This is a genomic window from Agromyces sp. NPDC055661 (genome assembly GCF_053618135.1).
This window is the reverse complement of sequence record NZ_JBSHHC010000001.1, coordinates 1,122,622-1,177,881: the sequence shown is the minus strand read 5'-3', so window position 1 is coordinate 1,177,881 and position 55,260 is coordinate 1,122,622. Positions and strand designations below refer to the sequence as shown.

Here is a 55,260-nt window from a genome sequence, read left to right as displayed (position 1 = left end):
GGCATCCCGCACCGACGGCCCGTACGGCGAGTACCCGGCGGAAGGTCCGCTCGCCGTCGAGAGCGTGACCGGCCTCCGCCTCGAGCTCGACGACGCGGAGCGCGCCGCGCTCGGCGAGCGCCTCTCAACGGCGCTCGAGCACGCCCACCTGCTCGTCTTCCGCCCGCGGGAGTCGTCGGCCGTCGCCCTCGCGACCCTCGCCGACGCCGGCTGGTCGACCGCCGGCATCGTCACCCTCTCCCAGCTCGTCTCGTTCCTCGCGTTCCAGCTGCGGGTCGCGGCCGGGCTCCGCCTGCTCACCACGAAGGACGCCGCATGACCGACACGAGCACGACCACGAACGACGCCGCCACGACCACGACGACGGATGCCGCGGGCGACGCGCCCGTGCGCATCCTCGAGCACCCCGGGGCATCCCTTCGACGAGCTCAGGACGGCGCCGTGCCCCTCGCCTTCACGCAGGACGACCTCGGCTGGCTGCCCTGGCTCGAGCCCGCCGACGAGGCGACGCTCACCGAGCGCCAGTACGCCGGACTCGTCGACCGCCCGCGCGCGAAGAGCGACTACTTCCGGCTGCTCGTACGCGACCCCGACATCCTGCGGGCGCGCACGCTCACCGACAAGGACATCTTCTACAACGCCGCCGACGGACTCGGGCGCGCTGAGCGCGAGCTCGCCGCCGCGGCGACGAGCCGCTTCAACGGCTGCATCTTCTGCGCCTCAGTGCACGCGCGGTTCGCGACGCACCACTCGAAGCGCCACGACGACGTGCAGCGGCTGCTCGACCTCGGGGTCGACGCCGAGCAGGACGCCGTCTGGCGCGCCGTCATCGACGCGGCGGTGGCGCTCGCGGCCACGCCCTCGCGGCTCGCGCCCGAGCACCTCGACGCGCTGCGGGCGGCCGGGCTCGACGAGCAGGCCGTGTCCGACGTGATCCACTCGGCGGCGTTCTTCAACTGGGCGAACCGGCTGATGCTGTCGCTCGGCGAGCCCGAGCAGCCGCGGGCCGACGAGGTCGGGGGCTGACGGGCGGCGGCTCCGTTACCGGATGTTGCGCGGCATGACACCGTGCGACGCCCACCGTTGCGGGCCGCCACCGCCGGCCGTACGTTCGACGCCAACCCACCCCGAGGAGTCCGCCGTGATCGCGACCGAAGTGCGCACGCCCGCGCACGCGGCTGCGTCCGCGGGGCCGGCGGATGCCGCGTCCCGCCCCGCGGTCGGCCCGCTCGCCGCGCTGGCCGACGCCGGCCTCGAGGTGCCCGTGCTCGGCGGACGCACGGTGCGCCACGTGAACCTCGACGTCGCGGCATCCGCGCCCGCATTCGACGCGGTCGCCGCGCACGTCGCGCGCGTCCTGCCGTACTACGCGAGCGTGCACCGCGGCAGCGGCTATCCGTCGCAGGCCACGACCGCCCTCGTCGAGGACGCCCGCGTCACGGTCGCGCGCCACGTCGGCGCCCGCGACGACGACCTCGTCGTGTTCACGCGCAACACGACCGACGCGCTCAACCTGCTCGCGGGCGCCGTGCCCGGCGAGACCGTGGTGCTCGACATCGAGCACCACGCCAACCTGCTGCCCTGGCGCGGGCGCCGGGTCGTGGTCGGCCGCGCGACGATCGCCGGGACGCTCGAGGCGCTCGACGCGGAGCTCGCGACCCGTCCGGCGGCGCTGGTCTCGGTCACCGGCGCCTCGAACGTGACGGGCGAGGTCCTGCCCGTCGAAGCGATCGCCGCCCTCGCGCACGCGCACGGCGCCCGGCTCGCGGTCGACGCCGCGCAGCTCCTGCCGCACCGCAGGGTCGACCTCGCGGCATCCGGAATCGACTACCTCGCCTTCTCGGGGCACAAGGCGTACGCGCCCTACGGCTCGGGCGCGCTCGTCGGACGCGCCGACTGGCTCGACGCGGCACCCGCCCACCTCGCGGGCGGCGGCGCGGTCGAGTCCGTGCGGCTCGACGCGACCGAGTGGAAGCGCGGGCCCGAGAGGCACGAGGCGGGCACGCCCAACGTGCTCGGCATCGCCGCGATCGCCCGCGCGCTCGACGAGCTCGACCGGCTCGGCGACGAGGCCCGGCGCGCCCACGAGGAGGCGCTCACGGCGCGCCTGCACGAGGGCCTCGACCGGCAGCGCGGCATCCGGGTCATCCGCGGCTTCGCCGACGCCGACGACCGCCTCGGCATCGCGACCATCGAGGTCGTGGACGGCTCGGTGGGGCTCGTCGCCGCAGCGCTCGCGGCGGAGCACGGGATCTCGGTGCGCGCGGGCCGCTTCTGCGCGCACCCGTTCTTCGACCGGGTCGCCCGTCGCTCCAACGGCCTGCGCGCCAGCCTCGGCGCAGGCTCCTCGGCCGACGACGTCGACCGGTTCCTCGACGCGCTCGCGCGCCTCGTCGCCGACGGCCCCGCGCACGCCTACGAGCGCACGCCCGCCGGATGGTGTCCGGCGGTCGACGACCGCCCGCGGCTCGCGTTCGACTGAGCGCTGCCCCCTGAACGGGCCCATTCCCTCGCGGGCCCGGCATGAGCGACACTGTCCGCATGGGATCAGCGTTGACCACCATCGGATTGCCCGTCGCCCTCGGCATCATCATGTTCGGCCTGGGCCTCGCCCTGACGCCGCGCGACTTCGCGCGCGTGGGCCGGCATCCGAAGGCGGTCATCGTCGCGCTGCTCTGCCAGCTGCTCGTGCTGCCCGCGCTCTGCTTCGGCCTCGTGCTGTGGTTCCAGCTGCCGCCCGTGCTCGCGGTCGGCATGCTGCTGCTCGCCGCATCGCCGGGCGGCACCACCGCCAACCTCTACAGCCACCTGTTCCGCGGCGACGTCGCGCTCAACATCTCGCTCACCGCGCTGAACTCGGTCATCGCCGTCGTCACGCTGCCGCTCATCACGAACCTCGCGATCGCCTACTTCCTGCCGGGCGACGAGGCGCTCGGGCTTCAGCCCGCGAAGGCGATCGAGGTCTTCGCGATCGTGCTCGGCCCGGTGGTGCTGGGCATGCTCGTCCGCTGGTGGAAGCCGACGTTCGCCGACCGCATGGACCGGCCCGTGCGCATCGCGTCGATCGTGATCCTCGTCGTCGTCATCGCCGGGGCGATCGTGTCGAACCTCGAGCTGCTCCTCGAGAACTTCGGCCGGCTCGCGGGCATCACGGTGCTGTTCTGCGTGCTGAGCCTCACAATCGGCTTCGTCGTGCCGCGGATGCTGCGGGTCGACCGCCCGCAGTCGATCGCGAGCTCGTTCGAGATCGGCATCCACAACGCCACGCTCGCGATCGTGATCGCGCAGACCGTGATCGGCAGCGTCGAGATGAGCCTGCCGGCCGCGGTCTACGGGGTGCTCATGTTCTTCGTGGCGCTCGGCTTCGGCTTCCTCATCCGCGGTCGCGACGGCGACGGCCGCGACGGCGAGGGGCGGTCGAGGCCGGTCGAGGTCGCCGCCGAGCCGGCGACGGATGCCGCGGGGGTGACGCCGCCCGAACGCTGACCTGCGGCGCACGGGCGCCGCCCCCGGCGGGGAGGCCGGGACACGACATGGGAATCGAGCACGAGGATCCGCTTGACCGCCGACGCGACGAGCTTCGGCGGATCGTGTACGGCACGCGCGACGGAGCCCAGAGCGACGCCGCGGTGGAGCTCGCCGAGATCGAGGCCGAGCTCGCCGCACGGGCGCGCGCCGCCGCGCCGCCGGAACCCGCGGCATCCGTTCCGACCCCGTCGCCCGCTGCGCAGCGTCGGCCTGACCCGACTCGAACGACCGGCGCCGCCGGTCGGGAAGCCGCCGATGCGTTCGCAGCGGATGCCGCGGACGAGGACGCATCGGAGTCCAGGGAGGTCCCCACCACGACGGCCACCGCGTCGCCCGTCGTCGAGGAGCCCCCGCCGCGCTGGCGGCCCACCCGCACCCAGGCCATCGTCGCGGCGATCGTGGCGGTCCTCGTCATCGCGACGGCCATCGCGCTCGTCGGCCCGGCGCGCGACGCGCTCTCGCCGCCGCGCGGGCTCGGCGTGTTCGAGCACGAGCTGCTGCCCGACGACCTCGACGTCGTCGACCAGGTCGCCACCGGGGCCCGGCTCCAACCCGACGAGGCGGCCACGCTGCGCTCGCTCGGGCGGGCGTTCGGCTACGAGTTCTGGGTGTTCCGCGAGGGCGACGGCGTGTGCATGCTGTCGCGGCGGCTGTACTTCTTCGACTGGGAGCGGTCGTGCGCGACGCTGGACGAGTTCCAGGCGAACGGGCTCATCCGCCGCATCGCTGCCGACGACATCCGCGACGGCGCGCGGCCGCGCCGGGTCGGCCCGGGCGACGAGGTCGTGGTGACCTGGGGCCCCGACTCCACCGACATCGAGTGGACGGTGGAGCCCTGACCACTGCGCGCGGGGTTCGTACACTGGGAGGGGCGCACGGGAGGGGATGCATGCAGCCGCTGATCGAGAACGAGATCCGTGAGACGTTCGGCAACGCCAGCGACACGGAACTCGCGCAGCTGTCCCTGCCGCACGACTTCCCCCTCACCGAATGGGCGCACCTCGACGCGTTCGCGTGGCGCGATCCGCGGATCACCGGCCGCGGCTACCTCGTCACCGAGCTCGACGGCGAGCCGGTCGGCGTCGTGCTGCGTGCGGCCGGCGCGAACGGCTCGCGCCACCGCGCCGCGATCTGCAACCTCTGCCACACGGCGCAGCCCGGCGACCAGGTGGAGCTGTTCTCGGCGCGCAAGGCCGGGGCCGCGGGGGAGCGGGGCGACACGATCGGCACCTACATGTGCAGCGACCTGGCCTGCCAGGAGACCGTACGGCTCGGCCGTCCGCCGGCGCCGTCCGAGGTGATGCCGAGCGTGCGCGAGATCGAGCGCATCGACGGCCTCGCCCGCCGCACGCGCGCGTTCGTCGCCGACGTGCTCGGCGCCGCCTGAGCGAGCGGATGCCGCGGGCGCTCGTCGTTCGAGTGCGTGTCAGCGCACGTCAGTGCGCGGCATCCGGCGCCAAGGGCGCGAGCGTGGGCCGCTTCGCCGTGCGCCCGTCGCCCGACGACCGCCCCGTGAGGCGACGCCCGATCCACGGGAGGACGAACTCGCGATAGTACGCCGCCGTGTTGCGGCTGCGCGGGCCGGCCGGCGCGGCGGCGACCTCGGCGACGCCCCACTCCTCGGGCGTCGCGACGCCGATGGCCGTGAGTACATTGCTCGCGACGCGGGCGTGCCCGAGCGAGTTGAGGTGCAGCTTGTCGGGCGACCAGTAGCGGATGTCGCGGAGCCCGCGGTCGTTGAAGTTGTCGACGAACGTCACGCCGTCGAGCTCGGCCAGGTCGCCGAGCGCCGCCGTGAGCCGCACGCCGCGGGAATCGAACACACGGCCCATCGGGAGGTGGTCGGTGGGATTCGCGCCGCTCAGCATGAGCACGTGGATACCCTCCTCGCGGATCCGGTGCACCGCCTGGCGGAAGCGGTCGGCGACGCGCTCCTCGGGCATGCGCGGTCGCAGCATGTCGTTGCCGCCGCCGTTGAAGCTGATGACCTCGGGGTGCAGCGCGATGGCCGCCTCGAGCTGCTCGTCGACGATCGGGCCGAGCTTGCGGCCGCGGATCGCCAGGTTGGCGTAGCCGATCGGCTCGCGCGCGGCGATCGCGAGCCCCATGGCGACGAAGTCGGCCCATCCGCGCACGCTGCCGTCGGGCAGCTCGTCGCCGACCCCCTCGGTGAAGCTGTCGCCGATCGCGGCGTAGGAGTGGAACATGGGCTCAACGCTAATCGACGGATGCCGCGGCATCCGCTCGTGGCCGACGACCTCGCGTCGCGCGCCCGTCAGCCGTGCGCCTGGTGCTCGTGCTCGAGCTCGCAGTCCGCGCCGGGGTAGAGCAGCGTCTCGTGCCCGTCGTCGAAGCGGACCATGTAGGGCGGACCGCCGTCCGCGCCGCGGACCTCCAGGATCTCGCCGTGGCGATCGGACTGGCCGACCTGCTTGCCGTGGATGACGAGGCGTTCGCCGACCGCTGCGTGCATCGTTGCTCCCTCCGGTCGTTCCAGCGTACGCCGGGGTCCGTCGGCGCGGAAGAACGGAATCCCCCTCCCGCGCAGCGCACCGGGCGGCTAGGGTGGGCGAAGTGGGACGATCGTCCCACTTTCACGGTTCCACGACGGCGAGGTTCCCATGGTCGACGCGCGCACGCTCTCGTTCCCCGACGGCTTCCGATGGGGCGCGGCCACCGCGGCGTTCCAGGTCGAGGGCTCGACGCGGGCCGACGGGCGCGGGGATTCCATCTGGGACGTGTTCGCGCGTACGCCGGGGCGCATCCTCGACGGCTCGAACGCCGACGTCGCCGCCGACAGCTACCGACGCTGGCGCGACGACATCGCCCTGCTCGCGGAGCTCGGCGTCGACGACTACCGCTTCTCGATCGCGTGGCCGCGCGTGCAGCCCGACGGCTCGGGCGGGCCGAACCCGGTCGGGCTCGACCACTACGCCCGCATCGTCGACGGACTGCTCGAGGCCGGCATCCGCCCGCTGCCGACGCTCTACCACTGGGACCTTCCGCAGCCCCTCGAGGACGCCGGCGGCTGGCTCGCCCGCGACACCGCCGCCCGCTTCGCCGACTACGTCGGGCTCGTGCTCGCGGGCCTCGGCGACCGCGTCGACCGTTGGATCACCCTCAACGAGCCCGCCATGACGACGCTGCAGGGCTATGCGCTCGGCACGCTCGCGCCGGGCCACGTGCTCATGGCGGACGCGCTGTCGACCGCGCACCACCAGCTGCTCGCGCACGGGCTCGCCGTGCGGGCGATCCGTGCGGCGGGCGACGCCGAGGTCGGCATCGTGAACAACCACACGCTCGTCGTCCCGGCGAGCGAGGACCCCGTCGACGGGTTCGCCGCCGCCGCGTTCGACGCGGTCTACAACCGCATCTTCGTCGACCCGGTGCTCGCGGGGCGCTACCCCGACCTCTCGGCGCTCGGCCTCGAGCGGATGCCGGGACTCGAGGACGGCGACCTCGACGTGATCGCGCAGCCGCTCGACTTCTACGGCGTGAACTTCTACAACCCGACGCGGGTCGCCGGGGCATCCGCCGACTCGGACTTCGCCGCCGCCGGGCTGCCGTTCGAGCCCGTGGAGTTCGAGGGCGTGCCCGTGACCGGCTTCGGCTGGCCGGTCGTGCCCGAGGCGCTCACCGAGCTGCTCGTGTCGCTGCGCACCGACCACGGCGACGCCCTGCCGCCCGTCGTGATCACCGAGAACGGCGCGTCGTATCCCGACGAGGTCGTCGACGGGCGGGTGCACGACGACGAGCGGATCGCCTACCTCGACGGGCACATCCGGGCTGTGCACGCGGCGATCGGGCGCGGCGTCGACGTGCGCGGCTATCTCGTGTGGTCGCTCATCGACAACTTCGAGTGGGCCGACGGGTACACGCAGCGCTTCGGGCTCGTGCACCTCGACCTCGAGACCGGCGACCGCACCCGCAAGGACTCGTTCGGCTGGTACCGGGAGCTGCTGGCGGCGCAGCGCCGCTGACGCGGGCGCCCCGCCCTTCCCTCGCTCGCGCCGGATTCAGGCAATGACCCGCCCGTCAGGACGTTCTCGCCGATTCCGGCCTGACCAGCTCGCGATCGCCTGAATTCCGAGCGAGGGGTGACGGATGCCGCGAGTACCGGATGCCGCGGGCACCGGATGTCGCGGGTGCCGGATGCCGCGGGCGACCCGCATGCCGCGGGCGACGGATGTCGCGGGCACCTGATGCCGCGGTCGACGCGTGCCCGCGGCATCCGCTCAGTCGACGGCGAGGAGCGCCGCCCAGAGGTCGGCGCGCGCGTGGAACCCCGAGAGGTCGCGGCCGAGCAGCTTCTCGGCGAGCGCGACCCGGCTGCGCACGGTGTGGCGGTGGACGCCGAGCGCCTGCGCGGTGGCGTCGAACTGTCCGCCGTGCTCGAGCCAGGAGCGCGTCGTCTCGAGGAGCGACGTGCCGTGCGCCTCGTCGTACTCGGTGAGCGGGGCGAGCGTCGCGAGGGCGACGGCCCGGGCGTCGGTGCGGGCGAGGAACGCGAGCACCCCTTGACGGCTGATCTCGTCGAAGGCGACGACGCCGGCCTTCGTCTCTCGGGCGCGCTCGAGCGCGCGCAGCGCCTGCTCGTGGGCGAGCGCCACGGCGTCGGCGGCGACCGCGTCCGAGAGGCCGACGGGCACCTCGAACTCGGCCGCGACCTCCTCGGCGAGGGCGGCGTCGGCGTCCTCGAGCAGGATCACGACGGTGTCCTCGTCGCGTCCGAAGAAGAGGCGTCCGCCGCGCTCCTCGACGCGCAGCTCGAGCAGCTCGATCAGTCGGTCGACGTGCTGGGCGGGGGCATCCGCGATCGCGACCCGGAACGGGGCGGCGGGCAGCGGGCCCCACATCTCGCTCGCCACGCGCTCGGCGAGGTCGGTGTCGCCCGCGAGGATGCCGCGGAGGAGGCCCGTGCGGAGGTGCCCCCTGGCCCGGTCGAGGTCGCGGTTCTGCTCGAGCGCGAGGCCGGCGAGCGCGATCACCGACGTGACGACCTCTCGTCCGGCCTGGTCGAGCTCGGCCGAGTCGCCGATGGCGAGCACGCCGCGCAGCGCCCCTCCGCCGCCCAGCGTCTGGAGCGTGATGCGCTGCGGAGCGTCGACGGACTCGCCGGCCACGAGCGTGCGGCTCGCCCGCTGTCCGCGGCGCAGCATGGAGCGCGCCTCGCCTACGACCTCGCCGAGCGCGGGCTGCGCGAGCCCGCCGTCGGGCGCCTCGCGGTCGAGCGTGCCGGCGGCGTCGATGAGGCCGACCCAGGCGTCGAGGCGGTGCGAGAGCTCGCCGAGGGTGGCCGAGAGGCCGTCGGGCCTGAGCGCCGCGAGCGAGATCGCCCGTTGCGCGGCGAGCGCCCACGCCTGTCGGGCGTAGGCGTCCTCGGCGAGGAGGTCGGCGACGAGCCGCGCGATGGCGATGAACGGCGTGCGATACGGGACCTCGAAGAGCGGGAGCCCCTGCACGGCGCAGGCGTCGACGAGCGCGTCGGGCGTGCCGGCGCGGATGACCTCGGTGCCGAATCCGAGCGCGGCGATGCCGGTCTCGAGGAGGCGTCGCACGTAGGCGTCGGCGAAGTCGGGCTCGTCGGCCTCGGCGCGCTCGAACTGCGTGCCGGTGGTGAGCAGCACGTGGCCCGCGTCGAGGAACGGCGCCGGGTCGACGAGGTCGGACGAGTGCGCCCACGCGATGGTCGCGTCGAGCGCCTCGGGCGGCAGCGCGTCGGGCGGGGTGAGCAGCTTCAGCCCGAGCTCGGGCCGGTCGAGCAGGGTGCGCACGGTCGGCTGCATCCGGGGCTCCTCCTCTCGGTGGTCGAGCGCTACTCGATCACCGGGCACTGTACGTCGTGTCGAACAACGTGCACCTGAGTGTACACGCGGGCGCTGAGGCATCCGTCGCCGCCGACCTAGCATGGGCCGCATCGCCACAGTCGTCACCTTGCATCGGAGCAGACCATGACCCTCGTCGACACCCCGGCCACCACCGTCGCCGGAGGACCGGCCCTCGCGCAGGAGCGCCGCCTCGTCACCGCCATCCCCGGCCCCCGCTCGCAGGAGCTCATGGCCCGCAAGGCGGAGGCCGTCGCCAAGGGCGTCGGCACCACCATCCCCGTCTCGGTCGTCGCCGCGGGCGGCGGGGTCGTCGTCGACGCCGACGGCAACTCGCTCATCGACCTCGGCTCGGGCATCGCCGTCACCGGCGTCGGCAACTCGAACCCGCGCGTGGTCGAGGCCGTCACCGCGCAGCTCGAGGCCTTCACGCACACCTGCTTCACCGTCGCGCCCTACGAGGGCTACGTCGCCGTCGCCGAGAAGCTCAACGAGCTCACCCCGGGCGACTTCGTCAAGCGCTCCGCCCTGTTCAACTCGGGCGCCGAGGCCGTCGAGAACGCCGTGAAGATCGCGCGCCACCACACGAAGCGCCAGGCCGTCGTCGCCTTCGACCACGCCTACCACGGCCGCACCAACCTCACGATGGGCCTCACCGCGAAGAACATCCCGTACAAGAGCGGCTTCGGGCCGTTCGCGTCGGAGGTCTACCGCGCCCCCCTCTCGTACCCGTTCCGCGACGGCGGCCTCTCGGGCGCGGAGGCTGCGGCCCGCGCCATCACGCAGATCGAGAAGCAGGTCGGCGTCGAGAACCTCGCGGCGATCATCATCGAGCCCATCCAGGGCGAGGGCGGCTTCATCGTGCCGGCCCAGGGCTTCCTGCCCGCGCTCGTGAAGTGGGCGAACGAGAACGACGTCGTGTTCATCGCCGACGAGGTGCAGACCGGTTTCGGCCGCACGGGCGCCTGGTTCGCGAGCGACCACGAGGGCATCGTCCCCGACCTCGTCGTCACGGCGAAGGGCATCGCGGGCGGCCTGCCGCTCTCGGCGGTCACGGGCCGCGCCGAGATCATGGACTCCGCGATGGCCGGCGGCCTCGGCGGCACCTACGGCGGCAACCCGCTCGCCTGCGCCGCGGCGCTCGCCACGATCGAATCGTACGAGGAGGACGGGCTCATCGAGCGCGCTCGCGAGATCGGCGCCGTGCTCCTCGGCCGCCTCAACGCGCTGCGCACGGCCGACCCGCGCATCGGGGACGTCCGCGGCCGCGGTGCCATGGTCGCCATCGAGCTCGTCGACCCCGCCACGGGCGAGCCCGACGCGGCGCTGACCTCGAAGGTCGCCGCGTACGCCCACGCCCACGGCGTCATCGTCCTGACCTGCGGCACCCACGGCAACGTGATCCGCTTCCTGCCCCCGCTCACCATCTCCGACGAACTGCTCATCGACGGCCTCTCGGTCGTCGCGGAAGGACTGAAGAACGCATGACCTCCCTGGTCGACAACGGCGTCGCCCCCGTCACCCGATTCGGTGTCTCCGGAGACACGCCGGGGCATCCGGACGCGACACGCGGCGCGGCAGCCGGAACACCGAATCCGGTGACAGCACTCGTCGAGGCGACGCCCCTCGCCGACGCGCGCTCGCAGCTCGCCGAGGCCATCTCGCTGCTCGGCTACGCCGACGGCCTGCACCAGATGCTCGCAACCCCCCGCCGCGAGCTCACGGTCGCCGTGCCGCTGCGGCTCGACTCGGGCGAGAGCCGGCTCTACGTCGGGCACCGCGTGCAGCACAACTTCTCCCGCGGACCGGCCAAGGGCGGCCTGCGCTACGCACCCAACGTGAACCTCGACGAGGTGCGGGCGCTCGCGATGTGGATGACCTGGAAGTGCGCCCTGCTCGACGTGCCGTACGGCGGCGCGAAGGGCGGCCTCGCGATCGACCCCCGCGAGCACTCCATGGCCGAGCTCGAGCGCGTGACCCGCCGCTACACGAGCGAGATCCTCCCGATCATCGGCCCGGAGCGCGACATCCCCGCGCCCGACATCGGCACCGACGAGCAGACCATGGCCTGGATCATGGACACCTACTCCGTCAACAGCGGCTACACCGTGCCCGGCATCGTGACCGGCAAGCCCATCTCGCTCGGCGGCTCGCAGGGCCGCGCGAGCGCGACGAGCCGCGGCGTGACGCACATCGCGCTCGCCGCGCTGCGCCACGTGGGCCTCGATCCGGCGCGGTCGACCGCCGCCGTGCAGGGCTTCGGCAAGGTCGGCGCGGATGCCGCGCGGTTCCTGTCCGAGGCCGGCGTCCGCGTCACCGCGGTCAGCGACCAGTACGGCGCGGTGGTGAACGCCGGCGGCCTCGACATCGAGGCGCTGTCGGACCACGTGCGCGCGACGGGCTCGGTCATCGGGTTCGCGGGCGGCGAGCCGCTCGAGGGCGCCGACCTGCTCACCCAGGACGTGGACCTGCTCGTCCCGGCCGCGGTCGAGGGCGTGCTGCACGACGGCAACGCCGGCGACGTGCTGGCGAAGGTCATCGTCGAGGGCGCGAACGGCCCGACCACCCCGGCGGCCGACCGCGTCCTCCGCGAGCGCGGCGTGCTCGTCGTGCCCGACATCCTCGCCAACGCGGGCGGCGTCATCGTCTCGTACTTCGAGTGGGTGCAGGCCAACCAGGCCTACTGGTGGCGCGCGGACGAGGTCGAGTCCAGACTGGAGGAGCGGATGCTCAGCGCCTGGCAGCACGTGCTCGGCTACGCCCGGGCCCGCGACCTCTCGCTCCGCACCGCGGCCACCGCGCTCGCCGTCGAGCGCGTCGCCGAGGCCCACCGCCTCCGCGGCCTCTACCCCTGATCGGGCACGACGCCGAAACCGCCATCACGACTCACCCTCCCGGCCGACACGAAACGGAACCAGAATGACCGACACCATGCTTGAGACGACGATCCTCGACCGGGTCGCCGACCGCCTCTTCATCGGCGGCGAGTGGGTCGAGGCGGAGGGCGGGCGCACGCTCGCCGTCACCGACCCGTCGACCGGCGACACGATCAGGGAGATCGCCGACGCCTCGCCGGCCGACGGCATCCGTGCGCTCGACGCCGCCGTGGCCGCGCAGGACGCGTGGGCCGCGACCGCGCCGCGCGAGCGCGGCGAGCTGCTGCGCCGCGCCTTCGACACGCTCATGGCGCGCAAGGAGGACTTCGCCCTCCTCATGACGCTCGAGATGGGCAAGCCGCTCGCCGAGGCGCGCGGCGAGGTCGCCTACGGCGGCGAGTTCCTCCGCTGGTTCAGCGAGGAGGCCGTGCGCATCTCGGGTCGCTACGGACTCAACCCCGAGGGCACCGGCCGCATGATCGTGTCGCAGCGCCCGGTCGGCCCGTCGTTCTTCATCACGCCGTGGAACTTCCCGCTCGCGATGGCCACCCGCAAGATCGCGCCGGCACTCGCCGCGGGCTGCACGGTCGTCATCAAGCCGCCGGCCCTCACGCCGCTCACGACCATCGCGTTCGTGCAGCTGCTCGAGGAGGTCGGACTGCCCAAGGGCGTCGTCAACGTCGTCACGACCTCCAAGTCGTCGGCGCTGTCGGCCCCGATCATCGCCGACCCGCGCCTGCGCAAGCTGTCGTTCACGGGCTCGACCGAGGTCGGTCGCAAGCTCCTCGAGCAGTCGGCCCTCGGCATCCTGCGCACCTCGATGGAGCTCGGCGGCAACGCGCCGTTCGTGATCTTCGAGGACGCCGACCTCGACAAGGCGGTCGACGGCGCGATGATCGCGAAGTTCCGCAACATCGGCCAGGCCTGCACCGCCGCGAACCGCTTCCTCGTGCACGAGTCGGTCGCCGACGAGTTCGCGAAGCGCGTCGCCGACCGCGTTCGTGCCATGAAGGTCGGCCGCGGCACCGAGGACGGCGTGAACATCGGCCCGCTCATCGACCAGGACGCGGTCGACTCGACCGACGCGCTCGTGCAGGACGCGGTCGGGCGCGGCGCGACCGTGCTCACGGGCGGCACCCGGATCGACGGCGACGGCACGTTCTATGCGCCGACCGTGCTCGCGGGCGTCGCGGCGGGCAGCCGCCTCCTCAAGGAGGAGATCTTCGGGCCGGTGCTCGGCATCACCACGTTCGCCGACGAGGATGAGGCCGTGCGCCTCGCGAACGGCACCGAGTACGGCCTCGTGTCGTACGTGTTCACGCAGGACCTCGCGCGCGGCCACCGCCTGATCGACCGCCTCGCCACGGGCATGATGGGCCTCAACACGGGCCTCGTCTCGAACGCGGCCGCGCCGTTCGGCGGCGTGAAGCAGTCGGGCATCGGTCGCGAGGGCGGCCTCGAGGGCATCCACGAGTACCTCGACACCAAGTACACGCTCATCCCGGTGAGCTGAGGCCGAGCGGATGCCGCAGCCGCGCGCCGCGGCATCCGTTCACCCCGCCCCACCCCACTTTTTTCAGGAGTCGGCCCCCGATTCATCCGCTTCTCAGGACGACACGCCGTGCCAGGTTGTGATGCCGCCCGGAATCTCCTGAGAAACGTCGGCTCACCTCCACCAGAAAGCACAGGAATTATGGAACGCATCGACTGCGACGTCGTCGTCGTGGGCGCCGGGGCATCCGGGCTCACCGCGGCAAACCGCCTGAAGGACGCCGGCCGCCGGGTCGTCGTGCTGGAGGCCCGCGACCGCGCCGGAGGCCGCCTCTGGACCGACGAAGTCGACGGGGCCATGCTCGAGATCGGCGGGCAGTGGGTCTCGCCCGACCAGGACGCGCTCATCGAGACGCTCGACGAGCTCGGGCTCGAGACGTACCCCCGCTACCGCGAGGGCGTGAACGTCTACATCGGCCCCCAGGGCGAGCTGCGCAAGTTCGAGGGCGAGATCTTCCCGGTCCCGCCGGCGACGGAGCAGGAGATCGTCTCGCTCATCGACGAGCTCGACGCGCTCGTCGCGCAGATCGACCCCGAGCGCCCGTGGGACCACCCGCAGGCGAAGGACCTCGACGAGATCTCATTCTCGCGCTGGCTCGAGACGCAGACCGACGACGAGGAGGCGCGCGAGAACATCGGCATGTTCATCGCCGGTGCGATGCTCACCAAGCCCGCGCACGCGTTCTCGGCGCTGCAGGCGCTGCTCATGGCCGCCTCGGCGGGCTCGTTCTCGAACCTGGTCGACGCCGACTTCATCCTCGACCGCCGCGTCGTGGGCGGCCTGCAGCAGGTCCCGCTCCTGCTCGCCGAGCGGCTCGGCGGCGCGGTGCGCCTCGGCCAAGCGGTGCGCACGCTCCGCTGGCACCCGGATGCCCCGGAGCGCGGCGTCGTCGCCGTCACCGACCAGCTCGAGGTGCACGCCGCGCACGTCATCCTCGCGATCCCGCCGATCCTCATCTCGCGCATCTCGTACGAGCCGCCCCTGCCGCGCCGGCAGCAGCAGCTGCACCAGCACCTCTCGATGGGCTTCGTCATCAAGGTGCACGCCGTCTACGAGACGCCGTTCTGGCGCGCCGACGGCCTGAGCGGCACCGCGTTCAGCCCGTACGAGCTCGTGCACGAGGCGTACGACAACACGAACCACGAGGACCCCCGCGGCACGCTCGTCGGCTTCGTGGCCGACGAGGAGGCCGACGGCGTCTTCTCGCTGAGCGCCGAGGAGCGCAAGGCCCGGATCCTCGAGTCGCTGTCGCACTACTACGGCGAGCAGGCGAAGCATCCGGTCGTCTACTACGAGAGCGACTGGGGCTCGGAGGAGTGGACGCGCGGCGCCTACGCCGCCAGCTTCGACATGGGCGGCCTCGCGCGCTACGGCGCCGACCTGCGTACGCCCGTCGGGCCCATCCACTTCTCGTGCAGCGACATGGCGGGCAAGGGGTACCAGCACGTCGACGGTGCGATCCGGGTCGGCCGCGAGGTCGCCGACGAGATCCTCGCAGCCGACGAGTTGCGCGCGGTCTCGTGAACGGACGGATCGTCGTCGGCTACACCGCTGACGACTCCGGCGCCGACGCGCTCGCGCTCGGCACCCGGATCGCGCGGGCGAGCGAGGCGATCCTCGACGTCGTGATGGTGCTGCCCAGCGAGGCGCACAACAGCACGGTGCCCACCGACACCGGGTACGAGCGGTACCTCAAGGGGCAGTCGCGGGAGTGGCTGGCCGAGGCATCCGAATCGCTCGACGACGAGGACGTCGTGCAGTCGTTGCACGTGCGCTACGCGGAGTCGTTCGCCGAGGGCCTCATCGCCGCGGCGCACGAGTTCGGCGCGTCGCTCATCGTCGTCGGCGCGGCCCGCGGCGGACTGCTCGGCCGGTCGCGCATCGGCTCCGTCGCGAACGAGCTCCTGCACTCCTCGGATGTCCCGGTGGCGCTCGCGCCCGTCGGCTCGCGCGACGTGCCCGTGGCCCAGGGTGTCACGCGCGTGACCGCCGCGATCGGCACGCGTCCCGGCGCGGACGCGCTGCTCGAGGCATCCGTGCGCCTCGCCCGCACCACGCACGCGCCGCTGCGGCTCGTGTCGCTCGTGCCCATCGACCTGCCCGCGGGCCTCGACGAGGGACTCGTCGAGCTCACCGGCACGGTGCACGCCGACGAGGTGCTGCACACCGCGCGCCGCGAGCTGCCCGCCGGCATCGACGCCACGGCCATCGCCGCCACCGGCGCCACCATCGAGGAGGCCGTCCGGGGCCTCGACTGGCGCGACGGCGAGCTCGTGCTCGTCGGCTCGAGCCGCCTCGCCGCCCCGCGGCACCTCTTCCTCGGCTCGACGGCGGCGAAGATGCTGCGCGAACTGCCGGTGCCCATGATCGTGGTGCCGCGCACCACCACCTGAAAGACATCCTGATGACGCACCAACCGAACCAGCCTCCGCTCACCGAGGCGACCTCCGCCGTCGACGGCGCCGAGCACGGCATCTCGAAGAAGGGCCTCTCGGCCGGATCCGTCGGCCTCATCGGCGCGATCGTCATCGGCATCTCGTGCATCGCGCCCGCCTACACGCTCACCGCGGCCCTCGGGCCGACGGTGTCGGAGGTGGGCGAGCAGGTGCCGGCGATCATCCTCGTCGGGTTCATCCCGATGCTGCTCGTCGCGTTCGGCTACCGCGAGCTCAACAAACGGATGCCCGACTCGGGCACCTCGTTCACGTGGGCGACCCGCGCGTTCGGACCGTGGATCGGTTGGATGGCGGGCTGGGGCCTCGTCGCCGCGACCATCCTCGTGCTCTCGAACCTCGCGGGCATCGCCGTCGACTTCCTGTTCCTGCTCATTTCGCAGGCGTCGGGGAACCCCGAGATCGCCGACCTCGCGGCGAACCCGTTCGTCAACGTCGGCGTCTGCCTGCTCTTCGTGCTCGGCGCCACGCTGGTCTCGTACCGCGACATGCAGACGACGCAGAAGCTGCAGTACTGGCTCGTCGGCTTCCAGGTGGCCGTGCTCGTGCTGTTCTCGGTCGCCGCGCTGGTGGAGGTCGCGAACGGCAACGCCTTCGACGCCACGCCCGTCGAGCTGAGCTGGTTCAACCCGTTCGCGGTGGACTCGTTCTCGGCGTTCGCCGCCGGCCTCTCGCTCTCGATCTTCATCTTCTGGGGCTGGGACGTCACCCTCACGATGAACGAGGAGACGAAGGGCTCGGCGAAGACGCCCGGTCGCGCGGCGACCATCACGGTCGTCACGATCGTGGTGCTCTACCTGCTCATCTCGGTGTCGCTCATCGCCTACGCCGGCGTCGGCGACGGCGAGTACGGGCTCGGCAATCCCGAGATCCAGGACAACGTGTTCTTCCACCTCGCCGGTCCGATCCTCGGCCCGCTCGCGGTGCTCGTGTCGCTCGCGGTGCTCACGAGCTCGGCCTCGTCGCTGCAGTCCACGTTCGTGTCTCCGGCGCGCACGCTCCTCGCGATGGGCCACTACGGTGCCCTGCCCGAGCAGTTCGCGAAGGTCAGCCCGCGGTTCTTCACGCCCGGGTACGCGACGATCGTGTCGGCCGTCGTGGCATCCGTGTTCTACGCCGTGATGCGGTTCGTGAGCGAGAACGTGCTCTGGGACACCATCACCGCGCTCGGCATGATGATCTGCTTCTACTACGGCATCACGGCGTTCGCGTGCGTGTGGTTCTTCCGGAAGCTGTGGTGGCGCTCGGTGCACGACTTCTTCTTCACGCTGCTGTTCCCGCTCGTGGGCGGTGTGATCCTCGCCGTGCTGTTCTTCACGACGCTGATCGACAGCATGGACCCCGAGTACGGCAGCGGCTCGCACGTCTTCGGCCTCGGCCTGGTGTTCGTGCTCGGCATGGTCGTGCTGCTCTCGGGCGTCGTGATCATGCTGTGGCAGTGGCGCAAGCGTCCCGCGTTCTTCCGCGGCCAGACCCTCTCGCGGGCGGTCGCCGAGGACTGAGGTCCCGCCGATCCGGCCTCCGCTTCCGAGAGCACCGCAGGACCGCCCCCGCGACACCGGGGGCGGTCCTGTCATGCGTGCAGTGCGGTGCGGGCGAGCGGATGCCGCGTGGCGGCGGATGCCGCGGGCGATCAACCCCCGCGGTGCTCAGATCGCCGGCCGAGGCTCGAGAGTCCCGCGACGAGCAGCAGGGCGCCGAGCGCGACCAGGACCGTGAGGATCAGGCCGCCGGGCGTGAGCGTCGCCCACCAGTCCGCGACGAGCTCCATGCGGGCGGGATCGAGTACGATCCAGAGCACCGTCGCGGCGAGCCCCGCGAAGACCAGGCCCCAGACGATCCCAGCCCAGCGGATGCGCGGCCGGAGGTCCTCGGGCTCGCGCGTGCCCGGCGCGCTGGGTGCCGTGGGCGGCCGCAGCGTCTCGTCGAATCCGAGCGCCATCGTGGTGTCGTCGTCGGTCATGATCGGTTCCCCTCGGGCTCGAACTCGGTGACGTGGATCGCGGTGGCGATCGCCTGGATGTGGATCTCGACGTCGACCTCGCCGGCCTGCAGGCCCGGTCCGATCTCGTCGCTCCATCCGGCGACCGAGCGGCCGGGCCCGAGGTCGACCTCGTCGACGAGCGACCAGTCGCCGTCCGCGTCGAAGCGGGCGTGGGTGACCGTGCAGTCGGCGCACTCCACCGCCAGCGCGATCCGGGCACCGTCGCGGACGTCGATCGACACCGACCCGACGCCCTGCACGAGCTTCCACTCGACGGGCGCGGCCTGGTCGGCGACCTGCTCGTCGACTGTGAGGCTGACCGCGCCGATCGGCTGCACGACGCTCGTCGTGCTCGCGGACTCGGCGATCCCTCCCAGCACGAGCCGCGGGTCCCGTGGCACGACGGCCGTGACGAGCGTCGCGAGCAGCAGCGTGACCGTCACGAACGCGAGGAAGCCGCTGCGGCGCCGGAGGGCGCCGGCGAGCACCATCGCGAGCGCCGTCACGATCGTCCCGATCGCGAGCCCGATCGTCACGGACTGCGCCGCGAGGTCGGCCGACTCGAGCGCGACCATCGCCGCGATCGCCCCGGCGACGAGGGAGGCGCCGAGCGTGGCGACCACGTAGGCGAAGCTCGTGCGCGGCCGGGTGAGCCGCCGGATGCGCCGGGCCTCCTCGGCCTGCACCTGGAACTCGATCGCGCGGGCCCGGTTCTCGGCGGCGAGCTGCGCGCGAGCCGCGCGGTTCGCCTCGTCCTGGCTGCGCCGCCATGCGTCGTGCTCCGTGCGCCACGCGTCATGCTGCGCCTTCCACGCCTGGTACTCGTCGGTGCCGTAGGACGCCGACGTCGGCTGAGGTGGTGCGACGGGCTCGGTGGCCCCGGCGGCAGTCGGCAGCGGGATGGTCGCCGCGGTCGCGGTGGTCGCCGCCGCGGCATCCGATGCCGGAACGGGCGGTGCGGACGAAGCGTGCCGCGCGAGCCAGACGATGAGCGCGGTCACGCCGGCGATCGCGAGCAGCACCCAGAGCACGCCGAGCCACCGGAACGGCCCGACCCATTCGTCGACGGCCCAGTTCCAGCCGCCGAACCACCACGGGCCGCCCAGGCCGAGCAGGCCGACGAGCGCGAAGGCCGCGACGCCGACGAGCGCGCTGTCGTACAGGCCGCGCAGCATCGACTCGAGGTGGATCCGTCCGGTGTTGTCGGGCAGCAGCAGCCAGGCGGCGCCGTAGGCCAGGAACGCCACGGGGAGGAACAGCGCGACGACGACGAGGATGCCCCGCACGATGATCGGGTCGATGCCGAGCCTGGCGCCGATGCCCGAGGCGACGCCGCCGATCCAGCCGGGCCGGCGCGGCACGCCGAGCGAGCGGAGCCAGGCGAAGAAGCGATCGTCGGATGGCGGCGGGGCAGTGGCGCCGGGGGCGCCGCCGGGGTCGCCCGCGGTGGGCGGGGTCGTCGTGGAGGTCATGGGTCGATCGTCCCGCGTCGGCCTCCCGGCCGGCCATCCGGCATCTCCCTGACGCGACCCTGATTTCCGAGCAGGGCCGTGTCGGGGCATCCGCGGGTCTGCTTTGATCGGAGCATGAGCACCGCATCGGCGACCCCTGCGCTCGCGCGCCGACGCGACTGCCTCGTCGCGGGCGTCGCGGGCGGGCTCGCCGACCACCTCGGATGGCCCGTCAGGGTCGTTCGCATCGCGTTCGCAGCGACCGCGCTCCTCGCCGGCGCGGGCGCGCTGCTCTACGCGTGGCTGTGGGCGTTCGCGCCGTGGGCGGAGGCATCCGGCCCCGACGACCGGGTCGAGCGACGCGCGCCGGTGGCGATCCTGGCGACGGCCGGCGCGCTCGGCGCAGCGGTCCTGGCCATCCTGCTCGCGATCCTCGACGACGGCCTGCCCGACGGCAGCGCGCCCGACTGGCTCGTGCCCGCGGTCCTGGCCGTGCTGCTCGCCGCAGGCGCCGGGGCCTGGGTGAGCTTCATCGACCGGCCCGATCCAGCGCGCGGCCGGCGCCTCGAGGTCGGGGTTCGCGCTGCGCTCACCGCGGCGCTCGCGCTGCTGGCGGTCGTGCTGGTGCTGGGACCTGCCGCGCGCGCGTGGCCGGTCGCCGCGGTGCTGGCCGCGTTCGGCGCTCTGCTCGGCATCGGGCTGGTGTACCTCCCCGCGCTCGTGAAGCTCTGGCGCGACCTCGAGGGCGAGCGCGTACGGCGCATCCGCGACGAGCAGCGCAGCGCGATGGCCGCGCACCTGCACGACTCGGTGCTGCAGACGCTCGCGCTGATCCAGAACCGGGCCGGCGCGTCGAGCGAGGCGGGGCGGCTCGCGCGCGCCCAGGAGCGCGAGCTGCGCAGCTGGCTGTACGAGGGCGATGCCCCGGCCGACAGCGACCTCGCGACCGACCTGCGGGACTTCGCGGCCGCCCTCGAGCTCGACTACGCGGTGCGGGTCGACGTGGTCGCCGTCGGCATGTCGGACGAGCGGGCGAGCGGCGAGCTCGCCGCGGCCGCGCGCGAGGCGATGTTCAACGCCGCCCGGCACGCGGGCGGTGAGGTGTCGGTGTACCTCGAGGGTTCGCCCGACGCGGTCGACGTGTACGTGCGCGACCGCGGACCCGGGTTCGACCCGGCGAAGGTCGCGCCGGGTCGGCTCGGCGTGCGCGAGTCGATCGTCGGGCGGATGCGGCGCGCAGGCGGCAGCGCCACCGCGCGACCCGGCGCGGGCGGCACGGGCACCGAGGTGCACCTGCGATTCGAGACGAGGGCGGAGCATGGCTGACACGCTCACCGTGGTCGTGGTCGACGACCACTCGATCTTCCGGTCGGGCCTGCGCGCCGACCTCGACCGTTCGATCGAGGTCGTGGGCGAGGCGGCGGACGTCCCGTCCGCGGTCGCGGTGATCGCCGAGACGCGTCCCGACGTGGTGCTGCTGGACGTGCACCTGCCCGGGGGCTCGGACGCCACGATCTCGGGCGGTGCCGAGGTGCTGCGGCGCGTGGCATCCGAGGTGCCGTCGACGCGGTTCCTCGCGCTGAGCGTCTCCGACAAGGCCGAGGACGTCGTCGGCGTCATCCGCGCGGGCGCCCGCGGCTACATCACGAAGGGCGCGTCGGGCGCCGAGGTGAGTCGCGCGGTGCAGGCCGTCGCCGGCGGCGACGCGGTGTTCTCGGCGCGCCTCGCGGGGTTCGTCCTCGACGCGTTCGGCGCTGCCGTAGGGGAGACGGCCGCGGCCGACGACGAGCTCGACCGGCTCTCGACGCGCGAGCAGGAGGTCATGCGGCTCATCGCACGCGGCTACGCCTACAAGGAGGTCGCGGCGACGCTGTTCATCTCGGCGAAGACCGTCGAGTCGCACGTGTCGAGCGTGCTGCGCAAGCTGCAGCTCTCGTCGCGGCACGAGCTCACCGCCTGGGCGACGGCCCGCCGCCTGCTCTGACCGGACGTCAGTCCATCGAGGCGGGAGCTGCGCCGGTGTACGCCGCGAACGTGGTGTCGGCCGCCGCGCGGGCGACGTCGGCGTCGGCGCCGAACGCGACGTGCGCGGACGCCCACCGGTCGGCGCTGCCGCGCATGAAGCCGATGCCCTCGTCGCTCACGAGCCACTCCTGCGCGTTGTCGGGCCGCACCTCGCCGGTCGAGAGGTGCTGCGCGAGGCCGAGCAGCGTCTGGTCCCAGCCGATGCCGGTGGCCGACGGGCCGAACTGCTCCCACATCTCGGCGCCGAGGTCGGCCGAGGGCGCGACGTGCTGGAGCTCGACCCGGGTGCGGCCCGCCTCGACCTCGGTGAGGCGCACGGTGACCCACGTGACGCCGCCGCCGTACTCCCAGGTGACGCCGTACGAGTTGGGCGCGTCGCACGACTCGACCGTGCCGCCGGCGTTCCCGACGAGCTGGTAGCGGCCGCCGAGCCGCAGGTCGCCGCTCACCGGCAGGAACCAGCGCGGGATGCGCTCGGCCGAGGTGAGGGCGTCCCACACGTCGTCGATGGGTGCGGCGTACGTCTGGGCGAGCGTCTGCACGAACGTGTCGGCGCCGTCGCGCGTGCCGGTGGTCAGGCCGCGGTCCACGGCGTCGAGCTGGGTGTCGATGTCCATCTCAGGTCTCCTTGTTCGAGGCGTTCGTCTGGGGTGCTGCCGAATCGGATGCCGCCGAGCCGGGTCGTGTCGGTCCGGCTGCGGCGATGCGTCGTGCACGTGCCGAGCGCGCGAGCTCCGTCCCGAGGGCGTCGAGCCGCGGGCGCCAGAAGCGCTCGAACGGCGTGAACCACTCGGCGGCCTCGGCGATCGGCTCGGGCTCGAGCGCGTACAGGCGCCGCGTGCCCTCGGAGCGCACCGACGCGAACCCCGACTCGCGCAGCACCTTCAGGTGCTGGGAGACCGCGGGCTGCGAGATGCCGAACTCGCGCTGCACGGCGCGCCCGACCTCGCCGGCGGCGAGTTCGCCGTCGGCCAGCAGTTCGACGATGCGTCGCCGCACCGGATCGCCGAGGATGTCGAGCGCGTGCACGGGACCTATTCTTCACTCGCAACTTATATAAGTCAACCCTGAATGAACGTCCCAACGCCGTCCGCGCGACACGTGAGAACCCTTCCGCGACTCCTGAAAACGAGGACACGACGACCTGTCGCTCGAACGTCCTTGTTTTCAGGAGTCGTGTGACCGGCATCCGTCGTGGTGTCGAGTCAGGCGGCGGATGCCTCGGCGCCCGCGTCGAGCGCGCCGGCGTCGTACACGACAGCGCCCGCCACCACCGTGCGCACCACGCGCGCCTCGAGCAGCACGTCGGCGCCCTCGGCGAACGGATCCCGGTCGAGCACCGCGAAGTCGGCGGCGAGTCCCGGCGCGATCCGACCGCGCTCGTGCTCCTCGAGGCAGCTCGCGGCGGCGTCGCGCGTGGCGTGCGCGAGGGCGTCGGCGAGGGGCAGTGCGTACTCGGGGTGGTTCGCCGGGAACGAGTCGTCGAGCGCCGATCGGCGCGTCGCCGCGATGTAGAGGTTCGGCAGCGCCTCGTGCGGAGCGGTCGGGGCATCCGTCGAGAACGCCAGCAGCGCGCCCGCCTCGGTGAACTCGGTCCAGGCGAAGCCGCGGTCGGCGCGCTCGTCGCCGAGCATCGCGGCCCAGTTCGCCCAGATCGCGGGGTCGGCGTGCACGGGCTGCATCGACGCGGTGACGCCGAGCGCGGCCATGCGGCCGGCCGTCTCGGGGGCGGCGTACTCGAGGTGCTCGATCCGGTGGCGCCGGGGGCGGTCGCCGTTCACGGCGTGCGCGTGCTCGAGCGCGTCGAGCGCGACGTCGCTCGCGAGATCGCCGATCGCGTGCATCGCGACCTGGAGGCCCGCGGCATCCGCTGCGGCCACGACCGGGCGCAGGCGCTCGAGCGGCCAGATCGGCTCGGCGTTCGAGCCGTCGGCGTACGGATGCCGCATCGCGGCCGTGCACGCGTCGATCACGCCGTCGAGCACGAGCTTGATGCCCGCGATCTTGAGCCAGGCGCGCTGCTGGCCCGCGAGCTCGATCGCGCGGGACACCTGCGCGAGGTTCTCGCCGTCGTCGCCCGTGTTGCCGATGAACCAGTGCGCCAGCACGCGGATCGGCAGCGTGCCGCCGCGCCGCTCCGCCGCGCGATCGAACGCCGCGAGCCCGAGCTCGTCGAAGGCCATGTCGACCACGCCGGTCACGCCGGTCGCGAGGTACGCGGCGATGGTGCGCTCGACGGCGGCGTCGCGATCTGCGTCGGTCGCGACCTCGGCGAGCAGCGTCCAGACGTGCTGCTGGGCGGCGGTCTCGAACAGCATGCCGTCGGGCTCGCCGTCGGCGTCGCGGCCGACGCGCCCGCCGATCGGGTCGGGGGTGTCGCGGTCGATGCCGAGCTCGCGCAGGGCGGCCGTGTTGACCCACACCGAGTGGTAGTCGTTCGCGTCGAGGTAGACGGGCACGTCGGCGACGACCTCGTCGAGCATCGCGGCGGTCGGGGCGCCGCCCGGCACGGAGTCGAAGAGCCAGCCGCGGCCGAGCAGCCGCGGGGCATCCGGGTCGGCGTCGCGGGCCGTGCGCAGCCGCTGCTGGATCTCGGCGAGCGTGCGCGCGTCGGTCAGTCCGACCTTGCCGAGTGCCTCGCCCATCATGACCAGGTGCGTGTGGGCGTCGATGAAGCCGGGGACGACGACGCGGCCCTCGAGGTCGACCGTCGCGGCATCCGTGCCGGCGAAGTCTGCGGCCTCGGCGTCGGACCCGACGAACGCGATGCGGCCGCCGTCGGTGACGATCGCCTGAGCCCATGCGGGCTCGTCGGCGGTGAACACGCGACCGCCGTGGTGCAGCACCCGGGTCATGCGGCGACCTCCTCGGCGACGGCGGACGCCGGTTCCTCGGTGCGCTGCAGTCGCGACGAGACGCGCGCGACGAGGAACGCGGGCACCGCGAGGACGAAGCTCGCGACGCCGAGCACGGTGACGAAGCCCTGGTAGCCGAACGACTCGACGAGCGCGGCGCCGATGACCGGCGTCAGCGCCGAGCCGACGAGGTACACCGCGAGCAGCGGGCCCGACCAGCGGCCGTCGGCGTCGAGTGCGGCGGCGGTGGCGACGAAGTAGAGGAAGGCGATGGCGTAGATGGTGTTCCACGCGATGAAGACGACGATGAACATCGTCGAGTCGTTGACGAAGCCCTCGGCGATCTTCAGGAGGCCGCCGGCCACGAGCAGGATCGCGAGCGGCACGGCGCGCCCGAGGCGGTTGCCGACGATCATCAGCAGGATGGCGCCGACGATGCCGCCGGCGGTCGCGCCGCTCAGCGCGATGCCGAGGCCCTCGGGCGTGAGGCCGGCCTGGTCGGCGCCCATGACGCCGGCCATCGCCCAGAGCGAGTCTTCGCTCGCCGCCCAGAGGGCGAACGTGACGAGCAGCACGAAGCCCGCGATCGTCTCGGCGCGGCGCGGGCGGCGGGCGACGGCGTCGGATGCCGCGGCGGCCGTGGGAACGGCCACGTGCTCGACGACCGGGGCGGTCGGCAGCCAGGCCGACGCGAACAGCACGAGCAGGGCGAACAGCGCCAGCGTGCCGAACACGCTGATCGGCACGAGCGGCAGGAGCGGGATGAGCGCGAGGATCACCGTCACGATCGCGCGGTTCGCGAGCCCGCTGAACCCGGCGACGCGGTCGGGGTTCACGAATGCCGCGAGCGCGGCGCCCGACGAGGAGACCGCACCGCCGGCGCCGATGCCGCCGATCAGGAGGCCGGCCACGACGACCGCGGGCGCCGCCACGAGCGCGGCCGCGCCGAAGCCCACCACGGCCAGCACGAGGCCGAGGCGCGCCACGAGCAGGCGGCGGGGGCCCGCGCTGAGCTTCGCCGTCGCGAGTCCGGTGACCGCGGTGAGCAGCAGTGCGCCGGTGACGATCCAGCTCGCCGCGAGCACGTCGGCGCCGAGGGCCGACTGCACGGCCGCGATCATGTACGGCGAGAGGTTCACGCCGAGGTAGCCGGCGATGCCGATCCCGAACGTGGCGACCGCGCTGGGCAGCCGCAGGGGGATCCTGGCGGATGGGAGGGAGTGGGACACGGGGGACCTCCGGGGTTCGGCACGACGATGTGCACGAGATAAACGAATGGTATTCGTTTATTATGCATACGTGAGGCCGATTCGGGAAGTGCGGATTTCGCGACCCGTAGGCTGACGACACATGCACGTGCACGAGGGAGGCGCCGATGCCGAGGCCGAGGACCCCGCTGCTGTCGACCGATCGCATCGCGGATGCCGCGATGGAACTGGTCGACGACGGTGCCCCGTTCGGCGTCAACGCCATCGCCCGACGACTCGGCGTGACGCCCTCGTCGCTCTACAACCACGTGCGAGGCCGCGACGAGATCGTCGAGCTCATGCGCGGGCGGCTCGGGGAGCGGTACCTCCCGCGGCCGATCGGCGGAACGTGGGACGAGGTGGTCGAGGGGAGCCTGCGCGCCCAGCGCCGGATGTACGCGGAGCATCCGTTCCTCATCCCGCTCATCGTGGAGCAGACCATCACCGACCCGACCGTCATCGCCTCGTACGACCACCTGGCGACCACGCTCGTCGCGGCCGGGTTCCCCGAGGACGACGTGCTCGACGTCGTCGCGATCATCGACGCCTTCTCGATCGGCATGGGCCTCGACCTCGCGTCGCCCGACGAGGTGTGGGCGCCCGAGACCCCGACCGAGACGCTCGGGCGGCTCGTGGCGGTCGGGCCTCGCGGCGCGGCGCGCAGCGATCGGGCGTTCGAGTCGGGCCTCGAGCTGCTGCTCGACGGACTCCGACTGCGGCTCGCCCGCTACGAGCTGGATTGAGTACTCGCGGGTTGAGGAGCGCACGGCGCACCTCAACCCGCGGTTCCGCGCTTCCCCGCGCGGCATCCGCCCGGCTACGGTGAGACCGTCGCGTCCGAGGGCGGGCGCGGGGACGGGGGAGTTCCACATGGCCGGATACGACGACATCATCGCCGACCTTCCGATCGGCGACATCGCCGCGAAGCTCGGGGTCGACGAGGCCACCGCGCGAAAGGCCGTCGACGACGCGCTTCCGGCGCTGCTCGCGGGCATGGGCGCGAACGCGACCGACCCGGCCGGTGCCGCCTCGCTCGAGCGCGCGGTCGTGCACCACGACCCGAAGCTCGTCGAGGGCGGCGTGAACCTCGCCGACGTCGACGAGGACGACGGTCGCAAGATCGTGAAGAACGTGTTCGGCACCAACACCGACCAGGTGGTGACGGCGCTCGACACCAAGGACGGCGGCGGCGGCAACCTCATCGGGAAGCTGCTGCCCATCCTCGCGCCGATCGTGATGGCGTGGCTCGCGAAGCAGTTCACGAAGAAGCAGGAACCCGCGGCATCCGGTGACGACGGCGCAGGCGCGGGCGGCGGCATCGGCGACATCCTGGGCGGCCTGCTCGGCGGCGGGGGTGGTGCCGGAGGTGCCGGTGGCTCGGGAGGCGGGCTGGGCGACGTGCTCGGCGGCCTCCTCGGCGGCGGCGGCTCCGGCGGCTCGGGCGGCGGGCTCGGCGACCTGCTCGGGGGCCTCCTGGGCGGCGGCAAGCGGTAGGGATCGCGCAGACCCCGCCGCATAGACTGTCGGGGTGCCAGTGAACCCAGAGCTGCAGGGGCGCGAGTTCCCGCCCGCCGAGCCCTACCTGGTCGGTCGCGAGAAGGTGCGCGAGTTCTCGCGCGCGGTCTTCGCGACCGATCCGATCAACCTCGACCCCGAGGCCGCGCGGGCCGCCGGCTACGACGACGTCGTCGCGCCGCCCACCTTCGCCGTCGTCGTGCAGGAGCAGACGCTCGCCCAGCTCCTGGCCGAGCCCGACGCGGGCATCGACTTCTCGCGCGTCGTGCACGGCGACCAGCGCTTCACGTTCACCCGCCCGATCGTCGCCGGCGACCTGCTCACCGCGACCCTGAGCGTGCCGAGCGTGAAGACGCTCGGCGGGCACTCGATCGTCACGGCCGAGACCTCGATCACGGATGCCTCCGGCGCCCACGTCGTGACCACGATCTCGGCGCTCGTCGTGCGCGGAGAGGACGACTGATGCCCGCCTTCGACGGCCTGACGGTCGGCGACATCGTCGCCGAGGCGTCGTTCCCGCTCACCCGCGACTCGCTCGTGCGCTACGCCGGCGCCTCCGGCGACTTCAACCCCATCCACTACCGCGACGACGTCGCCCGCTCGGTGGGCCTGCCGGGCGTGCTCGCCCACGGAATGCTCACCATGGGCTTCGCCGTGCAGCCGGTCGTCGACTGGGCCGGCGACCCCGGTCGCGTCGTCGACTACCAGGTGCGCTTCACGCGTCCCGTCGTCGTCGACCCCGAGCTCGGCGCCGTCGTGTCGGTGGTCGCGAAGGTCGGCCAGCTCGACGCCGAGGCGCGCGTGGCACGCGTCGACCTCACCGTGAAGGTCGGCGAGGAGACCGTGCTCGGCAAGGCGCAGGTGCGGGTCTCGCTCGGCTGATGGCTCGCGACATCCCGTTCTCCGAGCTCACCACGCTGCGCGTCGGCGGCCCGGCCGGCCGGCTCGTCACCGCGACGACGCAGCGCGACCTCGTCGACCTCGCGACCGAGGCGTGGGAGCACGGCGTGCCGTGGCTCGCGCTCGGCGGCGGCTCGAACCTGCTCGTCGGCGACGAGGGCTTCGACGGCACCGTGATCCGCGTCGCCACGAAGGGCATCGAGGTGCTCGGCCGGGGCGACGCAGCCGATCCGTCGCTGGTCGGCGACGCGGTCGCCGCCGACGGGGTGGCCTCCGTGCGCATCCGCGTGCAGGCCGGCGAGACCTGGGACGATGTCGTGGCCTGGGCCGTCCACGAGGGCTACTCGGGATTCGAGGCGCTCTCGGGCATCCCCGGCTCGGTCGGCGCCGCGCCCGTGCAGAACATCGGCGCCTACGGGCAGGAGCTCGAGTCGACGCTCGTCGCGGTGGAGTTCCTCGAGGAGGGCGCAGACGAGCCGCACCGCATGACCGCCGCGGACCTCGGACTCGGCTACCGCACGTCGGTGCTGAAGCGCGGCCTGCGCGGGATCGTCGTCTCGGCGGAGTTCGACCTGCACGACACGTCGGTCGAGCGGGCGGTGCTCGGCGAGCCGCTCGGCCAGCCGGTCGCCTACGCCCAGCTCGCCGACGCGCTGCACGTGAACCTCGGCGACCGCGTGCCGGTCGCGCGCGTGCGCGAGGCCGTGCTGCGCCTGCGCGCCTCGAAGGGCATGGTGCTCGACCCCGACGACCCCGACTCGGTGAGCGCCGGCTCGTTCTTCACGAACCCGATCGTCACGGAGCGCACCGCCCGCACCCTGCCGGGCGACGCGCCCCGCTGGTACCTCGACGACGAGTCGCCCGACCAGGTCACGCCGATCACGTCGGGCCTCGACGAGTCGCCGCTCGACCAGTTCCTCGCGCACCAGGCGTCGCTCGAGCCCGCCGAGTCCGAGGCGGATGCCGCGCCGGCCGAGCCGCTCGTCAAGCTCTCGGCCGCGTGGCTCATCGAGCGCTCGGGCATCCACCGCGGCTTCGCCCTCCCCGGTTCGCGCGCGGCGATCTCCTCGAAGCACACGCTCGCGCTGACGAACCGCGGCGGCGCCACCGCCGAGGAGGTCGCCCAGCTCGCCCGCTACGTGCAGAGCCGGGTCCAGGGGGAGTTCGGCATCCTGCTGCACCCCGAGCCGGTGCTCGTCGGTCTCCGCCTCTAGAGCGGCGTCCTGAGTCGGTCGATCAGCCCTGCTTCGCCGCGGACACGTCGACGCAGACGACTCCCGTGTTGCCGTCCTGGTCGGCGATCACCGTGAGCCCGGGCGCCTCGCTGTCGTCGACGACGGTCCCGCCAGCGGCGAGAGCGGCCGCGATCCGCTGCTCGGCCACCTCGGGCGCCACGTAGACCTCGAGGTGGAACCGCTGACGCGGGGTCGCCTGCTCGGCGCCGTGCTCGTCGTCATCCCCGAACCACAGGTTCGGCACCCGTCCCGTGGCGTCCCGGACCTCGTCGCTGGGGGAGCCGCGGCCCTGGGACTCGGCACTCCCGGTCAGGAGCGCGGCCCACACCGGGGCGATCGTCGCTGAGCGGGCCGTATCGAGGCCGAGCTCGATCTCGCTGACCGAGGTCGGGTCGGCGGTGAGCCCGTGGTCCGCGGCGATCCCGCTGATCCGTCGCGCGAGGTCGACGTCCTGCTGGGTCACCCACTCGACGACGTACTCGGTGCCCTCGTCGTCGCGGTAGATCGCGTCGTCGCTGACCAGCTCGAGGTCGACGTACCCGGTGCCGATCGACACCCGCGGGTGGTGGCCGATCGCGTCACCCGCCTCGCCGACCGCGACGACGAACCGTGCGCCGGCGGCGAAGTCGTCGACCAGGTACCGGGCGTGCAGCCCCTGGGCGAGCTTCCGCCAGTCGGTCAGGTCGGCTGCGGCGATCTGCGGGCCCCTCAGCATGTCCATAGTCGGGGAGTCTAGGCCTCGTGCGGCCGCGCCGGCAGCCGCGAATCCTGCCGCGCGCTCGACGGACGATAGACGTCGAGGGCCTGCGGCACGATCCGCAGCAGCGTGCGATAGCCCGAGCCCGCGTAGGCCGCCTGCGCCGCGGCGGGTGCTTCGAGCGCCACCTCGCCGTCGTGGGCGAACCCGGGCGGCTGTCCCTGCCTCGGCCGCACCACGACGTCCAGCGAGGCCGACGTGAACGCCTCGATGCGCTCGGGCAGGAGCCGGAGCCCGCGCAGCAGGCGACTCACCCGACGTCCGAACGCGAGCGACGCGGCGGCGCGCACGCGCGACCCTGCGTGCAGGATCCGCACGTCGAGCACGCCGCCGTCGAGGCTCCGGCGCTGGAGCGGCGCCGCGGTGCCCGGATCGTTCGCGCCCACGCCCGCGAAGAGCGTCCAGACCCGCGCCCGACGCCCGGCGACCACGACCTCCACGGGCTCCGACCGCCTCAGCACGCGGGCGGCCGCGATGAGGGCGGCGGGCCACTTGCCCCAGCGGTCGCGCAGCTCCTCGCGCACGGTCACGAAGTCGGGGTAGATGCCGACCGACGCGGTGTTCAGCACCGTGACCGGCGGCCGGTCGCCGAACGACAGCTCCGCGACATCCGCCCGCACGCCCTCGCCGCGCTGCAGCGCGCTCACGGCCAGCTCGGCGGATGCCGCGCCCGCCGTGCGCGCGAAGTGGTTGAACGTGCCGCCCGGCACCACGAGCAGCGGCAGCCCGGCGGCGCGGGCCTCGTGGGCCACCGCGGCGACCGTGCCGTCGCCGCCGCAGACCCCGAGGATGCGCGGCCGCCCGCGGCGGCGCCGGAGCGCCGCGCGCACGACCGCGCCGGGCTCCTCGTCGTCCTGCAGCACGTGCACCCGGGCGGCGGGGAGCCGCTCGGCGACGACGCGCAGCGGGTCGGCCCGCACGACTGCGGTGCCCGACGAGCGGTTCGCGACGAGGAACACGCCCTCGCCGTCGGGCGACGCGGGCAGCGCCCGGTCGACCCCGCTCGGCGGCTCCGGCACGGGATCGCCGCGCCGTGGCGCGACGAGCGCGCCGAGGCCGGCGACGCCGACGCCGATCGCCAGGCCGCCCACGACGTCCGACAGCCAGTGCGCGCCCGTGTGCAGGCGCGAGTAGCCGACCCCGAGCGCGAGCGGCGCGATCGCTGCGCCGATCACGGGCCGCTCGATCGCGACGCCCGCCGCGAAGGCCGCCGCGCTCGCCGAGTGGCCCGACGGGAACGACGGGGTGATCGGCGGCTTCGGAAGTCGCCGGGCGATCGGCACATCCGCGAGCAGCGGACGGTCGCCGCCGAACACCTCCTTCGCGATGAGGTTCGTGAGCGCGCTCGCCGCGAGCAGCGACAGCAGGCCGCGCGCGGCGGCGCGACGACGGCGGGTCACGGCGAGCACGCCCGCGAGCGTCCACCAGAGCACGCCGCGATCGGCGAAGCCGGTCAGGCGCGACCAGAACCGGTCGGCGAGCGGATGCGCGTGGCGCCGGTTCACGGCGCGGCCGGCCGCGGCATCCGCCCGGCGCACCCATCGGGGGAGGACCTTCGTGCGCTGGATGGCGACACGGACGCTCGATGATGCGGTCACGCGCACAGCGTAGGGCGGGCGTCGCCCGTCGTCACGGCGTTGCGGCGTGCGCGCGGCCACGCTATGCGCCGACCGGACGGCCGGCGCCGGTCAGAGGAGTCCGAGCTCCATCGCCCGGGTGACCGCGCGGGTGCGGTCGTTCACGCCGAGCTTCTCGAACGCGTGCAGCAGGTGCGTCTTCACCGTCGCCTCGCCGATGTAGAGCGCCTTCGCGATCTCGGGGTTCGAGCGTCCCTCGGCGACGAGCACGAGCACCTCGCGCTCCCGCGGCGAGAGCGCGGGCGGGGCGACGGATGCCGCGTCGGCCCGCACCCGCGAGACGAGCTTCGCCGCGATCGACGGCGCGAGCACCGTCTCGCCCGCGGCGACCGCGCGGATGCCCGCGAGGATCTCGGCCTGCGGCGCGGCCTTCAGCAGGTAGCCGCTCGCTCCCGCCTCGATCGCGGCGAGGATGTGGTCGTCGGTCTCGTACGTGGTGAGCACGAGCACGCGGGTGCCGCCGCCCGCCGCGACGATGCTGGCGGTCGCGCTCGCGCCGTCGACGCCGGGCATCCGCAGGTCCATGAGCACGAGGTCGGGGCGCTCGGATGCCGCGAGCGCCACCGCCTCGGCGCCGTCGGCCGCCTCGCCCACCACCTCGATGCCGGGCGCGGTCTCGAGCAGCCCGACGATGCCGGCGCGCACGATCGGGTGGTCGTCGGCGACGACGATGCGGATGGGGTCGGGGCCGTCCTGCGGCGCTCGAGGGGTCATGCGGCGCCTCCCGTCGAGCTCGCGGCATCCGCTCGGGGCACGACGACCCGCAGGCGGGTGCCGCCCGAGGCACCTGGCCCGAACTCGAACGTGCCGCCCGCGAGCGCCGCACGGTCGCGGATGCCCGCGAGGCCGAAGCCGTGCTCGCCGGGCTGCGCCTCGCCGGGGCCGACGCCGTCGTCGGTCACGGTGAGCACCACGTCGGCGTCGTCCGCCGTCACCGCGATGGTCGCCGTCGACGCACGGGCGTGCTTGCGCACGTTCGCGATGGCCTCCTGCGCCGAGCGCAGCAGCACGACCTCGAGTTCCCGGTCGAGTCCCGTGACCTCCGCTGACACCGACACGGCCACGCCGGTCTCGCGCTCGAACGAGACGGCCAGTCGACGCAGGGCCTCGGCGAGGCCCGCCTCGGCCTCGACGGGCGTCAACGACGCGACGAGTCCGCGCGCCTCGGTGAGCGCCTCGCGGGCCATCTGCTCCATGAGCTCGATGTCGCCGCGAGCGGATGCCGCGGCCTCGCCGTCGACGGCCTCGAGCCGGTTGCCCGCGCGCTGGGCCACCATCACCAGACCGGTGAGGCTCTGCGCGATGGTGTCGTGGATCTCGCGGGCGAGCCGCCCGCGCTCCTCGGTGACGCCGGCGTCGCGGTGCATCGCGGCGAGCTGGCCCTGCGCGGCCTGCAGGTCGTCGAGCAGGCGAGCGCGCTCCTCCCCGTACTGGGCGATGCGGGTGATCCAGAGGCCGAGCGCGATGCTGAAGCCGACCGTGAGCACGGCCACCCCGAGGCCCGTGAGGAGGCCCGCGGCGCCGGACCGCGCGACGTAGCCGACGACGATCGCGACGGCGACGAGGATGTTGGCCGTGATGGCGCTCCTCGTGCTCGGCGCCGTGGTCCACACGAACGGGTAGATGAAGGCCTGCACGATCGCGAACGCCGGCTCGAACGTGGTGCCGACCGCGAGGACGGCCGCGAAGAGGATCGCGACCACGAGGTACGGCCGCAGCTCGCCCACGGGGAGCAGTCGGCGGCCGCCGGCGAAGTACACGACGAGGAACGCGGCGGCGGCCGCCCACGCGCCCCACTCGCTGGGCCCGTAGGGCGGGTCGATGATCGTCAGCACGACGATGACGCTCGCGGCGACGATCGCCGCGAGGTCCCACCAGCGCGCGCTCAGCATGACGCCACCTTCTCACGAGCGGGACGGCGCCGGCAGCGCTTGGCTGCCGGCGCCCGTCCGGTCACGCGTCGCGCCGGATCCACCGGAACGTGATGCGGCTGACGATAAGCCCCACGACGAGCCAGGCCACCAGCACGATCGCGACGAGCCCGAGGTCCCACTCGCCGTTCTGCTCCATCACCTTGAAGTCGTCGGGCAGGAACACGGCGCGCATGCCCTGGGCCATCCACTTGAGCGGGAAGATGCTCGCGATGTTCTGCATCCACTCGGGCAGCTGCGAGAACTGCAGGTAGACGCCCGAGATGAACTGGAGGATCAGCACGATCGGGATGACGACCGCGGTGGCGCTCTTGCCGCTGCGCGGCAGCGCCGACAGTGCGATGCCGAGCAGCGCCGACGTGGTGATGCCGAGCACGAACACCCACGCGAACGTGAGCCACGCGTCGAGGGTCGTGGGCAGCGCGATGCCGAGCACGGTCGCCGCCACGAGCAGCAGCAGCCCGGCCTGCAGCGCGCCGGTCACGAAGACCTGGCCGATCTTGCCCATGAAGTACGAGACGGGCGACAGCGGCGTGCCGCCGAGCCGCTTCAGCGTGCCGTTGCTCTTCTCGCCGGCGATCTCGACGGCGAGGTTCTGCACCCCCGAGAGCAGCAGGCCCGCGGCGAGCATGCCCGGCAGGTAGTAGGCGCCGACCGAGACGCCCTCGGCGCCCGGGCCCGGCTGGATCTCGCCGGACGAGCTGAACGCAGCCGTGAAGATGCCGAGCATGATGACGGGGAACAGGAACGTGAAGAACACGGCGTCGGGCGAGCGGAAGTAGCTCCGCGTCTCATAGCCGATGCGCGATGCGCCGACCGTGGTCGTGCTCAAGGTCGTGCTCATGCGAGCGCCTCCTCGTGATCGTGGGCCTCGGCTCCGGCCGAGTGCACCAGTTGCAGGTAGATGTCCTCGAGGCTCGGTCGGATGACCTCGAGCCCCTCGGGTTCGCCGCCGAGCCGGGTGACGACGGATGCCACGAGCTCGGCCGGCCGGTCGGTGCGCACCTCGCGCAGCGCGCCGCCGGCCTCGCGCCACCGGACGATCGGGACGCGCGCCTCGGCGCCGCCGAGCTCGTCGATCGCGCCGACGTCGACGAGCCGGCCGTCTAGGATGACGCCCGCCCGGTCGCCGAGCTGTGCGGCCTCGTCGAGGTAGTGCGTCGTGAGCAGGATCGTCGTGCCCTCGGCCTTCAGCGCTCGGATGAGCTGCCAGAACTCGCGCCGCGCCTCGGGGTCGAAGCCGGTGGTCGGCTCGTCGAGGAACAGCAGCTCGGGGCGCCCGATGATGCCGAGCGCGACGTCGACGCGGCGGCGCTGGCCGCCCGAGAGCTTCGACACCCGCGTGCGCGCCTTCTCCTCGAGGCCGACCGCGGCGATGACCTCGTCGACGTCGAGCGGATCCGGGTAGAAGCCGGCGAAGTGCGCGAGCTGCTCACGCACGGTCGCGGTCCCTGGCTCGGTCGCCGACTGCAGCACGATGCCGATCCGCGCCTTCCACGCCAGGTTGCCGTGAGCCGGGTCCACGCCGAGCACGCTGACCTCGCCGCTGGAGCGGAGCCGGTAGCCCTCGAGGATCTCGACCGTGGTCGACTTGCCCGCGCCGTTCGGGCCGAGCAGGGCGAAGGTCTCGCCGTGCGCGATGTCGAGGTCGATGCCGTCGACGGCGGCGAGCCGCCCGTAGTCCTTGCGGAGTCCGCGGATGCGCACGGCGGCGTCCGCATCGCTCGGGATGGTGCCCGTACCGGGCGCTGAGATGTCCATGCCATCGACCCTGCCGGTTGCGGCTGCCGTGCGGCAGCGACCGTGCGGTCGATTTCCTCCTCCACCGATCGGTGGATGGCGTCAGTCGAGCTCGGCGAGCCGACGCTCGAGGAAGCGCCGCTCGGGCGCCGTGCGGGCGAGGGCGATCGCGTCGCGGTAGCGCGCGGCCGCGGCCTCCGTGCGCCCGAGCCGGCGCAGCAGGTCGGCCTGGGCGGCGGGCAGCAGGTGGTAGCCGTCGAGCCGGCCGGATGCCTCGAGCAGCGCGAGGTCGTCGAGCCCCTGTTCGGGCCCGAACGCCATGCCTCGCGCGATCGCCCGGTTGAGCGCGACGAAGGGCGAGTCGGCGAACCCCGCGAGGGCGTCGTATCGGTCGACGATCGCGGGCCAGTCGGTGTCGTCGGCCGTGCGGGCGCGCGCGTGCACGGCCTGGATCTCCGCCTGGAGGCGGTACGGGCCGGGCGAGTCGGCGCGGTCGGGGCCTCCGGCGTGGGCCAGCAGTTCGAGCCCCTCGGCGAGCTCGTCCGCGTCCCACGTCGAGCGATCCTGCTCGGGCAGCGGCACGAGCTCGCCGTCGGCGTCCACGCGCGCGGCCGACCTGGCGTGCTGGAGCAGCACGAGCGCGAGCAGGGCCCGGGCCTCGTCGGCGTCGGGGAGCAGCGCGACGACCATGCGCGTCAGGCGGATCGCCTCCGCGGTGAGGTCGAGGCGCTGGAGCTCGTCGCCGTGCGACGCGAGGTAGCCCTCGTTGGCCACGAGGTAGAGCACCGCGAGCACGCCGCCGAGGCGTTCGGGGAGCAGGTCGGCGGTCGGCACGCGATAGGGGATGCCGGTGTTCCGGATCCGGCGCTTCGCACGTACGATGCGCTGGGCCATCGTGGCCTCGGGCACGTGGAACGCGCGCGCGATCTCGCCCGTGTCGAGGCCTCCGACGGTGCGGAGGGTCAGCGCCACGCGGGCGTCCATCGCCAGTGCGGGGTGGGCGCAGGTGAAGACGAGCCGCAGCCGGTCGTCCCAGGCGGGCTGGTCGTCGGCGACGACGTCGGCGGGGTCGCGCGGGCCGTCGGCCCGGCCCGAGAACTCCTCCATCGCCATCCACTCCCTGACCTTCTCCGCCTCGACGCCACGGCGTCGCAGACGGTCGAGCGCGAGGTTGCGCGCTGCCGTCGTGAGCCACGCGCCGGCGTTCCGCGGGACGCCGTCCCGGGCCCACGTGGTCGCCGCGCGCTCGAATGCGCCCGACGCGGCCTCCTCCGCCACGTCCCAGTCGCCTGTCACGCGGATCAGCGTCGCGACGACGCGCGCCCACTCGCTGCGATACGCCTCGCGCAGCGCGCCCGCGACGCCGGGTGCGAGCGCGTCGCCCGCGCCCGCACCCGGCTCGTCCTCGCCCGTGGGCGTCAGCGGGACACTCCCTGGAGGGCCTCCGCCGCGGCGGGCTCGTGCCGGCGTGCCCACGCGTCGGCCTCGCTCTCGGCGCGGGCGACCTGGTCGCCGTGCACGTCGAACGGCCACGTCGGCCGCAGCTCGATCGCGCCACCTCGCGCCATCGGATGCTTCGCGGCGACCTCGATCGCCTCGGCCAGGTCCTGCACGTCGAGGAGGTCGAATCCTGCGACCCACTCCTTCGACTCCGCGAAGCCGCCGTCGGTCACGAGCACCTCGTCGTGACGCCGGCGCACGAACGTGGCATCCGACGGCGGTCGCAGCACCTCGCCGAACTGGCGGACGCCGCGGCCGTCCATCTCGCGCACCCACGCCTCGGGGTCGTCGTCGGTCGCGTCGGCGTCCCCGTCGGCGTCGCTTCGCTCGCCGGTGGGATCCACGACGACGAGCATGAGGTACCGGCGCCCTTGCGGCGCCCGTTCGGCGAACCCCTCGGGCACGATCCTCGCCCCGGGCTCGGCGCCGGGCCATTGCACGAACGGCCGGATCTCCACGCGCCCGAACGACGCCACCGGATGATTCGACGCGATCTCGATCGCCTCGTCCAAGTCGCGCACGTCGATGACGTCGAACCCGCCGATCGCCTCCTTGGCCTCGGAGAACGGCCCGTCGACGACGAGCACCTCGCCGCCGCGCACGCGGACGGTCGTCGCGTCGTGCCCGGGCCGCAGGCGTTCCCCGTACTCGGAGACCCCGCGCGCGACGACCTCGTCGACCCACTCGCCGACATTGTCGTCGGCGGGAACGTACGGCAGGGCGTCAGGGCCCTCGGCATAGAACAGTGCGTACTGCATGGCGGATTCCTCTCTCTCGGTCACGCTACGCAGGTACGACGAACGAGGGGAGGCCGAATCGACACTTCGATCCGGAGAATCGGCCCTTCGATCCGAAATCGTCAGTGCGGCAGCACGAGCGAGACGCCGAGCACGATCATGACGACCGCGATCACCGCGTCGAGCACGCGCCAGGCGCGCGGGCTGGCGAGCACGCCGCCGAGGAGCCGCGCGCCGTAGGCCAGCCCGAAGAACCAGGCGATGCTCGCGAGGCCGGCGCCCGCCGCGAACGCCCAGCGACCGTCGCCGTGCGTGTTCGCGACCGAGCCGAGCAGGAACACCGTGTCGAGGTACACGTGCGGGTTGAGCCACGTGAGCGCGAGGCAGGTGAGCACGGCCGCGAGCAGTCCCGAGCGTGCGGTCGCCGTGCGGGTCACGGTCGCCGTCGCGGTGCCGGATGCCGCGAGCCCACCGGGTGCCGCGAGCCCACCGGATGCCCCCGGGTCGTCGGATGCCGCGGGTGTCCCGGCCCCGGCATCCGACCGCCCCGGGGCATCCGCACCCCCGCTCGCGTCGAGTGCGACCCCGCTCGGACGGATCGCCCGTCGCGCGGCGAGCAGCCCGTAGGCCACGAGGAACGCCGCCCCCGCCCACCGGATCACGTCGACCAGCCACGGCACGGCCTGCATCACGGCGCCGACGCCCGAGACGCCGACCACGATGAGCGCGAGGTCGGAGAGGGCGCAGATCGCGGCGACCGCGAGCACGTGCTGGCGACGGATGCCCTGCCGCAGCACGAAGAGGTTCTGCGCGCCGATGGCGACGATGAGCGACAGGCCGAGGCCGATGCCGGCGAGCAGGGGGGTGAGCATGCGTTCGAGGCTACGGCGGCCGCGGTCGGCAATCCAGCTCATGATTCTTCATCGGCATTAGCATTGCTTCAGATGGAGATCCCACTCGACCTCGCGCGCACGCTCGCCGCCGTCATCGACGAGGGCACGTTCGACGCGGCGGCGAAGCGGCTCCGGATCACGCCGTCCGCCGTGTCCCAGCGCGTGAAGAGCCTCGAGCAGCAGCTCGGTCGCGTGCTCGTGGTGCGCTCCAAGCCGGCCCGCCCCACGGAGGCCGGCGCGCCCATCGTGCGGCTCGCCCGCCAGCTCGCGCTGCTCGAGCACGACGCGCTCGCCGCGTTCGGCGACGACGCCGCGCCCGACCGGCCCGTCTCGGTGCCGCTCGCCGTCAACGCGGACTCGCTCGCCACGTGGTTCCTCCCGGCGCTGGCACGCGTGGTGCAGCGGCATCCGGTGGTCTTCGACCTGCACCGCGACGACCAGGACTTCACGGCCGGACTGCTCGAATCGGGCACCGTCATGGCCGCCGTCACCTCGCAGGCCGAGCCGGTCGCGGGGTGCGTCGTGCGGCCGCTGGGCATCATGCGCTACCGCGCGGTCGCCACGCCGGGCTACGTCGCCCGATGGCTCCCGGGCGGTGCGACGCGGGAGGCGATCCAGGCAGCGCCGCGCGTCGACTTCGACCGGCGCGACGACCTGCAGTCCGCCTGGCTCGAGGAGCTCGGGGTGGATGCCGCGCGCTCGCCCCGGCATTACGTGCCCGCGTCGAACGACTTCGCCGAGGCCGTCAAGCTCGGCCTCGGCTGGGGTCTGCTGCCCGGGTTCCAGTGCGACGACGAGCTCGACCGCGGAGCGCTCGTGCCGCTCGGCGGGCCGCCGCTCGACGTGCCGCACCACTGGCAGCAGTGGAACCTCCGCTCGCCCCTCCTCGACGCGATCGCCGAGGAGGTCGTGGCCGAGTCCCGGCGCGCGCTCGTCGCCGGCCGGTAGCGCGTCGGGCCGCCCGAATCAAGTCCCTTGTCGGGTCGGCCGAGCCCGCGTTGAGTGGAATGCAGGCGGCGATCCCGCCGGGAAAGGAGCCCATCATGGGCGTTGACGACCGTATGGAGAACACTGGCGAAGACCTGAAGGGCAAGGTCAAGGAGGCCGCCGGAAAGGTCACGGACAACGAGCGCCTCGAGGCCGAGGGCAAGATGGACCAGGCCAAGGCGGACATGAAGAACACGGTCGAAGACGTGAAGGACGCCTTCCGCGACGACGACCGCTGAGTCATCGACGATGACGGGCCGCCGGGGATGATCCCGGCGGCCCGCCGTGTGTCAGGAGCCGATCAGGCGAACAGCTTCTGGAGGCGCTGCACGCCTTCGAGGAGCGGCGCGTCGCCCAGCGCGTAGCTGAAGCGCAGGAAGCCGCTGGGGCCGAAGGCCTCGCCCGGGACGGCCGCGACCTCGGCCTGCTCGAGCATGAGGTCGGCGAGCTCGAGCGACGTGGTGGGCGTGTCGCCGCCCCACTCGCGGCCGAGCAGTCCCGTGACGTCGGGGTAGACGTAGAACGCGCCCTGCGGCACCGGCACGTGCACGCCCTCGATCTTCGAGAGCTCCGCCACGATCGTGCGGCGACGGCGGTCGAACGCGCGGCGCATCTCCTCGACCGCGTCCTGTGGGCCGGTGAGGGCGGCGATGGCCGCGCGCTGCGAGATGTTCGAGACGTTCGACGACAGGTGCGACTGCAGGTTGGCGGCGCCCTTGATCACGTCCGAGGGGCCGACCATCCAGCCGAGGCGCCAGCCGGTCATCGCATAGGTCTTCGCGACGCCGTTGACGAGGATCGTCTGGTTCGCGAGCTCGGGCACCGCCTCGACGACCGAGACTGCGCGCGGGGGCACGCCGTCGGGGTCGTCGGCGTAGGTGAGGTTCTGGTAGATCTCGTCGGCCACGATCCAGATGCCGTGCTCGAGCGCCCATTCGCCGATCTCGCGCACCTGGTCGGCGGAGTACACCGCGCCGGTCGGGTTCGAGGGCGAGACGAAGAGCAGCACCTTCGTGCGGTCGGTGCGTGCGGCCTCGAGCTGGTCGACCGTGACGAGGTAGCCCTGGTCGGCGCCCGCGAACACGTCGACCTGGCGGCCGCCCGCGAGCTTGATCGCCTCGGGATACGTCGTCCAGTACGGCGTCGGCACGAGCACCTCGTCGCCGTCGTCGAGCAGCACCTGGAAGGCCTGGTACACGGCCTGCTTGCCGCCGTTGGTGACGACGACCTGGCCGGCGCCGACCTCGAGGCCCGAGTCGCGCAGCGTCTTCTGCGCGATCGCCTCGCGCAGGTCGGGCAGGCCGGCGGCGGGCGTGTAGCGGTGGTTGCGCGGGTCGCGCACGGCGGCGAGGGCCGCCTCGACGATGTGCTCGGGCGTCGGGAAGTCGGGCTCGCCCGCGGCGTACGAGATGACCGGCCGACCCTCGGCCTGGAGGGCCTTCGCCTTCGCATCGACCTTCAGCGTGGCGGACTCGGCGATGGCGGCGATTCGGGCGGAGAGGCGGGCGTGTTCGGTCACCCTCACAGCCTAGGGCGAGCGGATGCCGCATGGCGGATCGATCCTCGACTGGGACATCTGTCCCACTTCTGCTACGCTGCGCCGAGTGATGACGCGCCCCCGACGAGCCCTGCGCGCCGGGGCCGCGATCCTGGTCCTGCTCGCCCTCGGGGTGGGCATCGCCGTCGTGCTCACCGATGCGCTCGGCATCCGATCGGAGCCGTCCGACGTCCCCGCCGAGACGCTCGTGGCCGCGCCCGAGGCGCCCGTCGCGGTACCGCCGGCGTTCACGGCGGTGACGGCGCCCGACTCCATGCGCGTGGGGATGGCGGTCGAGGAGCTGCAGGACGCGGTCGCCGATGCGGGCGCCACCGACGGCACGGCGACACTCGACGTGGTCGTCGAGGGGAGCGGCGCGGCCGCGGCATCCGATGCCGACGACACGTACCGGCTCGAGGGGACGCCCGAGGCGCTGCGCGTGGTCGCGGCCACCGAGGCCGGGGCCGCCCTGGGGGTCTACGACCTCGCCGCGGCGGTGCGCGACGGCCGGCCCGTCGACGAGCGCCTCGGCGACGTCGTCGAGTCCGAGCTGGGCTTCCGCATGGTCGACCTCGGCGCCGTGGGCGTGACCGTCGACGAGTCGGAGTGGGCGGCGGGCGACGACTACTCGCACAACTCCAAGGCGTTCGCCGATGTGATCCTGCCCGAGGCGCCGTACATCGACGAGGCGGCGCTCGAGGTCGCTCGCGCCGACTTCGAGACGTACGTGCGCCACGCGCTCGCCGAGGGCTACAACGCGATCGCGATCCCGGGGTTCATCGAGTACCTCACGTTCTCGGAGGTCGGCGACGGCGACGACGTGTACGGTTCCGGCGACGACCACGTCGCCCGCGCGCTGGCCATGCGGGAGGCGTTCGGGCCGATGTGGGAGTTCGCGCACGACGCGGGCCTGCGCGTCTACTTCCGCACCGACATGCTCACGCTGACGACGCCGCTCGAGGCGTACCTCACCGACCGCTTCGGCGGGCTCGCGACCGAGGATCCCGCGTTCTGGGACGTCTACTCGGCCGGACTCGACGAGCTCTACGCCGAGATGCCGTACGTCGACGGCCTGCTGGTGCGCATCGGCGAGGCTGGCCGTGTCTACGACCTGCCCGGCTGGGACTACTACTCCGAGCTCGCGGTCACGACGGTCGACTCGGTGCGTGCGATGCTCACGGCGTTCACCGAGCAGGCGGAGCGGGCCGACCGCGAAGTGATCTTCCGCACGTGGAGCGTGGGCGTCGGCGCCGTCGGCGACATGCACACGAACGACGACTCCTACGCGGCCGTGCTCGACGGCGTCACCTCGGACCGCCTGATCGTGTCGACGAAGTACACGCTCGGCGACTTCTACAGCCACCTGCCGCTCAACCACACGCTCGAGGTGGGCGACCACCGCCGCATCGTCGAGTTCCAGAGCCGTCGCGAGTTCGAGAACTTCGGCGCGTTCCCCAACGACCTCGGCGTGCTCTACCAGGAGGCGCTGCAGCGCTTCATCGCCACGAACCCGAACGTGGAGGGCATCTGGACCTGGACGCAGGACGGCGGCCCGTGGCGTGCCGGTCCGCTCTCGCTCGAGCTGAAGGCCGGCTTCTGGCAGCTCTACGAGCTCAACACGGAGCTCGCCGTGCGGCTCGCGCGGGATCCCGGCGCCGACCCGGCGCAGCTCACCGCGGACTGGGCGCGGCGCTGGTTCTCCGACGACCCGGCCACCGTGCAGGCGATCGGCGAGGCGATGGCGCAGTCGCGCGAGGCGATCACCGAGGGCCTGTACATCGGCCCGTTCGCCGATCGCCGCGTCTTCGCGATCGGGCTCGAGCCGCCGCCCATGATGTGGATCTTCGAATGGGACATCCTCACGGGCGACAGCGCCGTGCTCGACGTCATCTACGACGTCAGCCGCGACGAGCTCGACGAGGCCATCGCGGGTGGCGACCGGGCGAGCGCGGCCGTCGAGCGCATGCACGAGGCGGTGGCCGCGACGGATGCCGCGACGTGGCGTGATCCGGCCCTGCGCACGGCATTCCTCGACACGCTCGACTACCAGGCGTCGACCTACGCGATGCTCGGCGACTACCGCGAGATGTTCCTGCGCCAGGCGCAGTGGCACGACACCGGCGAGCAGGCGGCCTACGAGCAGTGGGATGCCGCGCGGCGAGCGTTCGAGGCATCCGCCGCCGCGCACGAGGCGGCCTACGCGGGCGACCCGTACTACCCCGCCTACAACCTCACCGCGGCGCAGCTCGGCGTGGACCGCGCCGAGCGCGACCTGCCGATGGCGTGGGCGGCCCGCATCGCGCTCGTGCTCGTCGCGATCTGGCTCGCCTACGGGATCGCCGCCGGCGCCGCGCGAGCCGGCTGGCCCGGTGCCCGCGCCGCACGCGCGCTGTGGGTCGCGGCCACCCGTCCATGGCGGGCCGCCGAGGTGACGGCGGGACTCGGCCGGCTCGACCGGGGGCTCCTCATCGTCGTTCCCGCGATCGCGCTCGTCGCGAGTCGGGGCATCCAGACCTGGTTCCTCGCGCCATCGCACCTGATGGTCACGCTCGGCGCGTGGGTGGTGTTCCTGCTGGTGCTGCTGCTCGCGATCCGACGGCGGCCGGCGGCGCCGGTCATCGCCGCCGTCGGCGGCGCGGCGATGCTGCGCGTGCTGCTCCTGCTTGTGGTGCTCGCGCCGACGGGCCCCGGCGGCTACTGGTTCCACTTCTGGACCGACCCGCTCGCGCGCTCGGCCTACGTCACCCTCGCGTTCGCCGCGTTCGGCTGGGTCGTCGTGGCCGGTGCGTGGGCGCTCGCCGGACAGGTCGGCGCGCGCCGTGCGACCGGCGCGGTGGTCGCGGCGGTCGGCGCCGTGCTCGCCGTCGTCGGCACGCTCATCGGCGCCATCGGCCTCGAGGCGGCGCTCACGCTCTGGAACGACGAGATGGCACTGCTGCCGTGGGGCCTCTCGCGCATCCTCGGCATCAGCGTCTACCTCGACATCCCCGCCGACACCGCATGGTGGGCCGCGGCGGCCGGCGGGGTGCTCGTCGTGATCGGTGCGCTCCTCGCGCTGCCGGGACGGCGCCGGACGCTCAGTCCGTCCGCGCCGCCATCTCGCGTCCGTGCACGATGATCGCGTAGATCACGAGCACGTCGAGCGCGATCACGATGATCGACAGCCACGGCTGCGTCGGCAGCAGGAACAGCTGGCTGACGCCGCTGATGGAGACGAGGATCACCGCCACCACGCGCGCCCAGGTCGCGCCGCGGAAGAGCCCCGCGGCGCCGATGATGAGCGCGATGCCGATGATGAGGTGCCACCAGCCCCACCCCTGCACGTCGAAGAGCAGCAGCGCGCCCTCGGTCCTCACGAAGTAGGCGCTGCCCGGCGCGAAGATCGCCGCGAGCCCGTGCAGGGCGTCGAAGACGCCGGCGATGAGCATGACGATCGCGGCGAACCAGACCCAGCCGACCCACTTGGTCACGGTGTTGTCACTCATGGCGGAACACTCCCTCGAACTCGGACGAGGCGCCGGGCGGGGGCGCGCGGCGCGGGGTGGTGCTGAGCGTGACGCTAGCGCTGCCGCCGTCGCACGACAAGATCCACGGACGACGTGTCGCGCCCGGCGCTCAGAGGCTCTGGCCGATGTCCCACAGCCGGTCGGGGCGGCCGTCGATCGCCTCCGACACGGCGAGGGCCTGGTCGTCCGACAGCGAGGCGACGTAGTCCACCACGCCGCGCGCGACGCCCAGGGTGTGCACCTCGGATGCCTCGGGCACCGGGATCCCCACCGGCTGCGCCGCGCGCAGCCTCGCGTACCCCTCGGTCGCGAGGTCGACGAGCTCCCGGAGCCGTTCGGGCACGCGGTGCCGGTCGAAGTCGTCCGTGACCCAGGCCGTGAGGCCGCGGACCGTGCGCGTCAGCGCGCGGCTGAGTCCGCGCTGGTACATGACGATGTCGGCGCGATCGAGGATGAAGTGCCGGTGCACGAACTTCAGGATCTCCACCTCGTGCCACGCCCTGCGGTCGAGGGTCACGAGGCCCGAGCGAGCGACGTCGGGCGGCGCCGGGACGACTGAGGCCCGCAGGTGCCCGATCCAGCGGTTCGTGAACGACGACAGGGCGCGCTCCGACGCGATCGAGCCGTCGAACGGCGTTGCGAGCAGGCCGTCGACGAGGTCGTCGGCCACGACGTCGACGGCGTCGGCGAACGCGTCGTCGTCGGCGATCCAGGGGTCGCTGCGGCGGAGCTTGCGCCGCAGGCCCTCGAGCGCCGAGCCGGGCGGCGCGCCGCGGGTCGTGAGCGCGTCGTCGTCGAGCGGCCGCAGCTCGGTCGCCCCCGCGATCCACCCGCGGAACTCCCGCGCCACCGCGCCCTGGCTGAGCAGCCCCGCCCGGTAGAAGTCGTCGACGTCGTGGATCGAGTAGGCGATGTCGTCGGCGATGTCCATGATCGAGCACTCGAGCGACTGCTGCAGCGGCGGCATCCCGCGTCGTGCGGCGAACAGGTCGTCGGCGTCGAGGTCGTAGGCCGAGAACTTCACGACCTCGACCCCGCCGGACACGCGGCGGAGCCCCCGCGGCAGCGGGTCGTCGGATGCGCCGACGTCGACGAACCGCGTCCACGGGTACTTCGCGACGGCCGTGCGCACCGCCGCCGTGAGGTTCAGCCCCTGCGGCGCGGCCTCGCACACGTCGAGCGCCGTGATGATGCGGTAGGTCTGCGCGTTGCCCTCGAACCCGTCGGCGAGGCCGAGGCTCTCGCGTGCGAGCCGGTCGAGCACGCGCTCGCCGAGGTGGCCGAACGGCGGGTGCCCGAGGTCGTGGGCGCTCGCCGCAGCCTGCACCACGACGGCGTCGCAGCCGTGCTGGAGCGCGAGCTCGCGGGCCGGCGACGACGGGTCGGTGATCCCGACGGCGATCGCACGTGCGACCGCCGTCACCTTGATCGAGTGCGTCAGGCGGTTGTGGATGAGCGGGCCGGCGCCGGGCTGCGCGATCACCTGCGTCACGGCGGAGAGCCGCGAGAAGTACGGCGAGAAGCGGATGCGCTCGAGGTCGAGCCGGAACTCGGAGTGCTCGCCGATCACCTCGACGCTCGATCGCGGCTCGGCGAACCGTCGGGCGGCGCGTGCTGACGGCATCGGGCGGCTCCCCTCTCGGCCGGGCGATGATGCTCCGATCCCGGCGCTGCGATTCCCAATCTACGGGCGTCGGCGGCGCCTCGGGAGCCGCCGACGGGTCCGCGATCCGGGCGCGGTTTGGTGGCGCGGCATCCGTCGCCTAAACTTGCTGAGGTTGCGGTTCCCACGCAAGCTTTCCCCTGCCCGTTTTCGGGCAGGAGGAGCGAGCGGGAGTGCGGCAGCCGCGGAGGCCACGTCCTCCGAAGGGCGGTGGCTCAATTGGTAGAGCAGCGGTCTCCAAAACCGCAGGTTGCAGGTTCGAGTCCTGTCCGCCCTGCGAGCCGGCAGTGATTGCCGGCCCACGAAAGGTGTACGAGGTGGCACGGAAGATCATCGACGAGCCCAGCGAGGATGTCGTCGCCAACGCGAAGCGCGATCGCGCGGCGCGGCGCAACCCCTTCGCGCGGATCGCGCTGTTCATCCGGCAGGTCTTCGCCGAACTGCGCAAGGTCGTCACCCCCACGCGGCGGGAGCTGATCAGCTTCACGGTCGTCGTGCTCGTGTTCGTCATCATCATGATGGCGCTCGTGTGGGGCCTCGACCAGGTCTTCGGCTGGCTCGTCCTCTGGGTCTTCGGTACTCCCGCGACCTAGTGGGGCGCGACCCCGGTGACCGGAGCGCCGACGGCGCACTGAAGAGAAGGATTGAGACAAGTGGCTAGGACTGAGCGGGACGACGTCGACTGGGCGACCGCTGCAGAGCAGTCGTCCGAGGAGGACGAGGCGCAGGAGGGTTCGCCCAACGAGCGCGACGAGGATGCGGTCGAGGCGGCCGAGCACCGCGCCGTGCACATCGTCGACGACGAGGGCAACGACATCGACCTCGATGCGGTGCTCGACGCCATGGCCGAGGCCGCCGACCCCGAGGCCGACGCGGTCGTCGACGACGCCCTCGAGATCGACTCCGAAGACGAAGTGCTCGCGGCCGCCGAGGCGACCGCCGAGGAGGCCGAGGACGTCAACGACCCGTACGAGGAGTTCCGCGCCGAGCTGCGCTTCCTCCCGGGCAAGTGGTACGTCATCCACTCCTACGCGGGCTTCGAGCGCCGCGTGAAGGCCAACATCGAGCAGCGCCGCGAGTCGATGGCGATGGCCGACTACATCTTCCAGGTCGAGGTGCCGATGGAGGACGTGGTCGAGATCAAGAACGGCCAGCGCAAGATGGTCACCCGCGTGCGCATCCCGGGCTACGTGCTCGTGCGCATGGACCTCAACGAGGAGAGCTGGTCGGTCATCCGCCACACGCCGGGTGTCACCGGCTTCGTCGGCAATGCGCACAACCCCACGCCCCTCCGCTTCGAGGAGGCCTTCGGCATGCTGAAGAGCCTCGTCGAGATCAAGGACGTCGCCCCTGCCCGCGGTGCGAAGGCCGGTGCCGCCGCAGGCGCCGCCCGCGCCATCCCGGCCGAGGTCGACTTCGAGATCGGTGAGACCATCACCATCAAGGACGGCTCGTTCGCGGGCCTGCCCGGCACGATCAGCGAGATCAAGCCCGAGAGCGGCAAGCTCACGGTGCTCGTCTCCCTCTTCGAGCGCGAGACGCCGGTCGAGCTCAGCTTCGACCAGGTCACCAAGCTCTAGGAGCTCACAGAACCCACGCAGCGACCCTCCGGTATACTCGGAGGGTTGTGCTGCGTCCAGCACAGAGACCACCGCAGCCCGGATCCGCCGGAACCTGCGGGAGAGTGCCCCGATCGGGGCGTTCGAACAGAAAGAGAGAAATCATGGCACCGAAGAAGAAGGTCACTGGTCTGATCAAGCTTCAGATCAACGCCGGCGCCGCCAACCCGGCCCCGCCCATCGGCCCGGCCCTGGGTCAGCACGGCGTGAACATCATGGAGTTCTGCAAGGCCTACAACGCGGCCACCGAGTCGCAGCGCGGCAACGTGATCCCCGTCGAGATCACCGTCTACGAGGACCGCTCGTTCACCTTCATCCTGAAGACCCCGCCCGCCGCCGAGCTCATCAAGAAGGCAGCAGGCGTGCCCAAGGGCTCGGGCGTCCCGCACACCACCAAGGTCGGCAAGCTCACGCAGGACCAGGTCCGCGCGATCGCCGAGCAGAAGATGGTCGACCTCAACGCGAACGACCTCGACGCCGCCTCGAAGATCATCGCCGGCACCGCCCGCTCGATGGGCATCACGGTCGAGTAATCCCCCCGTTCCCTGAGCTCGTCGAAGGGAACGCCACCGCTCGCTTCCGCCCCTTCGACAGGCTCAGGGGCCGAAGAGCACAGAACTCTCATTCGTGGCAGCGCCCGCCAGGCGCGATGACCACACTCTCTCAAGGAGAAGCAACATGGCACAGAAGTCCAAGGCCTACCGGGCCGCGGCCGAGAAGATCGAGGCCGGCAAGTACTACACCCCGACCGACGCCGTCGCCCTGGCGAAGGAGACCGGTTCGGCGAAGTTCGACTCGACCGTCGAGGTCGCGCTGAAGCTCGGCGTCGACCCCCGCAAGGCCGACCAGATGGTGCGCGGCACCGTCATCCTCCCGCACGGCACCGGCAAGACCGCTCGCGTCATCGTGTTCGCGACCGGTCCCGCCGCCGAGGCTGCGATCGCGGCCGGCGCCGACGAGGTCGGCGGCGCCGAGCTCATCGAGAAGGTCGCCGGCGGCTACACCGCGTTCGACGCGGCCGTCGCCACCCCCGAGCTCATGGGCCAGGTCGGCCGTCTCGGCAAGGTCCTCGGTCCCCGCGGCCTCATGCCGAACCCCAAGACCGGCACCGTGACCCCGAACCCGGCCAAGGCCGTCGAGGACATCAAGGGCGGCAAGATCGAGTTCCGCGTCGACAAGCACGCCAACGTGCACTTCGTCGTCGGCAAGGCCTCGTTCTCGCACGACCAGCTCAACGACAACCTCAGGGCAGCCCTCGAGGAGGTCGTGCGCCTCAAGCCGTCGAGCGCCAAGGGCCGCTACATCCAGAAGGGCGCCGTGTCGACCACGTTCGGCCCCGGCATCCCGCTGGACGTCAACGCGATCTGACCTCGCTGATCGAGCGCGCGAAGCGCGCATCGAGACCTGAAGGGCCCGCCGGTTCGCCGGCGGGCCCTTCGTCCTTCCCGATCGTCAGTGGGTGATCGCGTCCTGGTGCGCCCGCATGCTCGGGCGGATGGCGAGCGCGGCGACGATCACGACGACCGCACCGCCGATCCAGGACATCCACGCCGCACCGAAGGTCATCGGATCGGCGTAGCCGCCGATCCACGGCGAGATGATGAGCAGCACGCCGAGGGCGCCCTGCACGTACTCCATCGCGACGAGGCCCGGCATCGCCAGGTTGACGAGCCCCGAGACGATGAGCAGCACGCCGAGCGTCAGCATGATCGCGACCGATGCGCCCATCGGCGGCACGAACGTGGTCGACAGTGCCACGGCGAGACCGGCGGCGATGGCCACCCAGTCCTCCCATCGCGTCCACTTCTTCATAGAAACCAGCCTCCTCACGGTCGGTGGCTCCCAAAGCGGGGGTCGACTTAACGGTACGACCGCCTGAGTCGCGCGGCAATCGCTGCTGATCAGGGAATCCGGCTCGCCGCGAGGGGAGTGGGGCGCGCGGCATCCGCTCAGAAGCCGATGCGGAACCCTCGCTCGCCCGCGGGCTCGACCTCGGCGACCTCGGTGCCCTGCACGAGGGCTCCGGGCGGCCCTTCGGCGAGCCAGTCGAGCATGGCCTGCACGGATGCCGCGTCGCCCTCGACCTCGGCCTCGACCGTGCCGTCGGCGCGGTTGCGCACCCAACCGGCGACCCCGAGTCGCTCGGCCTGCATCCGCGCGGAGTAGCGGAAGCCCACGCCCTGGACCCCGCCGTGCACGATCACCCGCCTGCGGATCACCCCTCCAGCGTACGATGACGAGTGCCGGCGTCGGGCCACGGCGGACCGCGCCCGGCTGGGAGCGAGATGACCTCGTCGAGCGCACTCGAGGCGGGCCGCGCGGCCGCGGCCGAGCGGCGCTGGGCCGAGGCGTACGAGCGCCTCTCGGTCGCGGACGCCGTCGACGGCCTCGGCGCGACCGACCTCGAGCTGCTCGCGAACGTCGCGCTCCTGCGCGGCGAGCCGCAGGGCTCGGTCGACCTGCTGTCGCGCGCCTACGACGGGCACCTCGGCGTCGGCGACACCGCAGGGGCCGCGCGCGCGGCGGGCTGGCTGGCGCTGTGGTTCATCGAGCTCGGCGACTTCTCGCGCAGCGTCGTCTGGGCCTCGCGCGGGATGCACCTCGTGCACGCCATGGCCGACCCGGGCTCGGTCGCCGGCTTCGTCCGACTGGCGCCGGCGGTCGGGCAGCTCGGCAGCGGTGATCCCGTCGAGGCGCGGCGGCAGTGCGAGGAGGTCCTCGCGATCGCCGAACTCCACGACGACCGGGAGCTCGCCGCGAACGCGCTGCTGTGCCGCGGCAAGTCGCTCATCGAGCTCGGCGAGATCGACGAGGGATTCCGCAGCTTCGATCGCGCGATGGCGGCGGTCACGGCCGGCGACGTCGCGCCCGTGCCCGTCGGGGTGATCGTGTGCGCCGTGATCTCCGACGCGCTCATGGCGTCCGACCTCGAGCGCGCCGCCGCCTGGACGGCGGTGCTCGACGAGTGGTGCCGCGGGCAGCCCGAGCTCGTCACCTTCAGCGGGCAGCGCCACGCACTTCAGGCAGCGCTCCTGATCGCGCGTGGCGCGTGGGACGAGGCGGCGACGGCGGCGGAGCTGGCGCTCGCCCGGTTCCGCGCGGGCGACTACCGGGCGATCCACGGCGCGCCGTACCAGCTCGCCGAGCTCGCGCGCCTGCGCGGCGCGTTCCACTCCGCCGAGGCCTCCTACCGACGGGCGGGCGAGTCGGGGTGGGAGCCGCAGCCGGGCCTTGCCCTCCTCCACCTCGCCGCCGGGCGCACGCGGCAGGCGCAGGACGCGATCCGGCGCAGCGCCGCAGGGGCCGATCGGTTCACCCGGCGGTACCTGCTGCCCGCCGTCGTCGAGATCGAGCTCGCCGGCGGCGAGGTCGAGGCGGCCCGCCGCGCCATCGCCGAGCTCCGCGAGTCGGGCGAGCAGATGACCACGCCGACGCTGCAGGCGGTGATCGCGTCGGCGGAGGCCCGCATGCTGCTGGCCGAGGGCGACGCGGCGGCGGCGCTCGAAGCGGCGCGGGTCGCCGTGGACGCGTGGCGTGCCACCGGTGCGTCGTACGAGCTGGCGCGCAGCCGGGTGGTGGCGGGACGCGCGCTGGCCGAGCTCGGCGATCGGGTCGGCGCCGAGGCCGAGTTCCGCGGCGCCCGCGAGGTGTTCCGCGCGCTCGACGCCGACCCGGCGCTCGCCGAGCTCGCCGGGCTCACGGGGGATCGGCCGACCGGGTCGCTCACTGCCCGGGAGATCGAGGTGCTCCGCCTGGTCTCGACGGGCCTCACCAACCGCGCGATCGGCGAACGCCTCTCGCTGAGCGAGAAGACCGTCGCCCGCCACCTCAGCAACATCTTCGGCAAGCTCGGGCTGTCGTCGCGCTCCGGCGCGACCGCCTACGCCTACGAGAACGGGCTCGTCTGACACGCTGCGAGCGTCGCGGCCGGCGGTCGCCGTGCACAGGATGACCCATGCCCGCCGGCCGGCGGAATTGGGCGCTTCGGCCGACGCGGCATCCGGATGCCCCGGCCTACCGTTGCGGCCATGGACATCCCGTTGATCGCCGGCACGGTCTCGACCGTGGCCTTCGCGGTCAGCAACCTGCCGATGCTGCGCAAGGCGCTGCGCACGCGGGATGTCTCGTCGTACAGCCTGACGAGCATGGCGATCATCAACGCGGCGAACGCCGTGTACTCGCTCTACGTGTTCAGCCTGCCGCTCGGCCCGATCTGGGCGCTGCACACGTTCTACCTCGTCTCGTGCGGCATCATGCTGCTGCTCTGCCTCACCTCGTCGCGTCGCACCTCGGGCGTACCATGTGACGTCATGGGGGAGATGAGCGACTACATCGCCGGGCTCGAAGAGCCCGAGCGCGACCTGATCGAGCGCATCCGGGCGAGGGCCGTGTCGCTCGTGCCCGAGGCGGTCGAGGGCGTGAGCTACGGCATGCCGGCACTGCGGTACCGCGATTCGCCGCTGCTCAGCCTGATGTCGACGAAAGACCACATCGGGCTCTACCCGTTCAGCCCAGAGGTCGTCTCGTCGGTGCAGGGCGAGCTCGACGGCTGGTCGTGGTCGAAGGGCACGATCCGGTTCTCGTCCGAGCATCCGCTGCCCGAGTCGCTCGTCGACCGCATCATCCTGCTGCGCCGCGACCAGATCGACGCCGCGAAGAAGCGCTGACCGCGTCTACGCCGCGGCCTCGTCGCCCAGGTCGTCGAGGAACCGCTCGACCGCGCGGATGAACTCGGCCTCGCCGCAGCAGTCGTGGCCGAGGCCGGCGAGCTCCACGAGTCGCGCATGCGGGATCGCCTGCGCGATCGCGAGCGCCGCGGTGAACGGGCTGCGCCGGTCGGCGCCGCCGTGCACGACCAGGGTGGGAACGTCGATGCGGGGGAGGCTCGAGCGAAGGTCGAGCTGCCCGAGCGCCTCGAGCATCGCCGCGGTCGTCTGCGGCCGCCACTCCAGCAGGGCCGCCCGGGCCGAGGCGAGGCGCTCGGGTGCGGCGCCGGTCGGGAAGGCGTCACGCAGGAACTCCTCCGCCCACTCGGCGGGCGGCACGTCGACGGTGGCCTCGAAGTCGCGGATGCGTCGCTCCACCTCGGTGGGCGGCAGCGACCCCGCCCAGCCCGCGTACGGCCCGGCGAGCACGAGACCCCTGGCCAGGCCGGGGTGGTCGCGCACCGCGAGCAGGGCGAGCACGGATCCGAGCGAGAGCCCGCAGATCACGGGTCGGTCCAGCCCGAGCGCCTCGACGAAGCCGGCGATGGCGTCGGCCCAGTCCTCGTCCGTCCAGCCCACGGGGACGTCCGACGAGCCGCCGCAGCCGGGCGCATCCCATGCGACGACGTCGGCGCGATCGGCGAGGCGCTCGGACTCGGCGGTCCAGTCGCGGGAGTCGCCGAAGGCGCCATGCAGGAACAGGAGCGGGATGCCGCGTCCGCTCCGACGATAGGCGAGGTCGAGGCCGTCGACCCGCACGGTCCCCATGCCGTCACGGTAGTCCTGTGCCGAAGACCGCGGCGACGAACGGCGGACGAGCGGTCGCGACGTTCCCCAGGCCGCGACCGCTCGTCCCCGTCCCGCGTCAGTTCACGGTCGAGGGCTCCTCCGTGAACTCGCCGCGGCGGGCCCGCAGGCGCGCCGCCACCTCGATGGCGTCGCCGGCCGGGGCATCCGACTTGCGGTCGGGTCGCGCCAGGAAGAGGTACACGAGGCCCGTCGCGAGCACGACGCCGAGGCCGAGGAGGACCACCCAGTCGGTGAAGAAGTCACCCGATGCGCCGGGAGCCGCGAGCAGGTACATCGCGAAGATCCCGTACGCGAGCGCGAGGACGTTGACCACGATGCCCCAGCGGCCGAGGGAGAACGGACCTGCCGGCTTCCAGCCGCGGAGCCGCTGGCGCAGGGAGCCGAGCACGACCATCTGGAACGCGACGTAGATGCCGAGCACCGCGAACGCCGTGACGGGGTAGAGCAGGTCGGCGTTGAGCCAGACGAGGATCGCGATCAGCGCGGGCACCGTGCAGGCCACGATGAGCGCGTTCGTCGGGACCTTGCTGCGCTCCGACACCTTCGACAGCCAGCGGTGACCGGGGAGCATCCCGTCGCGTGCGAAGGAGAACAGGAGGCGGCTCGCTGCGGCCTGCAGGCTGAGCACGCAGGACAGGAACGCCGTGATGGCGACGACGAGGAAGAGCTTCGCCCCGACCGGGCCGAGCGTCGACTCGAGGATCGCGGGGATCGGGTCGGCGTCCTCGCCGGAGACGATGGCCTGCAGGTCGGGCGCGGCGAGCACGTAGCCGCCGAAGGAGAACAGGGCGGAGACGCCGCCGACGAGGATGGTCAGGATCATCGCCTTCGGGATGCGTCGTGCCGGGTTCTCGACCTCCTCGGCGACGTCGCCGCACGCCTCGAAGCCGTAGAAGAGGAACAGGCCGGCGAGCGCGGCACCGATGAACGCCGGCAGGTAGCTGCCGTCCCCCTGCACGCCCATCGTGTCGAAGAAGATGCTGAACTCCTGCTTGCGCTGGAAGATCAGCAGGTACAGGCCCAGTCCGATGACGCCGATGAGCTCGGCCGCGAGGCCGATGCGGGCGACGCGGGCCAGCCACTTCGTGCCGGTGAAGTTGATCGCGAGCGCGATGAGCAGCAGGGCGAGGGTGAGCACGAGCCCCGTGGTCGGAGTCGCCTCGACGCCGAACAGGCTCGCGGCGAAGCCCGACCCGTACTCGGCGACGGCGGTGATCGTCACGATCATGGCCCAGATGTAGACCCACGCGGCCATCCACGCGTAGCGGCGACCCCACAGGCGGCGAGCCCATGGATAGATGCCGCCGTGGATCGGGTACTGGGACACGACCTCGCCGAACACGAGCGAGACGAGCAGCTGCCCGGCGCCGACGATGACGATCCACCAGATCGAGGGCGGGCCGCCGACGGTGAGTGCCAGCGCGAAGAGCGAGTAGACGCCGACGAGCGGCGACAGGTAGGTGAAGCCGAGGGCGAAGTTCGCCCAGAGGCTCATGGAACGGTTGAACTCGTCCTCGTAGCCGAGGACCTGGAGGTGCTCGCCGTCGCCGAGGTCGGCGGGCTTCGCGGGTTCTGACATCGTGACCTTTCGTGATCGTCATTGATCGCGTCCGCCCACCCCGGACGCCAGTCGATTGCGACAGCTTGCCATACCTTTGGCGCTAAAGCTATAGCACCAAATGATTTTCCGATCCCGCCGTTGCCGGGCTCCGGCACGCGGGTCTAGCCTGAGGCTGGGCGCCGGTCGGATCCGCCGGTCTCCCGACTCGCGCACGGTCGACGCCGACAGCC

Annotated in this window: 54 protein-coding genes and 1 tRNA gene (1 of these 55 only partly in view); 30 read left to right on the top strand and 25 right to left on the bottom strand. The window is 72.8% G+C overall.

Translation table 11 applies throughout. The annotated features are described in order from the left end of the window. The 6 genes from ACWGO8_RS05395 to ACWGO8_RS05370 all read left to right on the top strand — a co-directional run. Positions 1–319, top strand: partial view of a CMD domain protein gene (locus ACWGO8_RS05395; protein WP_452042083.1) — the 3' portion only. 278 nt of this gene lie to the left of the window's left edge; only the last 319 of its 597 coding nucleotides appear in the window; the start codon falls outside the window, past its left edge; the stop codon is at positions 317–319. Continuing rightward, positions 316–1,026, top strand: coding sequence for an alkylhydroperoxidase domain protein (locus tag ACWGO8_RS05390; protein WP_452042082.1), 711 nt, complete (start codon positions 316–318; stop codon positions 1,024–1,026). The genes ACWGO8_RS05395 and ACWGO8_RS05390 overlap by 4 nt, the downstream gene beginning before the upstream one ends. A 115-nt stretch (positions 1,027–1,141) precedes the next feature. Next, entirely contained in the window at positions 1,142–2,482 is a 1,341-nt protein-coding gene (locus tag ACWGO8_RS05385; protein WP_452042081.1) for an aminotransferase class V-fold PLP-dependent enzyme, read from the top strand. 59 nt (positions 2,483–2,541) lie between these two features. Next, complete coding sequence (locus ACWGO8_RS05380) at positions 2,542–3,486, top strand: bile acid:sodium symporter family protein (RefSeq protein WP_452042080.1); 945 nt, start codon at positions 2,542–2,544, stop codon at positions 3,484–3,486. A gap of 47 nt (positions 3,487–3,533) precedes the next feature. Continuing rightward, positions 3,534–4,367, top strand: coding sequence for a hypothetical protein (locus ACWGO8_RS05375; RefSeq protein WP_452042079.1), 834 nt, complete (start codon positions 3,534–3,536; stop codon positions 4,365–4,367). Positions 4,368–4,417: 50 nt separating this feature from the next. Next, positions 4,418–4,915 carry an FBP domain-containing protein gene (locus tag ACWGO8_RS05370; protein ID WP_452042078.1) on the top strand — a complete coding sequence of 166 codons (498 nt, stop codon included), beginning with the start codon at positions 4,418–4,420 and terminating at the stop codon, positions 4,913–4,915. 49 nt (positions 4,916–4,964) lie between these two features. On the opposite strand, the gene ACWGO8_RS05365 is transcribed toward ACWGO8_RS05370, so the two are convergent. Next, positions 4,965–5,735 (bottom strand): SGNH/GDSL hydrolase family protein, encoded by a 771-nt coding sequence (locus ACWGO8_RS05365; protein WP_452042077.1) that lies wholly within the window; start codon positions 5,733–5,735, stop codon positions 4,965–4,967. A gap of 68 nt (positions 5,736–5,803) precedes the next feature. After that, entirely contained in the window at positions 5,804–6,001 is a 198-nt protein-coding gene (locus ACWGO8_RS05360) for a DUF1918 domain-containing protein (protein WP_376955791.1), read from the bottom strand. Between the two features lie 148 nt (positions 6,002–6,149). Here ACWGO8_RS05360 and ACWGO8_RS05355 point away from each other — a divergent pair, with 148 nt between their 5' ends. Beyond that, positions 6,150–7,508, top strand: coding sequence for a GH1 family beta-glucosidase (locus ACWGO8_RS05355; RefSeq protein WP_452042076.1), 1,359 nt, complete (start codon positions 6,150–6,152; stop codon positions 7,506–7,508). Between the two features lie 255 nt (positions 7,509–7,763). On the opposite strand, the gene ACWGO8_RS05350 is transcribed toward ACWGO8_RS05355, so the two are convergent. Further along, entirely contained in the window at positions 7,764–9,314 is a 1,551-nt protein-coding gene (locus ACWGO8_RS05350; protein ID WP_452042075.1) for a PucR family transcriptional regulator, read from the bottom strand. Positions 9,315–9,479: 165 nt separating this feature from the next. Here ACWGO8_RS05350 and gabT point away from each other — a divergent pair, with 165 nt between their 5' ends. The 6 genes from gabT (at position 9,480) to ACWGO8_RS05320 (ending at position 17,736) form a co-directional block, all read left to right on the top strand. Continuing rightward, on the top strand, positions 9,480–10,841 hold the full coding sequence (gabT, locus tag ACWGO8_RS05345) for a 4-aminobutyrate--2-oxoglutarate transaminase (RefSeq protein ID WP_452042074.1): 1,362 nt from the start codon (positions 9,480–9,482) through the stop codon (positions 10,839–10,841). A gap of 110 nt (positions 10,842–10,951) precedes the next feature. Next, complete coding sequence (locus tag ACWGO8_RS05340; protein ID WP_452042073.1) at positions 10,952–12,208, top strand: Glu/Leu/Phe/Val family dehydrogenase; 1,257 nt, start codon at positions 10,952–10,954, stop codon at positions 12,206–12,208. A gap of 64 nt (positions 12,209–12,272) precedes the next feature. Continuing rightward, positions 12,273–13,742, top strand: coding sequence for an NAD-dependent succinate-semialdehyde dehydrogenase (locus ACWGO8_RS05335; RefSeq protein WP_452042072.1), 1,470 nt, complete (start codon positions 12,273–12,275; stop codon positions 13,740–13,742). Between the two features lie 180 nt (positions 13,743–13,922). Next, on the top strand, positions 13,923–15,305 hold the full coding sequence (locus ACWGO8_RS05330; RefSeq protein WP_452042071.1) for a flavin monoamine oxidase family protein: 1,383 nt from the start codon (positions 13,923–13,925) through the stop codon (positions 15,303–15,305). Continuing rightward, positions 15,302–16,174 (top strand): universal stress protein, encoded by an 873-nt coding sequence (locus ACWGO8_RS05325; protein WP_452042070.1) that lies wholly within the window; start codon positions 15,302–15,304, stop codon positions 16,172–16,174. The genes ACWGO8_RS05330 and ACWGO8_RS05325 overlap by 4 nt, the downstream gene beginning before the upstream one ends. Positions 16,175–16,185: 11 nt before the next feature. Continuing rightward, positions 16,186–17,736 (top strand): APC family permease, encoded by a 1,551-nt coding sequence (locus tag ACWGO8_RS05320; protein ID WP_452042069.1) that lies wholly within the window; start codon positions 16,186–16,188, stop codon positions 17,734–17,736. A gap of 131 nt (positions 17,737–17,867) precedes the next feature. On the opposite strand, the gene ACWGO8_RS05315 is transcribed toward ACWGO8_RS05320, so the two are convergent. Then, the gene (locus tag ACWGO8_RS05315; protein ID WP_452042068.1) at positions 17,868–18,197 is read right to left on the bottom strand and encodes a hypothetical protein; all 330 of its coding nucleotides are present in this window, start codon (positions 18,195–18,197) and stop codon (positions 17,868–17,870) included. Continuing rightward, the gene (locus tag ACWGO8_RS05310; protein WP_452042067.1) at positions 18,194–19,690 is read right to left on the bottom strand and encodes a PspC domain-containing protein; all 1,497 of its coding nucleotides are present in this window, start codon (positions 19,688–19,690) and stop codon (positions 18,194–18,196) included. The genes ACWGO8_RS05315 and ACWGO8_RS05310 overlap by 4 nt, the downstream gene beginning before the upstream one ends. 114 nt (positions 19,691–19,804) lie before the next feature. Between ACWGO8_RS05310 and ACWGO8_RS05305 the strand changes: the two genes are divergently transcribed. Together ACWGO8_RS05305 and ACWGO8_RS05300 are read left to right on the top strand one after the other, a co-directional pair. Continuing rightward, a complete protein-coding gene (locus tag ACWGO8_RS05305) occupies positions 19,805–20,995 on the top strand; it encodes a PspC domain-containing protein (protein WP_452042066.1) in 1,191 nt (396 codons plus the stop codon). Then, the gene (locus ACWGO8_RS05300) at positions 20,988–21,653 is read left to right on the top strand and encodes a LuxR C-terminal-related transcriptional regulator (protein WP_452042065.1); all 666 of its coding nucleotides are present in this window, start codon (positions 20,988–20,990) and stop codon (positions 21,651–21,653) included. The genes ACWGO8_RS05305 and ACWGO8_RS05300 overlap by 8 nt, the downstream gene beginning before the upstream one ends. A 7-nt stretch (positions 21,654–21,660) precedes the next feature. Here ACWGO8_RS05300 and ACWGO8_RS05295 read toward each other — a convergent pair whose 3' ends face one another. The 4 genes from ACWGO8_RS05295 to ACWGO8_RS05280 form a co-directional block, all read right to left on the bottom strand. Continuing rightward, entirely contained in the window at positions 21,661–22,311 is a 651-nt protein-coding gene (locus tag ACWGO8_RS05295) for an SRPBCC family protein (RefSeq protein WP_452042064.1), read from the bottom strand. Between the two features lies 1 nt (position 22,312). Beyond that, a complete protein-coding gene (locus tag ACWGO8_RS05290; RefSeq protein WP_452042063.1) occupies positions 22,313–22,723 on the bottom strand; it encodes an ArsR/SmtB family transcription factor in 411 nt (136 codons plus the stop codon). Between the two features lie 176 nt (positions 22,724–22,899). Then, complete coding sequence (locus ACWGO8_RS05285) at positions 22,900–24,549, bottom strand: amidohydrolase (protein WP_452042062.1); 1,650 nt, start codon at positions 24,547–24,549, stop codon at positions 22,900–22,902. Then, a complete protein-coding gene (locus ACWGO8_RS05280) occupies positions 24,546–25,778 on the bottom strand; it encodes an MFS transporter (protein WP_452042061.1) in 1,233 nt (410 codons plus the stop codon). Before ACWGO8_RS05280 ends, ACWGO8_RS05285 begins: the two co-directional genes overlap by 4 nt. Positions 25,779–25,924: 146 nt before the next feature. Between ACWGO8_RS05280 and ACWGO8_RS05275 the strand changes: the two genes are divergently transcribed. The 5 genes from ACWGO8_RS05275 (at position 25,925) to ACWGO8_RS05255 (ending at position 29,425) form a co-directional block, all read left to right on the top strand. Beyond that, positions 25,925–26,539 carry a TetR/AcrR family transcriptional regulator gene (locus ACWGO8_RS05275; protein ID WP_452042060.1) on the top strand — a complete coding sequence of 205 codons (615 nt, stop codon included), beginning with the start codon at positions 25,925–25,927 and terminating at the stop codon, positions 26,537–26,539. A gap of 127 nt (positions 26,540–26,666) precedes the next feature. Next, positions 26,667–27,290: a DUF937 domain-containing protein gene (locus tag ACWGO8_RS05270; protein ID WP_452042059.1), complete on the top strand. Its 624-nt coding sequence runs from the start codon at positions 26,667–26,669 to the stop codon at positions 27,288–27,290. Positions 27,291–27,324: 34 nt separating this feature from the next. Beyond that, positions 27,325–27,774 carry an FAS1-like dehydratase domain-containing protein gene (locus ACWGO8_RS05265; protein WP_452042058.1) on the top strand — a complete coding sequence of 150 codons (450 nt, stop codon included), beginning with the start codon at positions 27,325–27,327 and terminating at the stop codon, positions 27,772–27,774. Continuing rightward, entirely contained in the window at positions 27,774–28,193 is a 420-nt protein-coding gene (locus tag ACWGO8_RS05260) for a MaoC family dehydratase (protein WP_452042057.1), read from the top strand. The genes ACWGO8_RS05265 and ACWGO8_RS05260 overlap by 1 nt, the downstream gene beginning before the upstream one ends. After that, complete coding sequence (locus ACWGO8_RS05255) at positions 28,193–29,425, top strand: UDP-N-acetylmuramate dehydrogenase (RefSeq protein WP_452042056.1); 1,233 nt, start codon at positions 28,193–28,195, stop codon at positions 29,423–29,425. Before ACWGO8_RS05260 ends, ACWGO8_RS05255 begins: the two co-directional genes overlap by 1 nt. Positions 29,426–29,447: 22 nt before the next feature. Here the strand turns inward: ACWGO8_RS05255 and ACWGO8_RS05250 are convergent, their stop codons facing one another. From ACWGO8_RS05250 to ACWGO8_RS05210, 9 genes are all read right to left on the bottom strand, one after another. Then, on the bottom strand, positions 29,448–30,167 hold the full coding sequence (locus ACWGO8_RS05250; RefSeq protein ID WP_452042055.1) for a VOC family protein: 720 nt from the start codon (positions 30,165–30,167) through the stop codon (positions 29,448–29,450). 11 nt (positions 30,168–30,178) lie between these two features. After that, complete coding sequence (locus tag ACWGO8_RS05245) at positions 30,179–31,801, bottom strand: phosphatase PAP2 family protein (protein ID WP_452042054.1); 1,623 nt, start codon at positions 31,799–31,801, stop codon at positions 30,179–30,181. A gap of 90 nt (positions 31,802–31,891) precedes the next feature. Further along, positions 31,892–32,554: a response regulator gene (locus ACWGO8_RS05240; RefSeq protein WP_452042053.1), complete on the bottom strand. Its 663-nt coding sequence runs from the start codon at positions 32,552–32,554 to the stop codon at positions 31,892–31,894. Continuing rightward, complete coding sequence (locus ACWGO8_RS05235; protein WP_452042052.1) at positions 32,551–33,732, bottom strand: sensor histidine kinase; 1,182 nt, start codon at positions 33,730–33,732, stop codon at positions 32,551–32,553. The genes ACWGO8_RS05240 and ACWGO8_RS05235 overlap by 4 nt, the downstream gene beginning before the upstream one ends. Positions 33,733–33,793: 61 nt before the next feature. Continuing rightward, a complete protein-coding gene (locus ACWGO8_RS05230) occupies positions 33,794–34,615 on the bottom strand; it encodes an ABC transporter permease (protein WP_452042051.1) in 822 nt (273 codons plus the stop codon). Further along, positions 34,612–35,532 (bottom strand): ABC transporter ATP-binding protein, encoded by a 921-nt coding sequence (locus ACWGO8_RS05225; RefSeq protein ID WP_452042050.1) that lies wholly within the window; start codon positions 35,530–35,532, stop codon positions 34,612–34,614. The genes ACWGO8_RS05230 and ACWGO8_RS05225 overlap by 4 nt, the downstream gene beginning before the upstream one ends. 81 nt (positions 35,533–35,613) lie before the next feature. After that, positions 35,614–36,987 (bottom strand): RNA polymerase sigma factor, encoded by a 1,374-nt coding sequence (locus ACWGO8_RS05220; RefSeq protein ID WP_452042049.1) that lies wholly within the window; start codon positions 36,985–36,987, stop codon positions 35,614–35,616. Then, entirely contained in the window at positions 36,930–37,769 is an 840-nt protein-coding gene (locus ACWGO8_RS05215; RefSeq protein WP_452042048.1) for a YciI family protein, read from the bottom strand. Before ACWGO8_RS05215 ends, ACWGO8_RS05220 begins: the two co-directional genes overlap by 58 nt. 101 nt (positions 37,770–37,870) lie before the next feature. Further along, positions 37,871–38,620, bottom strand: coding sequence for a LysE/ArgO family amino acid transporter (locus tag ACWGO8_RS05210; protein ID WP_452042047.1), 750 nt, complete (start codon positions 38,618–38,620; stop codon positions 37,871–37,873). A 72-nt stretch (positions 38,621–38,692) separates the two neighbouring features. Here ACWGO8_RS05210 and ACWGO8_RS05205 point away from each other — a divergent pair, with 72 nt between their 5' ends. Together ACWGO8_RS05205 and ACWGO8_RS05200 are read left to right on the top strand one after the other, a co-directional pair. Continuing rightward, positions 38,693–39,589, top strand: coding sequence for a LysR family transcriptional regulator ArgP (locus tag ACWGO8_RS05205; protein ID WP_452042046.1), 897 nt, complete (start codon positions 38,693–38,695; stop codon positions 39,587–39,589). Positions 39,590–39,684: 95 nt separating this feature from the next. Further along, positions 39,685–39,867 (top strand): CsbD family protein, encoded by a 183-nt coding sequence (locus ACWGO8_RS05200; protein WP_376955822.1) that lies wholly within the window; start codon positions 39,685–39,687, stop codon positions 39,865–39,867. A gap of 62 nt (positions 39,868–39,929) precedes the next feature. On the opposite strand, the gene ACWGO8_RS05195 is transcribed toward ACWGO8_RS05200, so the two are convergent. Then, positions 39,930–41,147 (bottom strand): pyridoxal phosphate-dependent aminotransferase, encoded by a 1,218-nt coding sequence (locus ACWGO8_RS05195; RefSeq protein WP_452042045.1) that lies wholly within the window; start codon positions 41,145–41,147, stop codon positions 39,930–39,932. A gap of 88 nt (positions 41,148–41,235) precedes the next feature. Here ACWGO8_RS05195 and ACWGO8_RS05190 point away from each other — a divergent pair, with 88 nt between their 5' ends. Next, positions 41,236–44,283: a hypothetical protein gene (locus ACWGO8_RS05190; protein WP_452043521.1), complete on the top strand. Its 3,048-nt coding sequence runs from the start codon at positions 41,236–41,238 to the stop codon at positions 44,281–44,283. Here ACWGO8_RS05190 and ACWGO8_RS05185 read toward each other — a convergent pair. Then, positions 44,243–44,650 carry a DUF7144 family membrane protein gene (locus ACWGO8_RS05185; protein ID WP_452042044.1) on the bottom strand — a complete coding sequence of 136 codons (408 nt, stop codon included), beginning with the start codon at positions 44,648–44,650 and terminating at the stop codon, positions 44,243–44,245. The genes ACWGO8_RS05190 and ACWGO8_RS05185 overlap by 41 nt on opposite strands. A gap of 130 nt (positions 44,651–44,780) precedes the next feature. Beyond that, positions 44,781–46,295 (bottom strand): dGTP triphosphohydrolase, encoded by a 1,515-nt coding sequence (dgt, locus tag ACWGO8_RS05180; protein WP_452042043.1) that lies wholly within the window; start codon positions 46,293–46,295, stop codon positions 44,781–44,783. 243 nt (positions 46,296–46,538) lie between these two features. Here dgt and ACWGO8_RS05175 point away from each other — a divergent pair. The 5 genes from ACWGO8_RS05175 (at position 46,539) to rplA (ending at position 49,321) form a co-directional block, all read left to right on the top strand. Beyond that, positions 46,539–46,611, top strand: a tRNA-Trp gene (locus tag ACWGO8_RS05175). Positions 46,612–46,651: 40 nt separating this feature from the next. After that, entirely contained in the window at positions 46,652–46,927 is a 276-nt protein-coding gene (secE, locus tag ACWGO8_RS05170) for a preprotein translocase subunit SecE (protein ID WP_452042042.1), read from the top strand. Between the two features lie 60 nt (positions 46,928–46,987). Beyond that, positions 46,988–47,914 carry a transcription termination/antitermination protein NusG gene (nusG, locus tag ACWGO8_RS05165; RefSeq protein ID WP_376955827.1) on the top strand — a complete coding sequence of 309 codons (927 nt, stop codon included), beginning with the start codon at positions 46,988–46,990 and terminating at the stop codon, positions 47,912–47,914. Positions 47,915–48,057: 143 nt separating this feature from the next. Beyond that, positions 48,058–48,486: a 50S ribosomal protein L11 gene (rplK, locus tag ACWGO8_RS05160; protein WP_148732537.1), complete on the top strand. Its 429-nt coding sequence runs from the start codon at positions 48,058–48,060 to the stop codon at positions 48,484–48,486. Positions 48,487–48,631: 145 nt separating this feature from the next. Beyond that, positions 48,632–49,321, top strand: a complete 690-nt coding sequence (rplA, locus tag ACWGO8_RS05155) for a 50S ribosomal protein L1 (RefSeq protein WP_452042041.1) — start codon at positions 48,632–48,634, stop codon at positions 49,319–49,321. Between the two features lie 84 nt (positions 49,322–49,405). On the opposite strand, the gene ACWGO8_RS05150 is transcribed toward rplA, so the two are convergent. Both ACWGO8_RS05150 and ACWGO8_RS05145 read right to left on the bottom strand, forming a co-directional pair. Continuing rightward, the gene (locus ACWGO8_RS05150) at positions 49,406–49,765 is read right to left on the bottom strand and encodes an SPW repeat domain-containing protein (RefSeq protein ID WP_452042040.1); all 360 of its coding nucleotides are present in this window, start codon (positions 49,763–49,765) and stop codon (positions 49,406–49,408) included. 137 nt (positions 49,766–49,902) lie between these two features. Continuing rightward, positions 49,903–50,172, bottom strand: a complete 270-nt coding sequence (locus ACWGO8_RS05145; RefSeq protein WP_452042039.1) for an acylphosphatase — start codon at positions 50,170–50,172, stop codon at positions 49,903–49,905. 66 nt (positions 50,173–50,238) lie between these two features. Between ACWGO8_RS05145 and ACWGO8_RS05140 the strand changes: the two genes are divergently transcribed. Continuing rightward, on the top strand, positions 50,239–51,861 hold the full coding sequence (locus tag ACWGO8_RS05140) for a LuxR C-terminal-related transcriptional regulator (RefSeq protein WP_452042038.1): 1,623 nt from the start codon (positions 50,239–50,241) through the stop codon (positions 51,859–51,861). Positions 51,862–51,981: 120 nt separating this feature from the next. Next, positions 51,982–52,620 (top strand): iron chaperone, encoded by a 639-nt coding sequence (locus tag ACWGO8_RS05135; RefSeq protein WP_452042037.1) that lies wholly within the window; start codon positions 51,982–51,984, stop codon positions 52,618–52,620. Between the two features lie 6 nt (positions 52,621–52,626). Here ACWGO8_RS05135 and ACWGO8_RS05130 read toward each other — a convergent pair whose 3' ends face one another. Then, positions 52,627–53,427: an alpha/beta fold hydrolase gene (locus ACWGO8_RS05130; protein ID WP_452042036.1), complete on the bottom strand. Its 801-nt coding sequence runs from the start codon at positions 53,425–53,427 to the stop codon at positions 52,627–52,629. A gap of 97 nt (positions 53,428–53,524) precedes the next feature. Further along, positions 53,525–55,048 carry an APC family permease gene (locus ACWGO8_RS05125; protein WP_452042035.1) on the bottom strand — a complete coding sequence of 508 codons (1,524 nt, stop codon included), beginning with the start codon at positions 55,046–55,048 and terminating at the stop codon, positions 53,525–53,527. Positions 55,049–55,260: the final 212 nt, after the last annotated feature.

What these genes read in the sequence shown, in the direction of transcription:
- ACWGO8_RS05335 (WP_452042072.1), top strand. Translation starts at nt 12,273, where the DNA reads ATGACCGACACCATGCTTGAGACGACGATCCTCGACCGGGTCGCCGAC.
- ACWGO8_RS05125 (WP_452042035.1), bottom strand. Translation starts at nt 55,048, where the DNA reads ATGTCAGAACCCGCGAAGCCCGCCGACCTCGGCGACGGCGAGCACCTC.
- ACWGO8_RS05210 (WP_452042047.1), bottom strand. Translation starts at nt 38,620, where the DNA reads ATGCTCACCCCCCTGCTCGCCGGCATCGGCCTCGGCCTGTCGCTCATC.
- ACWGO8_RS05310 (WP_452042067.1), bottom strand. Translation starts at nt 19,690, where the DNA reads ATGACCTCCACGACGACCCCGCCCACCGCGGGCGACCCCGGCGGCGCC.
- ACWGO8_RS05365 (WP_452042077.1), bottom strand. Translation starts at nt 5,735, where the DNA reads ATGTTCCACTCCTACGCCGCGATCGGCGACAGCTTCACCGAGGGGGTC.
- ACWGO8_RS05300 (WP_452042065.1), top strand. Translation starts at nt 20,988, where the DNA reads ATGGCTGACACGCTCACCGTGGTCGTGGTCGACGACCACTCGATCTTC.
- ACWGO8_RS05275 (WP_452042060.1), top strand. Translation starts at nt 25,925, where the DNA reads ATGCCGAGGCCGAGGACCCCGCTGCTGTCGACCGATCGCATCGCGGAT.
- ACWGO8_RS05215 (WP_452042048.1), bottom strand. Translation starts at nt 37,769, where the DNA reads ATGCAGTACGCACTGTTCTATGCCGAGGGCCCTGACGCCCTGCCGTAC.
- ACWGO8_RS05270 (WP_452042059.1), top strand. Translation starts at nt 26,667, where the DNA reads ATGGCCGGATACGACGACATCATCGCCGACCTTCCGATCGGCGACATC.
- ACWGO8_RS05350 (WP_452042075.1), bottom strand. Translation starts at nt 9,314, where the DNA reads ATGCAGCCGACCGTGCGCACCCTGCTCGACCGGCCCGAGCTCGGGCTG.
- gabT (WP_452042074.1), top strand. Translation starts at nt 9,480, where the DNA reads ATGACCCTCGTCGACACCCCGGCCACCACCGTCGCCGGAGGACCGGCC.
- ACWGO8_RS05135 (WP_452042037.1), top strand. Translation starts at nt 51,982, where the DNA reads ATGGACATCCCGTTGATCGCCGGCACGGTCTCGACCGTGGCCTTCGCG.
- ACWGO8_RS05390 (WP_452042082.1), top strand. Translation starts at nt 316, where the DNA reads ATGACCGACACGAGCACGACCACGAACGACGCCGCCACGACCACGACG.
- ACWGO8_RS05130 (WP_452042036.1), bottom strand. Translation starts at nt 53,427, where the DNA reads ATGGGGACCGTGCGGGTCGACGGCCTCGACCTCGCCTATCGTCGGAGC.
- ACWGO8_RS05235 (WP_452042052.1), bottom strand. Translation starts at nt 33,732, where the DNA reads ATGCTGAGCGCGCGCTGGTGGGACCTCGCGGCGATCGTCGCCGCGAGC.
- ACWGO8_RS05140 (WP_452042038.1), top strand. Translation starts at nt 50,239, where the DNA reads ATGACCTCGTCGAGCGCACTCGAGGCGGGCCGCGCGGCCGCGGCCGAG.
- ACWGO8_RS05190 (WP_452043521.1), top strand. Translation starts at nt 41,236, where the DNA reads ATGACGCGCCCCCGACGAGCCCTGCGCGCCGGGGCCGCGATCCTGGTC.
- ACWGO8_RS05250 (WP_452042055.1), bottom strand. Translation starts at nt 30,167, where the DNA reads ATGGACATGCTGAGGGGCCCGCAGATCGCCGCAGCCGACCTGACCGAC.
- ACWGO8_RS05260 (WP_452042057.1), top strand. Translation starts at nt 27,774, where the DNA reads ATGCCCGCCTTCGACGGCCTGACGGTCGGCGACATCGTCGCCGAGGCG.
- ACWGO8_RS05225 (WP_452042050.1), bottom strand. Translation starts at nt 35,532, where the DNA reads ATGGACATCTCAGCGCCCGGTACGGGCACCATCCCGAGCGATGCGGAC.
- ACWGO8_RS05370 (WP_452042078.1), top strand. Translation starts at nt 4,418, where the DNA reads ATGCAGCCGCTGATCGAGAACGAGATCCGTGAGACGTTCGGCAACGCC.
- ACWGO8_RS05305 (WP_452042066.1), top strand. Translation starts at nt 19,805, where the DNA reads ATGAGCACCGCATCGGCGACCCCTGCGCTCGCGCGCCGACGCGACTGC.
- ACWGO8_RS05320 (WP_452042069.1), top strand. Translation starts at nt 16,186, where the DNA reads ATGACGCACCAACCGAACCAGCCTCCGCTCACCGAGGCGACCTCCGCC.
- ACWGO8_RS05150 (WP_452042040.1), bottom strand. Translation starts at nt 49,765, where the DNA reads ATGAAGAAGTGGACGCGATGGGAGGACTGGGTGGCCATCGCCGCCGGT.
- ACWGO8_RS05230 (WP_452042051.1), bottom strand. Translation starts at nt 34,615, where the DNA reads ATGAGCACGACCTTGAGCACGACCACGGTCGGCGCATCGCGCATCGGC.
- ACWGO8_RS05375 (WP_452042079.1), top strand. Translation starts at nt 3,534, where the DNA reads ATGGGAATCGAGCACGAGGATCCGCTTGACCGCCGACGCGACGAGCTT.
- ACWGO8_RS05330 (WP_452042071.1), top strand. Translation starts at nt 13,923, where the DNA reads ATGGAACGCATCGACTGCGACGTCGTCGTCGTGGGCGCCGGGGCATCC.
- ACWGO8_RS05380 (WP_452042080.1), top strand. Translation starts at nt 2,542, where the DNA reads ATGGGATCAGCGTTGACCACCATCGGATTGCCCGTCGCCCTCGGCATC.
- ACWGO8_RS05240 (WP_452042053.1), bottom strand. Translation starts at nt 32,554, where the DNA reads ATGACCCCTCGAGCGCCGCAGGACGGCCCCGACCCCATCCGCATCGTC.
- ACWGO8_RS05200 (WP_376955822.1), top strand. Translation starts at nt 39,685, where the DNA reads ATGGGCGTTGACGACCGTATGGAGAACACTGGCGAAGACCTGAAGGGC.
- ACWGO8_RS05315 (WP_452042068.1), bottom strand. Translation starts at nt 18,197, where the DNA reads ATGACCGACGACGACACCACGATGGCGCTCGGATTCGACGAGACGCTG.
- rplA (WP_452042041.1), top strand. Translation starts at nt 48,632, where the DNA reads ATGGCACAGAAGTCCAAGGCCTACCGGGCCGCGGCCGAGAAGATCGAG.
- ACWGO8_RS05255 (WP_452042056.1), top strand. Translation starts at nt 28,193, where the DNA reads ATGGCTCGCGACATCCCGTTCTCCGAGCTCACCACGCTGCGCGTCGGC.
- ACWGO8_RS05360 (WP_376955791.1), bottom strand. Translation starts at nt 6,001, where the DNA reads ATGCACGCAGCGGTCGGCGAACGCCTCGTCATCCACGGCAAGCAGGTC.
- ACWGO8_RS05295 (WP_452042064.1), bottom strand. Translation starts at nt 22,311, where the DNA reads ATGGACATCGACACCCAGCTCGACGCCGTGGACCGCGGCCTGACCACC.
- ACWGO8_RS05205 (WP_452042046.1), top strand. Translation starts at nt 38,693, where the DNA reads ATGGAGATCCCACTCGACCTCGCGCGCACGCTCGCCGCCGTCATCGAC.
- ACWGO8_RS05285 (WP_452042062.1), bottom strand. Translation starts at nt 24,549, where the DNA reads ATGACCCGGGTGCTGCACCACGGCGGTCGCGTGTTCACCGCCGACGAG.
- ACWGO8_RS05355 (WP_452042076.1), top strand. Translation starts at nt 6,150, where the DNA reads ATGGTCGACGCGCGCACGCTCTCGTTCCCCGACGGCTTCCGATGGGGC.
- rplK (WP_148732537.1), top strand. Translation starts at nt 48,058, where the DNA reads ATGGCACCGAAGAAGAAGGTCACTGGTCTGATCAAGCTTCAGATCAAC.
- dgt (WP_452042043.1), bottom strand. Translation starts at nt 46,295, where the DNA reads ATGCCGTCAGCACGCGCCGCCCGACGGTTCGCCGAGCCGCGATCGAGC.
- ACWGO8_RS05185 (WP_452042044.1), bottom strand. Translation starts at nt 44,650, where the DNA reads ATGAGTGACAACACCGTGACCAAGTGGGTCGGCTGGGTCTGGTTCGCC.